The organism is Thermostichus vulcanus str. 'Rupite', from assembly GCF_022848905.1.
Lineage (GTDB): Bacteria > Cyanobacteriota > Cyanobacteriia > Thermostichales > Thermostichaceae > Thermostichus > Thermostichus vulcanus_A.
The window spans coordinates 1-42374 of the sequence record NZ_JAFIRA010000036.1; the positions used below are offsets into that span (position 1 = coordinate 1).

Consider the following 42374-nt stretch of genomic DNA (forward strand, 5'->3'; position numbering starts at 1 on the left):
TTTGGTTGTTGACCTCTGGCCAGAACACTTTGAAGTGCTTGACCCGCTGGCCGGCTTTCCCCTTCAGGACACGAATCACCTGGTTGGAGAGGGCCGACTTGAGTGGTGTCACCACTTTGGCGGTTGTTAATGCTTTTCGTTCCTTCGGACTGATGCGGAGCAGTTCGTTTGCCAGTTCGGTTGTCGCACAAACCGTCTGGGCAAACATCTCTGCTTTGACCGCATTGAGGTCAAGAAACTTGAGCTTGAGTGTGGTGGTGACCCGTTTCATGGGGACTATTGTATGTACTATTTCTGTTGCTGAATAAATTCAGCCTGTGCGCTTATATCCCCCGGTTAGAAACCGGGGGCTTTACGCTGCTTTTCGTAAAGTGGCGGTCGCTCTCACAGCCTCAGATCACACAGCACCCTCCTATAGGGATCCACTTGAGTGGTTTGCAGATATGCAGGGGCCAAGAAGGGATGGAATGGCTATAACCTGTAACAACAGAGGCATTCAAAATCTTCAACTGAGGCCCAGCGTTCTACCGGCGCAAAGTGAGCAATTGGCCATGAGCAGCAACTGGGACAACTTCCGCAAAAACCTAGGGGAGTGGCATGGATCCTTTACCAGCGTCATGCCGACAGGGGAGCTAGGCCCTTCTGTGCCCTCTATCCTGGTGCTGGAAGATGTGGAAGGGGGGCGGCGGGTGCGCTTTCAGCTGCGGCGGTTTGCCCAAGGACTGGATGCGCCCCCCACCAGTCAATTGGAGCAGGAATACAGCAGCATTGGCCACCTGAATGTCTTTTTTCCCAACGGGACTTTTTCTAAGGGATCCCTGCAGGTGGCTCCTTTTGCCGAGTTTGGGGCAGAGTATGGTTTTGTGCAGGGCAATCGCCGCCTACGGTTTGTCCAACTCTATGACAAAGACCAGCACTTGCAGTCCATGACGCTGATCCGGGAGTTTCGCGCTGGCACTGATGCCCAGGAGCAACCGCCGCTGACGGTGGAGCAGCTGTTAGGAGAATGGCAGGGCACTGCTTACACTGTCTATGCCGATGGGCGACCTTCTACGGAAGTGACAACCCACCTGCGCATCCAGCAGGAGGGGAACCAGCTTTTCTACCACGCTGCCTGGGCAGGGCAAGAGCTGCAAGGTACAGCGGTTATCGACGGGTGCTGCCTACACTTCCAGGACACAGACCCGCCTAAGCAGTTGCTCTTGTTACCCGATGGCACCTCCAGCCTGACACCGTTGCAGATCTCCTTCCGCCACCCCTTCTCAGTCGAAGTAGGCTGGCTGTGGGCCAAAGGACGGCGGCAGCGTGTCATCCGTTCCTACGGAGAGCGGGGGGAATGGGTGAGCGCCACCCTAGTGGTGGAGTCCTGCCTGCATCCGTAGAAATGGAACCCAAATCTCCATCTCCCTGCATGACTCAGCCACGTCGCTATCTGTTCCTTTCTACCCCTGTTGGGCCTCTGGGATCCGGGGCGGGGGGTGGGGTGGAACTGAATCTTGCCAATTTAACTCGCACTTTGATGGCCAGGGGGTACCAGATGCGGGTGTTGGCGCCGCAGGGATCCTGCATTGCCGGCTTGCCACCGACTGTGATTGAACCAGTGGCAGGTTTACCCCCTCGGTATGCCCAAAGCCAAAGGCGGGATGCGCCGGTGCAGATTGATACCCCCTCGCTGTTGGCCCATCTCTGGCAACGGGCGGCCCAAATGCAGGATGATTTTGACCTGATTGTGAACTGGAGCTACGACTGGCTCTCCTTTTATCTGACGGATTTTTTCCGTACCCCCGTCGCCCACATCATCAGCATGGGATCCCTTAATAACGCTGTGGATCAAGCTCTAGAACACATTGCCCAAACCTACCCCGATCGGCTGGCGGTGCATTCCCGTGCCCAGGGGCAAACCTTTGCCTTTGCTCAGGCGGGGATGCTAGAGGGCCGGGATCCCTTTGTCTATTTGCCGTGCGGGGTGGATCTACAGCAGTATGACTTTGTCCCCCACGGCAAGGGATCCCTGGCTTGGGTGGGCCGCATTGCCCCGGAGAAAGGCTTGGAAGATTGTGCCGCCCTCTCGGAAAAGACCGGGATCCCGGTGGTGATCTTGGGCCATCTCCAGGATCCGGCCTATTGGCAGCAAATCCAGGCTAACTATCCCCAAGCGCAACTGGATTACCGCGGGTTTTTGCCCACCCGCCACATGCAGCAAATCTTGGGCCAGTGCTCGGCTTTGGTCATGACCCCCAAGTGGATCGAAGCCTTTGGTATGGTGGCGGTAGAAGCCTTAGCCTGTGGCGTACCTGTAATCACCTATCGCCGTGGCGGGCCGGCAGAAATTGTCAGGGATGGCGAAACCGGCTGGGTGGTGGATCCCGATGATGTGCCGGCTCTCGTCGATGCTGTGGGTCGCCTGGATCGCATCGACAGGCACCACTGCCGCCAACGGGCTGAGCAGCACTATTCTCTGAACGTGATGGCGGAACGGTTTCTGGCCTGGGATAGGCAAATTTGCAGGGATCCCGTTTAGCTGTTTGGCCTCAGTTTGGGGTGGTCATGCCCCCCTCCGGGTTGTCTGTAGGACGAGAGGCGTTGGCGCAGCCTGTTGGAGACAGACGCGCTAGCGTATGGCGCAAAGGGCTGTACTTCCTACTTATCTTTTTAAGTAGACGGCTGCCCCTAACCCTACCAACATCTCTTCAGGGGTGATTTTGCCGTCCTGATTGGCATCAAGGGCATCAAACACGCGATCTGCTCCCATCCATTCCTCGCGGGTGATGAAGCCATCTCCATCTAGGTCATAGACGCGAAATACATCCTGGGCAGCGTGGGTGACGATTTCTCTGTTGCCCTCTAGCTTGTGTAGCCGTTCGGTGAGCAGGTTCTCCAGAGCAACCAACGCTTTGGAAAAGCCCTGGATCCCTTCTTCCAGTTTTTCGGCAGCCATGCGATTTTCGCTATGCATTTGATCGAAGGTTGCCTTGTCGATCACCAGACGGGGAATATCCAAACTTCGGGCTTTTTCCGGATCCAGTTTGCGCACTAACTCCCCTTCGGTATTTTGTAGCTCTGTCAGTAGGGCAGGGGAAATGGTGAGCAGATCGCAACCGGCCAACTCTATGATTTCACCGATGTTGCGGAAGCTGGCCCCCATCACCTCCGTTTGGAAACCAAATTTGCGGAAGTAGTTGTAGATCTGCGTAACGGAGAGCACACCCGGATCCTCGGCAGGCGGATAGCTCTCCCTGCCGGTATTTTTCTTGTACCAGTCCAAAATTCGGCCCACGAAGGGTGAAATCAGCTTAACGCCTGCTTCTGCACAAGCAATGGCTTGGTGCAGCCCAAACAACAGGGTAAGGTTGCAGTGGATCCCTTCTTTTTCGAGGATCTCGGCAGCCCGAATCCCTTCCCAGGTGGAGGCGATCTTAATCAAAACTCGACTGGGATCCGCTCCAGCAGCTTTGTACTGCTCGATGAGATAGCGGGCTTTGGCCACAGTGGCTTCGGTGTCGTAGGAGAGGCGGGCATCGACTTCTGTGGAGACTCGCCCGGGAATAATGGACAAGATGCGTAAACCAAAGGCAACCGCCAATTGATCGATGGCGCGGGAGACCACCGTTTGCGCTTCAGCTTGGGATCCCACTTCCTGACGGGCTTTGAGCAAGGTTTCATCCACGATGCTCTGATACTGAGGCATTTGGGCTGCAGCCGTGATCAGAGAGGGGTTGGTGGTGGCATCCCGTGGCTTAAAACTCTCGATGGCGTTGATATCGCCTGTATCGGCGACCACGACAGTCATCTGCCGCAACTGCTCCAGTAAGCTCTTGCTCATGTCCGGCTCCTTGGGATTGCGCTACGCGCCACTTTGGCGACCTTAATTCAGTTCTACTCCTTTTCGTCAGGGATCCCGGCAGACGTGAGATTGTCTTAATTGTCTGGATAGGTTGGAGGGTCTAGGGTAAGTTTTTTGACGCTTTGCCGCAATAAACCTAACCCCAAGCCACCATTCTCTAGGCTTCCGGTTGGCAGGGATCCCGTTTGTCGTGTAGAAATGTGAAGGATTGCTTAAATCAAGCCCCTGAAAGGTTCACAAAATCAACCGTCAGAGTTTGAACCATTTGCCCAGGGGAGTAGTCAAACCCAATAGGTTTGCCGTTTTTGTGGATCTGGGTTCCTGACACGGGCAATGATCGTCAGCAAGTCGGTGGTGAGTGGCGATGCGGTATTCTCAAACCCCCAAGGGCTCCGGGCTACGCAGTTTAGCCAGCGGGATCGGTCGAGCTTGTGCCACGGGCCTGTTGTGGGTGGTGTTGCAGCCGAATTGGGCTTTGGCTCAGCGTCCGGTGGGAGGTCAGGGGGGAGCCGCTCGCCCTGTATCGGTGGATGTGGCGATGGCTCAAGCGGGATCCCTGAGTGCTGATTTTCGCTACACCGGCACCACTCAGCCCCTGCGACAAGCGACGCTGCGGACTCGCACGGAAGGGCTGCTGTTGGAGTTATCGGTGGATGTCGGGGATCCCGTCACCCAGGGGCAAGTCCTGGGGCAATTGGATCCCACCCTGTTGCAAGCCGCCTTGATCCAGGCCCAAGCTCAGCTAGCCAGCCAAGAATCGCAGGTGGCCCAAGCCCAGGCGCAACTGAGTAGTGCCCGCACCCAGGTGGAGCAGGCCCGCGTCAATTGGATGCAACAACAGGCGGATGCCGAACGACTGGGGCAACTGGCCAGCGAAGGAGCTGTCTCAGCCCAACAGGCGGAACAAGCCCGCACTGCCGCCAACACTGCCGAACAAGCGCTGCGTTCTGCCGAGGAACAGGTGCGTACCCAAGAACAAGCGGTGATCGCGGCCCAGCGCCAGGTGGAAGCGCAGGGATCCTTGGTGGCCCAAGCCCAAGAACGACTTTCTTATACCCAACTGCTGGCTCCCCTGAGTGGGGTGGTCTTGGCGCGGCAGGCGGATCCAGGTACCTTTTTGAACTCCGGGGCTGATGTGCTGACGGTGGCAGATTTTAGCCAGGTCAGAGTCGAGTTTCTCCTTTCCGAGTTGGAACTGGGTCGGGTGCAGCCGGGACAAGCGATTCAAGTGGAGTTGGATGCCTTTCCCGGTCAACGTTTTTCCGGCCAGATTACCCGCATTTCCCCAGCGGCAGATCCGCAAGCGCGTTTGGTGCCGATCGAGGTGGTGATCCCCAATCCAAGTGGGCGAATCGGCAGTGGCCTCTTGGCGCGGGTGCAGTTGAGCCTGGCGGAAGATCAGCCGGTGATCGTGCCCGAAAGTGCGATTCAGCAACACCAGGGATCCCCTGTGGTGTTTGGGGTGGAACGACAAGGGGAGTCGGTACGGGTGATAGCCCGTCCGGTGCAACTGGGAGAACGGCGGGATGGCCAGGTAGAGGTTTTATCGGGGTTGGAGGTGGGGGATCCCTTTGTGGTGCGCAGCTCTGCCCCTCTGCAGGATGGCCAAGAAGTACAGCTGAGTGTGATCTCTGAAATGCAAGGGAGCTAAACCATGGTTCAACCCAGAGGCGGGCTAAGCGTGAGTGGGCTGGCCATTCGCCGCCACATTGGCACCCTGATGTTGGCTTCGGCGGTGATCGTCATGGGCTTCTACTTTGTCACCCGCTTGCCGGTGGATCTGCTGCCTTCGATTGTTTATCCTCGCATTGGGGTGCGGGTAGATGTAGCCGGAGTAACACCCGAGGTGGCGATTGACGAGATTACCCGCCCTTTAGAAGAATCTCTCGCCACGGTGGAAGGTGTGGAACAGATCTACTCCACCACCCGCGAAGGGCAGGTACGGGTCGATCTGTACTTTGCCCCAGGAGGCAACATCGATCAAGCCTTGAACGACACCACAGCGGCGGTGAACCGAGCCAGGGGGCGACTCCCGGATGAAGTTTCCGCTCCGACGGTCTTTAAGTTTGATCCTTCTCAGTTGCCCGTTTACGAGTTTGCCCTGAACTCACCCGGCTTGTCAGGGGTGGAGCTGCGCCGCTTTGCGGAGGAAGAATTGGCCCGCGATCTGGGAGTGGTGCCGGGGGTCGCCACAGTGGATGTGGCCGGAGGCATTACCGAAGAAGTGCAGGTGGATTTGGATCTGGAGCGGATGCAAGCCTTGGGGCTGGGCCTGACGGATGTGTTGAGCCAGGTACAAGCCCGTAACCAAGATATTTCCGGGGGACGTATCCGGGGGGAAGTCTTTGAATCTTTAACCCGTACAGTAGGACGGTTTCGTAGCCCAGAAGACATTCAGGCTTTGCGCTTCAATACCCCCAATGGCGCGACCGTCCGCTTAACGGATTTTGCCACCGTGGCGGTGCGTCCTGCTGCCGAAGGGGTACGGGTGACCCTAAATGGGGAGCCGGCAGTGCGTTTGAGTATTCAAAAACAACCGGATGCCAACACGATTACGGTGGTAGAAGGGATCCGTCGTCGCCTCGACCAACTGCGGGCTACGGGTATTATTCCCCCTGAGATGACCCTCACCCCCACCAGTGATGAATCCCGCTTTATTCGCAGCTCCATTCAAAATGTGGCCACTGCCGGCCTGAGCGGGGCAGCCTTGGCGGGGATTGCGGTGCTGCTGTTTTTGGGATCCCTGCGACAAACCCTCATCGTGGTGATCGCCATTCCCCTGGCTACTCTAACGGCGATTGTGCTGATGGGCCTGTTTGGTCTCTCCATCAACATCATCAGTCTAGGGGGCTTGGCCCTCGGAGTGGGGATCGTGGTGGATAACGCCATTGTGATGTTGGAAAACATTGCAAAAGGGGTGGAAGGGATCCCGCGGGAGAACGGCAACGCCCAGTGGTTTGAACAACGGGTGATCGATCAGGCGGAGCAGAGCAGCCGCCAGCTGGAGTCGGCCCTGTTGGCTTCTACGGCCACCAACTTGGTGTCGGTCTTACCCTTTTTGCTGATTGGCGGCTTTGTGTCTTTGATCTTTAACGAGTTGATCCTGACCATCAGTTTTGCAGTGGCCGGATCCCTGGTGGTGGGCTTGACGGTGGTGCCGATGCTCACCTCTCGTCTGCTCACGATTCGCCGCAGCAGTGGATTGAAACAATTCGGGTTGTGGCAATGGTTTGAGCAGGGGGTAATCGGGGGGACTTATGCCTATCAACGGTTGCTGGGTCGCTTGTTGTTGCGACCTGGGTTGTTGGTCCTGGTTGCTTTCCTGCTCTTAGGAGGTGGCAGCTATTGGATGGCCGGGCAACTGAATCAGGAGCTTCTGCCCCGCATCAGCACCGGCCAGGTGAACCTGTTCGCCAACTTTGCTCCTGGCACCACCCTGGAGACCAACCGCCGCATCATGCAGGAGGTGGATCGCATCCTGTTGGAGCAACCGGAGGTGGAGTACGTCTTCACCACAGCGGGGGGATCCGCTTTTGGGGGCAGCACTTTTGAAAATCCGCTGCGGGGTACCAGCAACATCACCCTCAAACCAGGGACTGAGGTGGGCCCAGTTGTGGATCGGCTCAATGGGCTAATGAACCGGCTTAATTTGGTGGGATCCCGGATTCGAGTTTCCCCCGGCAGTGTACGCGGTCTGTCCACCCGCAATTCGGCGGTGAATGCCGAGGTGGATGTGGTGTTGCAGGGGGAGGATACGGAAGCCTTGCAACAGGCCAGTCGCATGGCACTGCAGGCTTTGGATGAACAGGCGACCCTCTCTACGTTCCGCCCCGATGCGGATGACAACCAGCCGGAGGTGCAAATCTGGCCGGATTGGGAACGGGCTACCCCGCTGCGCCTGAGCACCCAAGATATGGGTCGGGTGGTGCAAACGGCGGTACAAGGTTCCGTGCCCACCCAGTTGCAACTGGGAAACCGCCTCATGGATGTACGGGTACAGTTGGGATCCGGCGGCATTACCCAACCCTCGCAACTGGAGCGATTGCCCCTGTTTGTACAAAACGGTCAGCCGGTGCGTTTGGGGGATGTAGCCCGGTTGCAAAGGGCGGAAGCACCGGGAGAAATTCGCCGCATCAACCAACGGCAGGTGGCGATCTTGAATGGCAGCCTCACCGCTGGGGCCACCCAAAGTGCCGCGATCGCCGAAGTGGATGAGATTCTATCGGGGTTGGAATGGCCGGCTGGGGTGACTCGCTTGCCCAGTGAAGCCCTGGCCACCAACCGGGAGCTGCGCAACAATTTGCTCCTGCTCGGATCCCTGGCGGCTTTTCTGGTGTTTGTGGTGATGGCGGTGCAATACAACTCCCTCATCGACCCCCTAGTGATCATGCTGACGGTGCCCTTAGCCCTTTCCGGGGGCATTTTGGGCTTGTTGATCACCAACACCTCCGTTGGGGCCACTGTGCTGGTGGGGGCGGTGCTACTGGTGGGGATCGTGGTCAACAACGCCATTTTGATGGTGGAGCTGGCCAACCAACTGCGGGAGGAGCAGGGCCTCGATTATCGCAGTGCCATTCTGAATGCCGCCCCACAACGCCTGCGCCCGATTTTGATGACGACGGTGACAACGGTGCTGGGTCTGTTCCCTTTGGCTTTGGGCTTGGGAGAGGGATCCGAGTTGCTACAACCGCTGGGGGTGGTGGTGTTTTCCGGCCTGTCGCTGGCGACGCTGCTAACGCTGTTCGTGATCCCCTGCTTCTATGTCCTTCTGCATGGCATGGGGAGAAAAACCAAACCTCCAACCTTCCCCGACCTACCCACCCTGGAATCCCCGGCTTTGCCCCTAACCCGACACCAGTAGCCGCTTTTGCTCACCCCACTTTGGGATTGCGCACCAGGCTTAACCCTTGGGCAAGCGGCTGAGCTTGGGTTTCTAAGGACTCCGTCCCGCTGTCGCTTAAGCGCTGCGTAGCAACAACGCGAGCGGTTGGGTCTGGCACCAAGCGCAGCGGGGATCCAAAGTGGCCAATGGCAACGGTGTTGTTGAGGGTTTCGATCTGGCGGATGGATCCCTGACGTAAGCAACGATGCAGGCGGCGCAGCAAGAACAGGTCGGCTTCGGAGCACTCATCTTTGAACAGCATCACATTCAGCTCGTGTTCCTGAGCGGAGGTGAGCAGCCCGGTCATCATGGCGGATTGAATGATTTGCTGCACAGTCATGGTCTTAGCCTCATTCATAGTTTCTTCCTGTATTTATTCTCGACAAATCGCCCGCTTATTTACTCCGCTGAATAGCGGATCGGATGTACGCACTTTGCCTATCTTTTCTACGCTCCGTGGAGAGTAGTTTTTGAGGTATAAATCGGTGCTTTTTTGGGCTGGGGGCCAGTGGCTTGATTTCTAGATTCCTTGCTTTATAAGGGTTTCCGAAGCTGTTGCGGAATGGATAAGCGATTTAGCGTAGAGGGATCCGACATTTACCGCAGTGTGAAATTAGACCCATAAATTTGTTATTTGAACCTACAAAAGAGCTGATCATTCCATGTTTTCCGAGCTGTTGTTTGAGGTTGTTGACTTACATCTGTGGCGGTACGGAACTAGGAAGCAATTTCCATCACCGACAAATGGCGTAGAGATACCTGAGATTTTGCGCAGAACGGCGCTGTGTTAGGGTGAGGCCGTCCTGTTTTTTACGGTTGCTTGTGTCAGAAAGTCCTCAAAAGGCAGGATGTGCTGCCCCGCTGCGCTGTTGTGGCTGTGGGTGTCTGGGGGCGCTGGCGGTGCTGAGCCTGGGGCTGGCGGGAGTGGGGTTCTTGTTCTGGAATGGGATCCGCGCTTCCGGGGCCTTTCGCAGCTATCAGTTGGCGGTTGAAGCGCTGAAGCAAGACGCAGCAGTGGTGGAACGGCTGGGGGAACCCTTAAGACCGGGATGGCTGTCTCAGCTTCGCTTCCAGGAGAGCGAAGAGGCCGGTTGGGTGTGTCTTTCCTTTTTGATCACTGGATCACAGCGGACGGGGGAGGTGGCTGTGGAGTCGGAACGGGGCATGGCCGGAAAGGACTCCGTCCCGCGAGCGCGAACGGAATGGCAGTTGCGAGATTTACAGGTGAGGGTGGATGGGGATCCCAACCCGATTCAGGTGGTAGGCCCCGATGGGCGGGAATCCCGGTGTGAGGGGGAGGAATCCGAGCCTGAAGCCTTACCCCTGCCGCCGGAAACCGAGGTATAGAGCAGCTGTGCAGGCTGAGTTTGAGCAGGTAGAGATAGAGGTAGAGTAGGTCAGTTTCGGCCTTGGAGCCTATGCGGTCGGTTCCTTATGTGCGCTTGCTGCTGTTGTTGGCACTGCTGGCTTTTTTCACGGGCCTGCTGGTTTGGCTGATTCAATCTTTTCTGGACTTGTACTACGCCACCCGCTACCACCCAATTTTGGGGGGGCTGTTGATCGCGGTGCTGGTGCTGCTGTTGCTGGTGTTTTTGGCGGCTTCCCTCTACTACCTTTTCCTGTTTCGTCGCCACCCAAGTGAGAAAGCCTCTGAAGGATCCCAACGACCAGCGTTGCCGGAAAATGCGGCGGATAAACGCCTGGTCACCCAGCAAAATCTGGCGCAGCTGGAAGCGCAAATGGCCCAGATTCAGGATCAGGTGGCCCGAGCAGCGCTGGCAGAACGGTCGGCTTTGCTGGCCAAACATCTGGCTCAGCCCCAGCTTAAGGTCGTGGTTTTTGGCACTGGGTCGGCCGGCAAGACCTCTTTGGTGAATGCGTTGCTGGGGCGGCGGGCGGGGGCGGTGGGGGCCACCCTAGGCACCACAGAGGCGGCCACCCTGTACGAGTGGAGCTTGCCGGGGATCCCGGAGCCGGTTCAGATCATGGATTGCCCTGGCATTTTGGAGATTGGCCCGGCGGGGGTGATGCGGGAAAGTGAGGCCCGTGCGCAAGCGGAAGCCGCCGATTTGTTGCTGGTGGTGGTGGATGGGGATTTGCGCCAGTCAGAGGTGGATCCCTTGCGGCAGTTGATCGCCCTCGGCAAGCGGGCCCTGCTGATTTTCAACAAAATCGACCGTTATACCCCCGAAGAACAGCAGATCCTGTTGCAGCGCCTGCGGGAACGGGTTGCTCCTCTGATTTCACCGCAGGATGTGTTGATGGCTTGTGCCGCCCCGGCCCCTATCCAAGTGGGATCCCAAACCTGGCGACCGGAGGCGGATGTGGCTGTGGTGAAGGATCGCATTCAGGCGGTGCTCTACGCAGAAGGGGGATCCCTGGCTTTGGACAATGCGCTGTTGCAATCGCAGCAGTTGGGCGAAACGGCAAAGCGGATCATCCAGGCTCAGTTGCGTCAACAGGCGGAACAGGTGATCGATCGCTTTCAGTGGATTGTGACAGGCGTGGTGTTTGCCAACCCGATTCCGGCGGTGGATTTATTGGCAATTGCGGCAATCAACGCCCAGATGGTGGTGGAACTGGGATCCGTCTACGGCTGCCAAATGAACCTGCAACAGGGGCGGGAACTGGCCCTCTCCTTGGCCAAAACCTTGGCCAGCTTAGGGCTAGTGGAAGGGGCTATCCAACTAACCACCGGGATTTTGGCAACCGTTGCCGAAGTGAGCGTGGTGGGGTTTCTGGTCACCGCCCCGATTCAAGCCGCCAGTGCTGGCTACCTCACCCGTATTGCTGGAAAAAGTTTCATCGAGTATTTCCAGCGCAACCAAACCTGGGGAGAAGGCGGTATGCAAGCCGTGGTCAAGGCGCAAGTGCAAAGCACTCAAAAATCCGGCTGGCTGCAAGACTTTGTTCGAGAGGCTTCTAAGCGTATTTTTTTCCAGAAGGATTAGAGGAGAGGGTTGAGGGGGCCATTTGGACAAGCCTGAGCCAAGGGATCCCTAGGGGCTGTCACGAGTGGTTGCTCACAGCAATGTCCGTCGGCATAAAAGCCAGCTCCATCTGGGCCACATAGTCGGCATAGCTGAGCACCGGCACCGTATCCCAGTCTGCTAAGCCATGCATACACTTCGACCACTGAATGAAGGCGGCAGGATAGCTATACACCAAGCTGGGATCCTGCAAAACCTCTTTGGGCAGGGGAGGAATAGACTTGAGCACCGCCAAAAGAGCTGGGGGCTTGTGGAGAACCACGCGCGCAGCTTCAATCTGCTCCGGGGAAACCTTAAACTTAGCGGCAATAAACGAGATTACCCTAGAAATTTTCATCGCTCAACACCAACCTTACTTAAGGTATAGAGTGCCCCAGAGTCTAGGGGCGGACTTCAGGGATCCTACGGAGCTTGGGAAATTTGAGAACTCAACCCCTTCGCCGAAGACATATTGACACTCCCCCGGTTAGAAACCGGGGGATTCTCCCTTCTAGCCCCTTGCAACCTTAGACTGCAAGGTATTCATGGAGTTCAGGGGATTGCCAACTACCCCATCCCCTGAGCCGACCCTACCTATTACGGGCAGGGCTTCTTTTAGACTCAAAGGACACGAAAACCCGTCCCACTGGGCAATGTTCATTGCGGCATTCCAGTCGGCATCACAGCAATACCCGTCCTGCCCGGTGAACAAATGCCCACTCCTTTTCCCAATGGCCTCCGGCCCTGCGGAGCAGATCAATCCTGTCCTGTGGTCGGTTTTGGATGTGTAGGCAGCAGGGCGCTTGTGTAGAGTTCTACCTGCCATTTCCAGCTTGTAGGCAACCTTCCACTCCAGGTCGTAGTACGACCAGGTATGGCGCGATTTCCCGGCATCCGAACGCGCCTTCTGGCTCTGTCTGGATTGGCGGATACCTGAGAGGTCTTCCATCCACACATCTGCATTTACCGCATTGGCAAACCGTACAATGCGACGGCTAACGGTGTGGTTGACCGCCCTCATCCACCGGGCTTCTTTGCGCTCCAGTCGCTTGAGTGCTCGGTATTTACCCGCCTGTTGCAACTGGGCACGACGCTTCTGGAAACGACGACGACGATAGGCTACCTCTCCACCCCCAAAAAACACCGCCCGACCCCAACGGGTGGCCGCCACTGCCAAACGGTTCTGCCCCCGGTCAACACCCAGTCGCTCCGTACTCTTCACTTCGGGAACTTCCCAAGTGATAGATACAACCGCGTACCAACAGCCCCGTAGCTTCATGAGTTTCAAGGTTCCCCGTTCACAATCCTGTTCGGCCAGGATGCGCTCAAGACGCTCGGCATAGTAGGAACTGCTAACCTCAAGGGGAACCCGCTTGTCACCCTGAATTGTGGGAAAACTCACCGAGTAGGTGCTACCTACTTTGTGCAGCTTCCAGTTTTGGTTGTTGACCTCTGGCCAGAACACTTTGAAGTGTTTGACCCGCTGGCCGGCTTTCCCCTTCAGGACACGAATCACCTGGTTGGAGAGGGCCGACTTGAGTGGTGTCACCACTTTGGCGGTTGTCAAGGCTTTTCGTTCCTTCGGACTGATGCGGAGCAGTTCGTTTGCCAGTTCGGTTGTCGCACAAACCGTCTGGTTAAACATCTCTGCTTTGACCGCATTGAGGTCAAGAAACTTGAGCTTGAGTGTGGTGGTGACCCGTTTCATGGGGACTATTGTATGTACTATTTCTGTTGCTGAATAAATTCAGCCTGTGCGCTTATATCCCCCGGTTAGAAACCGGGGGCTTTACGCTGCTTTTCGTAAACTACCCGACGCTGACCCTAGCGGGTACAGCGCAGGCTTTCAGTAGCCCTCCAGTTATCTGGCAAGATAACCAGGAACCTCCAGGGCGGTTTACAAGCGCCCCCAATGCTTGGTCGCGCCAGCGGTGCGGAGCACGAATGTTCTTGGCTCCGTTGAAATCCGCATCCCCATGCCAACCACAATGCCCACACTGGAACTGCTTACCCCTCCGGTGGCGCTCCGCGCCGTGCGGAGCACGATACGACTGGTCAGGATCAGGATGAATGTGCAGGCAGCGGTGACAGGTTTGGCTGGTGTACCTAGGGTCCACAAACACAACCTTGACCCCAGACCTCAATGCCTTGTAGCAGATAAACAACCTCAACTGGTGGAACGCCCAACTGTTGCTGCGTCTGCGTTCCGTCTTATTGCGAGGCTGTTGATTCACCCGTTCCCGGATCCCGGTCAAATCTTCCAGTGCAACACTGGCAGAAAGGGCTTCGGCGGTAGCAACAATAACCCTCCGCATCGTCCTCCGGACGACCCAGAGGGTCATTGAGGATCTTCTCTGGCGTGTTCTGGTTCACCCAGTTCAGCGCTTGCCCAAAAGCATCCAAGGTCGCATCCAGTTTTGCGGCTTGGGACTCGGACACCTTGAGCTTACAGGAGATATTCAGGACTTGATTCATAGTCCCATTGTATCTCATCAGAGAGAGGTTGTTCGTATATCCAATGAAGCTCAGACCACCTGCTGAGGCGAGGTGGTGGTGTCGGTGCTAACCTGTAACTCCCTGATGAGTCCACAGGTCACACAAACCAGCCCAGCTTCTAGGCGAACGTCCAGAGCTTTTGCTGGAACGTTCCTCACTCTCCTTTCAGCACGTGAGCTTAAGCATCCCTCTGGCAGCGATATTGTGAGTGCCATTCAGGTCTGCCGAATATCGCTACACTTGCGCTCGTTTTACTGGAAGCCAGTTTTTGGGAAGCGTGGATACAGCTGCTGGTAGAGCCAGTTTGGACGTGCTCAAGCAATACATTGAGGAGCAGGGATATGACACTCGCGGAGCGGTGCGGAGCACCCTTAACCGAAGGGCTGTTGGCGGCCTCCGCTTTCGCTGCACCTGCCTTACCTTGACCCCATCCTGCTAGAGCGAGGATGAGGAGTGCGGCAAAGTTCGGTCAAACCTGAGATTCCTGAGATTGATGTCCGATACCAATCTACCCTCGCCCCTCCTGCAATCTTAACTGGATTCCCTGTGGATTCCTTGGCCCACCCCAACCTGTATGGAGGGAACTGGATGCCAGTACCCTCCCAGCTTACAAAGTTTGTACCAGGCGGGATGGAGGCTACAGCGTCTTTCAGTCCCTACCGGGCGAGATCCCATCTCAAGCACTCCTGCATCACCTGACCCAATAGGTACAGGGATCCACACAGCACAGGTGGTGGAGCTGTGGAAGCCTCAGGGCAAGAAAGCTGGGTCAGAAAAGCCGATAGATCCGGCAGCGCTTGTACATGGGTGAGGTAGGGTTGTCGCTCTCGGGCCAGTTGCGCCAGTTGCTCAGGATCCATGCCGGAATGACCCGCAATAGGCAGCGTAAAGAGGCGATCTCCTGGGCGGAGCAAGGTGCTCAAAATGCCGGAGACATCCTTGGTGCTCAAGATGCCGATGTACCAGGTGAGGGGGCCGGGCTGTGTCTCATCTAAGTAGCGGCGTAAAGCTTGGGCGGCGGGCAAATTGTGGGCTCCATCCATCAGCAATACCTGGGATCCGATCTGCACCCGCTGCAGACGCCCCGGCCAACGGGTGAGGTCAAACCCTTTTTTCACCGCAGCATCCGGGATCGACCAGCCCTGTTGTCGCAACCTTTCCACAATCCCCAGCGCCACCGCCCCATTGATCAGTTGCACATCTCCGGTCAAGGGCAAGCAGAGGGATAATCCCTGCCAGCGGACGGTTTGCGGGCCAACCCACTCCAAAGGCTGAACCACCTGAACCGGGATCCCCAAGGCTTCGGCCTTAGCCTGGATCACCGCCATTACCTCAGGGGTTTGTGGCGCACACACCAAGGGGATCCCTGGCTTGAGGATACCGGCTTTTTCAGAAGCAATTTGGGGCAGGCTGTTGCCCAGACGCTGCCAGTGATCCCAGCCAATCGAGGTAATCGCCGTAACAATCGGATCGATCCCGGCATTGGTGGCATCCAGCCGTCCCCCTAGCCCCACCTCCAGCACCACGACCTCTACCGCTTGCTGGCGAAAATACAACCAGGCGGCAGCGGTGACGACTTCAAACTGGGTGGGGGAAGGCTCGTCGGGGGGGTAGGACTGCAAGGTGTCGCGCACCTGTGCCAAGGACTGGCTCCAATCTTCGGTGGAGATGTACTCCCCCCTGAGCCAAATGCGCTCCCGCCAATGCACCAAATGGGGAGAAGTATACCGACCGACACGATAGCCCGCTGCCCACAAGACATGGCTAACCCAAGCACAGACGGATCCCTTGCCGTTTGTCCCCGCCACATGGATCACTGGGATCCCGGCCTGGGGTTGCCCCAATCGTTGCAACAACACCTGCATCCGCTCCAGGCTGAGATCCACCCCAAAGTGGCCCAGTGACTCCAGAAAGCCCGGCCAATCCCAATTGTGCTCCGCACCGCTGACGCGACTGTGCTCCGCACCGCTGACGCGACTGTGCTCCGCACCGCTGACGCGACTGTGCTCCGCACGGCGCGGAGCGCCATCGAACCCGTCAGCACCGGCAGGGATCCCGTTCGGTGTGGGCGCGAGAACGGGGAATAGAGGCAGATCATTTTGGCTCAAGCTCATCCACTCCAGCCCATGCAAAAACAAATTCAAAACAAGTGCCCAGATTCTGCTAGGCACGGCTCCCATTCTGGCCTCTGTTGAGGTTAGCTGGTGGACTGAGTGCAGCTAGCTAGGGGGCTAGAGATTGACCACAAAGGCATCCCGGATCCCCGGTTGCTTCAGGACTTCCTCGATGATCCCATCTGGCAGCGGATCGTCTAGGCTGAGCACCATCACCGCTTCACCGCGAATCAACTTGCGACCCACCTGCATACTGGCAATATTGACGTTGTAGGCCCCCAGCAGCGTCCCAATGCGCCCAATGATCCCCGGCATATCGCGGTGCAGCGTCATCAGCATGTTGGCAGAGGGTGGTACGTTAATCGGGAACTCATCGATCTGGGTGACCCGCACCTCCCGTTCGCCAATCAGCGCCCCAGAAACGGAGCGGATTCCATTGGGGCCATGGGCGGTCAACATCAGGGATCCCGAATAATCCTTGAGGGCCGGATCCCGAGTTTCCACCACCCGAATGCCCCGTTCCTTAGCCTCGATGGAGGCGTTGACATAGTTGACCCGCTCCCGCAAAGCAAGGGTGAGCAACCCCTTCAGCGCCGCGACGATAATCGGCTGGCCATCTTTTTCTGCTAGATCCCCCTGCAGGCGAATCTCCAGCTGGCTGACCCGATCCCCCGCCAACTGCCCAACCAAATTGCCCAAGGTTTCCGCCAAGTCCAGGTAGGGCTTGAGGTTTTGCAGCACTTCTGCTTGCAAACCGGGGATATTCACAGCCGAACGCGCTGGTAACCCCAACAACACATCCCGGATTTGTTCGGCCACATCGATGGCTACATTCACCTGGGCTTCTTCGGTGGAGGCTCCTAGGTGGGGGGTGAGTAACACTTCCTTACCCAAAGTAAAGAGGGGCGACTCTTCGAGAGGTTCGGAGGCAAATACATCTAAGGCTGCCCCGGCAATTTGACCGGAGACAATGGCTTCGTACAGGGCTTGCTCGTCGATTAACCCACCACGGGCACAGTTGATCAAGCGAGCGGTTGGCTTCATCAGGCTGAAGGTTTCGGCATTGAAGAGGTGGGTGGTCTCGGGGGTTTTGGGAATGTGCAGAGTGATGTAGTCCGATTCTTGCACCAAGGTTTTGAAATCCACCAGGCGTACCCCCAGTTGCTCCGCTCGCTCCATGGCGAGGTAGGGGTCAAAAGCCAGCAACTTCATGCCCATGGCTTTGGCAATCTGGGCTACGTGGGATCCAATGCGGCCCAGCCCAACAATCCCCAGCGTTTTTTTATAAACTTCCACCCCGACAAACTCTTGCCGCTTCCACAAACCGGATTTCAGCGAAGCATTGGCATCCGGTATGTGGCGAGAGAGGGCCATCATCAGGGCGATAGCATGTTCGGCAGCCGCAATGGTATTGCCTTCCGGAGAGTTTACGACGAGGATCCCGGCCTTAGTAGCTGCAGGCACGTCAATGTTGTCTACCCCCACCCCAGCCCGACCAATGATTTTTAAGCGGGTGCCTGCCTCGATCACTTCCCGCGTGACCCGCGTACCGGAGCGCACCATGATGGCATCGTAGTTGGGAATGGCCGCAATCAACTGCTCGGGGGTGAGTTGCGTTTGCACCTCCACCTGGGCCACCTGGGAGAGAATATCAATTCCAGCCTGATCGATGGGATCCGTGACGATAACTTTGGGCATGAGCAACGCTAGCCTAATGGAATATGGAATGCAGAAAAAAGGGTCAATGAAGGTAACCCAGCAGCCTTAGTTGAGGTGGATCCCACCCACAACCAGCGCAGCACACTTTAATTTACCGCGAAATTGACTAGGCTCCAGTCGATGAAAGTTCCCCAGCTAGGTTCGGGCGCGATTTCCAGGATCCTCTTGAGCCACCGATCCAGCCTCCTGCTTTTGGGGTAACGGGTTGCGTGAGTGAATAAACAGGAGAGGATCCCTCCAGCCTATTGGGATCCCACCGCAGCCAGATATTTCCCGTCAATCAAAAAGATGCCATTGGCAAACTGTACACTGTAGGTGCCCAGTGGCCGTCGTTGTAACACTACCCCTTGTTCATGGAGTTGGATCAGATTGGCCGAACGCAGCATCGGCATCGGGTCAGCCGTTTTCAGAAACGGGGGCATCTCCACCACCTGTACGGTTGCCCCCACTGGAAGCAATCTTTGCACCTCTGTCATAAGCGGGATCCTTTATCTCCGTTGTCCTTAGCTTAACCGAGGTAAAGAATTATAAAACTTCCAGCCCTTGTGCCCAGTGTCCCGAGGGGATCCCAAGTATCCCAATCTTGGAGGCAATGGAACTCAAATCCTTATCCAGCCAGCCATGGGTCGTCCCAAGGGATCCCGCTCTCCGAGGAGAGGATGTAAACTTTTTATCAGCAAGCGAGGTTTTTTGGCTCAAAGGGGTAACGTCTTGTCAAGGCTAGGTAGCTTCTCGGAAGAGAAAAAATTGACAACCCCATAAGATGCTGTCAATCCGGCATAAACCTGCTATCATTCCGTGACTCCTGATAAGATTTTTTGGTGTCTGTTGATACAGAAACTTTCGTTAGCTCGGCCATTCAAGGGTTTGACGGGTTGCAGAGCTTCCCATCGAAGACTTGATAGCTGCTCCAGGGGCTGATCCACCCGCCGGATCTTTGCCGAATATCTTGAAGAGTGTTAAGAATAGTTACATAAACTTGCTGTCTTCTCAGCTTTTTTTCTTCATCCCTGACTGTAGTTTCCGAAAACGACCATGCTAGATCCGATTCCCCCGCCTGCCCTTGAGGAATATTTATTGGAAACGGGTATTATCGACCGTTCCCAACTAAGCCTCGCTAAGAAATTGCAGCATCGCCAACAGGGGCCGTTGCTGATGATCCTTTTGGAGCTGAGTTTTATCGATCTCGAACAGCTCAGCCGCCTTTTGGATTTGGGCCGCACCTACCCTTTTGACCATGCTGCAAACGCTGGATAGCCTTCAGCCCGGCTGGCCAAAACATCTGGCGCAGTGGTGTATCACTGGGCGGGGATCCCTGTTGCTGAAAAGGTGTGGGGAAGGGGATCCGGCTGAGTTGCGGGAAGTCCTGCAGACTGTTTGTGCTTCCGGGCAATCTTTAACCTTGCTAGCGGAGGATCTGGAGGTGGTGGCCGGCCCACTGACGTTACAAAGCTGGGATCCGCAAAGCACAGGCCATTTTACCCATCTCTACCTGGAACGTTCCGCCTCTGCCCAACACATGAGCCGTTTGGCTGCGATTGTCGCTCAGTTGCGTGCCCCCACAGGATGTCCCTGGGATCAGGCTCAAACCCCTGAATCCCTGACCCCCTACATTCTGGAAGAAGCCTATGAGACGGTAGCGGCCATTCGCGCCGGGGATCCCGCTGCCATTGCTGATGAATTGGGGGATTTGTTGTTGCAGGTGGTGTTGCAATCTCAGATTTCTGCCGAACAGGGGCAGTTTGATTTGGAAACGGTGGCGGCAGCAATTGCCGATAAGTTGATCCGGCGTCACCCGCATGTGTTTGGGGAGGCTGCGATTGCTGATCTGCCAGAGCTACACCGCACTTGGGAAGACATCAAGCAAACAGAACAACCGGATCAAACCCTCGGCCAAAAACTCCTGCACTATGCCCAAAGTTTGCCCCCCCTGATGGCTGCCCTGAAAATCTCCCGCAAAGTGGTCGGGGCAGGGTTTGAGTGGCCGGATGTGGAAGGGATCTGGGCCAAGATCCGAGAAGAAGAAGCGGAGTTGCGCCAAGAACTGGAGCGGGCTACGCCGGATCCGGCTCGCCAATCGGCGGAACTGGGGGATCTCCTTTTTGCGCTAGTCAACTTGGGTCGTTGGTATGAGCTGGATGCCGCCCAAGCCCTGACGGAAACCAACCTGCGCTTTGCCCGTCGTTTCTTGTGCATGGAAGAGCTGGCGCGGGAACAAGCTGAACACACTGAATCGGAGCCACCCAACAACGGCTCTACACCCCACCTGAAAGGCCGTACTCTGCAGGAGCTGGAAGCCCTTTGGCAACAGGCGAAGCAACAGCATCCCTAATCTTTTCCAACCCAAAAAAGCACAGGTCAACTCCTGATTGCCCTAGCTACACGCCCCACCTCGAAGGATGCGCCCTGGCTGTGGGGATGGAATTTCTCCCGGATACGGAGGGTATCAACGAATTTTGCCCTCAATAAACGGCACTTCTAACACCTTTTCATGATGGATGGGGCCATGGCCAAAGTAGCCCTCTTCGCCAAACAGCTCGCCATGATCTGCCGTAACCGTGATGTAGGTGTTGGGGGGCACCAAATCAAACAGTTGCTCGAAAATCCCATCCAAGTAACGCACCGCCTCAATTTGTCGTTGGCGTAACTCTTCCAATTGAGTCGAATCAAAAAAGGGGATCCCTTCCTCTGTTGGTTCATCCAAGCGCTTCAACACCCCATTCACCCCCGAAATGCGCGGCCACAGGCTGGGATCCTGATCCGGCAGGGCATAGGGATAGTGAGTTTCCCCCACATTCAACAGATAAAAACTGGGGCGATCCGGCTCGAAGTGCAACTGCTCCACCATCGCGGCCATGTCGTTGTGTTGCGGCATCAGGTGATAAGAATCGAAATCCCGATTCAACACGGTGCTGGGATTGAGCACCGGCAAAGAAACCATTGCATGGGTTAAGTAGCCCAGTTGGTGTTTGAGCAGGGTCGGTAGATAGAGGTGGGGCAGCAGGTGCTTGAACTCGATCGGTTGTCGGGTGCCCAGCCGCTCGTTGTAGCGTAAGTAGTCCTGTTTATAATGTTCGGAGGCAAAAACCTGGGTAGGGCTGGTATGGGGCAGTAGGCCCATGAGCAAGTTGTAGTGGGAAGGAGCTGTCCAAGAGGCATAGCTCCAGCGTTTTTCCAGGGATCCCAGTTTGAGCAGGTGCTTGGGATTGGCGGCAAGCAAGCTATCGAAGCGGCAGCTATCCAGGATGATCAAAAGATAGTTGTTCTGGCCTTGGGGGGTGGGCAAAGGTGCTGGTTCAGCCAGAGGGTTGGCAAGCTCAGTAGGTTCGGTCGTCACCGCTGCAGGCGCTTTCAGCCAGTTCAAGAGTCCCATTCTTCTTCCTCGTTTGGGTAGGGCTGATCCGCAATACGCCAGTCGGGAATAGAAGCCCCGCTGTCCTCTTGCTCATAGGGAGGCTCATCCTCAGCAGGTTCGGGCCGAATTCGCTCCGGAGGCCGGTTGGCATAGGAATATCGACCTGCATAGGGATCCGGGGTATACTCCGGCTCTGGCAAATCTTGGGGTAGATAGTAGCTGGGGGGAGCCGTCTGCGATTCCAGAAAGCTGATGCGATCCATCAACTGATTTAATTTGCGGATCGCTTGCCGTTGGAACGCTTGGTCATGAAACCGCCAGGACCCTACGTACAGAAATCCCAGCCCAACACCTACCCCATAGGAAACCAGCAAGACCCACGACAGAGGGAGCGGGGCTCCCGATTGCCCAGCCAGCACCACCGTCACCGGGGATCCCCAGTTTTGAATGAACAGAATCAGTAGAACCAGCGTCCACAGGCCTAGCAGTGCCAAGCGGATGTTTCTGAGCATAGCCTTAACCTCCCACCCCCTTAGGCTATCATCCCGCTCAGCGGCTCTGGGGCCGAAAACGCCATTCCTAGGCGGTCACTGCCCCTCTCTTCAACAAGGAGAGCAATCACCTTCTGCTGGAGAGGGTTGTTAAGGCTGCACACAAAAGTTTGGATGTGTTGGAGCAGACGGTGGAAGATCCGACTTTGAGCTGGATGCAGAAGCTGACCGTTGAAGGGAAGATTCTGGAGCTGGTGAGTAAGGGATGAGGATCTACACCTAAGTACAACCCTGTATAAGAATTGCAGCGTTTTCCAATTTCCAGATTCCAGGATTCTTAGGAGGTGGACTTGGAATTGGAAAGGTCAGTATATTGCATCACAGTCTGATCCGTATCATCGAGGTCTGGAAGAGGGGTGGAGGACTTAGTAGATTATGAGAATCGAAGGATTCGCTTAACGAGGGAGAGATTAGAGCATATTCTCGAGCATCCAGAAATGAGGGGGCTAGAATCACAAATATCTACCGTTCTCCAAAATCCTCAAATCGTCTGTCAATCAAATACAGACCCAGAGGTTAGACTGTACTATCGATATTATGCAAATACCTTGGTGGGAGAGAAATGGCTTTGCGTAGTGGTCAAGAATCTGCCTGACGATGCCTTTGTTATTACGTCCTATCTCACCGACAAAATCAAGAAGGAGACTGAATTGTGGCGCAACCTCTGAAGATATGGTTTGACCCTGAGGGAGATTTTCTGGAAGTTACTTTCTCCGAAGCCCCTGGATACATGAGGGAGACTGCAGACGATGCAATTCTGGAACGGGTTGATGCTGAGGGGCATGTTATCGGGTTTTCTATCCTCCAGGTGAGTCAACTGGCAAAGAATAAACCCATAACCGCTCAGCTTGGTGCTGGACGATAGCGCTGCTTGCCGTTGTGTATCTTTCCGTACTTAACGACGCTAGTTGAGTTGCATTCGGGGCATTGCACCATGATCATTCTTTGAAAACTTAGAAGCTATATGCTAACTCAGCATGACTTGCGATGCACTAGCAGCAAGCCTTTATAGCCTTGCCAAGTGGCCTTTGTCCAAGATTTCTGTTGGGCCATCTTCAATAGCCAAACTCCATCCTCTGCCTGGGGTTTGATGGCTTTAATGTGCTGCCGAACTGGGTGGTACTTGTTGTTGAGTGTCGCAGCAGGCAGGTGCAGACTAGCGACCCATCTGTCCCAAACCGCCAGAAGAGGAGCAGATGCCTTGTGCTTGCTTCGTCCTTCTGCCAGGAGCTTCGTCGCGATGATCATCCGATCCTCAACTGTGGGGAAGTAGAACAGCCTCACCTCTTCTGCTGTAGAGAAGGGGAACTGCCCATTCTGCCGGTCTGCTCTGATTCGTTCTTCTATCGCCTTGACCTGCACTAACCGCTTCCCGTCGGTAAAAGCTCCCAGTCCATCCAAGCGGTATCGCTTGCCCTGGTGCGGGAAGGTGAGACGAATCCGTCCATTGTTGTTCTCGATAAAACCTTCTGCTGGAGAGGGTTTGAGAGATATGGGCGGTACAAGATTCGAACTTGTGACCCCTTCCGTGTGAAGGAAGTGCGCTACCACTGTGCTAACCGCCCCTAGCTGCTGCTCACTGGAGAGCAGGATTTCTATCCTACACGATCCTCGGCGCTGTACAGCAGGATCCAGAACTTCCACCCTGAGATAGCCGGGATCCCGTCTGCCCGCTACAGTAAAGGTCAGGGATCCAGGGGGCACTATGGCCTTTTCACCAACGGAAGAAGCCATTTCTCTGCTCATTGACTTGGCGGAGCGGGGGGAAATCGATCCTTGGGATGTGCAGGTGATCGAGGTGATCGATCGCTTCCTGTCTCGTATGGCCCCCACCAGCAGCAGTCATGATCTATCGGAATCGGGGCAGGCCCTGCTGTATGCTGCCATGCTGGTGTATCTCAAGGCGATGGCCTTGGCGGAGCCGGAACCGGAAGCGGAGGAAGCCCACGCAGACCTGATGGATGCCGGAGGGGATCCCTTGCCGGGTTGGTCTTTGGCCCAGTTGGATCGCGTTTTACAACCCAGAGCCGTTCCCCGTCTTAGCCGCACCCGACCGGTTACTCTCAAAGAACTGATTGGCCACCTGCAAGAGCTAGAAACCCTGCTGGAACAACGGTCTGAACCCACTCCCAAACCCTTAACCCAACGGATTAGCCGCAAACAGGCGCTATCGGCCATTACCCAACTGGCCCACCCCGAAAACCTTCTGGAAACCACCGCCGAACTGGAATCTTTGCTGGCCCAGCTGTGGCAACAGGGGTTTGCCCACATCAGCTTTGGGGATCTCCAGCAGTACTTTCGTCAGAAAAGCTCCGTCGGATCCGTTCACCCGATTCAAATGTTTTGGTCGTTGCTCTTGATGGCCTCCCGTTCCCAGGTGGAGTTACACCAAGAAGAATTTTATGGCCCGTTGACCGTCCTACCTTGCAAACCGGGATCCCCAGTCAAGTAAATCCTCACCCCCAGGGATCCCGATTTGGGTCAGTTAAATACAGAAACAACAGGGTCTCAGTCGTGGTTGCTTTCCCGCTGACCCTCTGAATCGTGCCGGGCACAATCCGCCCGTTTTAGGTCTTCCCCATTCAGGCGCACGGGTAGCTCGGCAGTAGCCTCCCGATCCAGGTAGAATTCCTCCAGCAGCCGTTCCCCATTCGCAGGGTCTTCGCACTCGGTGGCCAGCAGCGGGGGATTCAACAATTCAGCGGGGGGACAATCTTCGGAAATGAGCAGATCTGCCGTGCTGAGCATCCCTTTGGGAATGGTAGAGAGGCGTTGAGCTACCGCTCCAATGCTTTCTAGGCGTACCATCTCTTCCCAGGAGCAGATCTCCTCCTCATCCTCCGTTTCGTAGCGAACCAGAATAGTATCCCCTTCGATATCGAGGATCTTGGCTCGTTCCAGCCAGCGTCCCTGATCGCGCAGGTAGATCCACACATCTTTGCCTTCGCGGCTGAGTTGATAGATCCTACGATGAAGCACCGTCCCCTCCTGAGGTAAAAGAGCCAGGCAGAACTGTTGTTGGGGTTACCCAGTTTATCCCTCCATCTTAGCGGCTGGATCCCTAGCCTGTACGTTGAGGTTTAGAAGCTGCGCTCCCGCAACATTGAGCAAGAACACCGTGCAAGAGCCAAGCTTGGGGGAGGATAGCTACAGAACAGCTTATTCAAAATGTTGAAGTACCATGCGCATTGCCATTGTTGGGTTGGGGTTGATTGGTGGATCCCTGGCTCTGAAGCTAACCGAACAGGGATATACCGTTTTGGGGATCAGCCGTAACCCAGCAACCTGTGAACAAGCCCTGGCGCTGGGAGCTGTGCAAGCCTGCGGAACAGAGTTGGCCCAATTGCAGAGCTTTAATCCCCAAGTGGTGCTGATTTGCACCCCATTGGAGCAGGTGTTGCCTACCCTGACGGCTCTCTTGCCCTATCTATCTGCAGAGACGGTGGTCAGCGATGTCGGTTCGGTCAAGCAACCAATTGTTGGCCCTGCCACGCAGCTATGGCCTTGGTTTGTGGGTGGACACCCGATGGCGGGAAAAACCAGCCAAGGGATCCCGTCTGCGGAAGCCGGTTTGTTTATGGGGCGGCCTTATGTGCTCACCCCGATTGCCGAAACTCGTTCCCAAGCCCTGGAGACTGTGCAGAAACTGGTGGCTGCGGTTGGGGCGGAAGCGATCTTCACGGATCCGGCTCGGCATGATCGGGCGGTAGCCTGGATTAGCCATTTGCCGGTGATGATCAGTGCCAGCTTGATCGCATCCGTCAGCCAAGAAGCAGATCCGGTGATCCTGGAATTGGCGCGCACCTTGGCGAGTAGCGGCTTTCGAGATACCAGCCGTGTCGGTGGAGGGATCCCGCAGTTGGGATTAGAGATGGCCCGCCACAACCGGCAGGCGGTGCTGGCAAACCTGCGCAGCTACCAACAACACCTACAGCAGATCAAAACCTGGATTGAGGAAGAACAATGGGATGGGCTGAGCCAATTCCTGCAGCAAACTCAGCAGGACTGGCGGCAATTTCGAGTCAATCAACCGCAACCTTAGGATCTGGATCCCTTTCCCATACCAGGCGATTTCCACAGCACTGCGCAATAGTGCCTTGCCTTTCATCACAAGTATTTTTACAGTTGAAAACAAACATTCGATTACCCTAACCCAAGCCTGTGAGCACCCTCCTCGCTGAAGATGATGTTCTGTACCGCCAGCATGTCCACAACCTGCTGATGCAGCATTTGCCTCAGTTTGGGCCGGTTTACACAGCCTCGAATGGCAAAGAAGCCCTGGAACTCTCTCGTCAGCATCAGCCCAGCTTCGTGTTGATGGATATTCGTATGCCGGAGATGACTGGGATCGAGGTGGCCCGTCAGGTGTGGTCGGAACGACCCAATACCCGCATTGTCTTCTGGTCCCATTTTGCCGATGAGGTCTATGTCCGTGAGCTGCATAAGATCGTGCCGCCCCAAACGGTGTACGGTTATCTCTTGAAAAACTGCACAGATGAAAAGTTGGTCAGCGCCATTCAGGCGGTGGTGCAAGATGAGCAGTGTGTGATCGACCGCGAGGTGCGTGGGGTTGATTCCCGCTCTCAAAACAAAATTACCGGTCTGAGCGATGCCGAATACGAAGTGTTGATCGATATTGCCCTCGGTCTTACGGATCAAGCGATTGCCTCACGGCGGTTTTTGTCCCGGCGCGGGGTAACCAATCGGCTGCGCAACCTCTACGACAAATTAGAAGTTAGCAACGACCAAATTGAGAGCGATGAATGGGGCACAACCTTTAGTTTGCGTGCCCGTGCCATTCGTCTTGCCTTTAAACGGGGATTGATCAACGCTCAGCTATTGGACGAAGAAGAAGTGCAACTGGATCATTGGCTGAGTCGCTACCGCCTGGAGCCTTTGGATTAGTAGCCGATAGGATAGAAAAGGACTTCTTTTGCAGAGCCATGCAGAGCTTTGGGTAGATGCTGGTCTGGCGACTGAGCGGGATCCTGCGAGCTGGGAAGGGCTATCGGCACCTCGATCATCCGATCCGGCGCTAGAGGAACCATTTCGGAGCGGCTGGCGGTTTCCCGTAAAGAGTTGGCAATGGACTCTTGGGTGAGCAAAAACTGCCGTTCGTTGCGCTGCATCTGCTGCCAAACTTGGTATCGCTGGCTCCACTGGCTTTGGGTGTGCACCGTCCAACTGTAGAGGCTCAGCACCGAAAACCCGGAGACAATGGCAATTCCGGTGGAGATTTGCTTCCACCAGCACAACTGCTCTAACCAGTCGGGATCGCGGCTGTCAGGATGGGCGGATTTTAGAGGTCGGGGACGACTGGCCTGACCGAAAAGGGAAGGGGTCGGGGAAGAAAGCCGTTCGCGGTGGCGGGGAGGCAAAACGGAGCTTTTGGGTCTGACAGGGAGACGACTACGGCTACGGCCCGCATCAAAAGGCTGGCTAACCATGCTGTTCATACCTCACACACAACCAACACACACCCAAAGGGATCCATCCAACCAACATGGCGGAGGCTCACAAACCTCTCACAAGCCTCTGCTGATTTCGATTCACTGTATCCGATCTTTCGGGGTTAAGCGCAGGTTGTCTGCTTCAATATTGGTTTAATGTGGTTTAATGCTGGTCTGCATCGGGGGTACGGGCAGCCACTCGCAGCTTGGCCGAACGGGCGCGGGGATTGTGCCGCATTTCCGATTCTGTGGGCTGCACAGGCTTGGGGGTGATCACTTGCCAGCGGGGATCCGTGCGAAAAGCCCACTTTACCAGACGATCTTCCAAACTGTGAAAACTAATCACTGCCAGCCGACCGCCCGGTTTCAACCAGTTGGGGGCTTGGGCTAGCAGAGTCTCCAACACCGCTAGCTCACGGTTCACCGCAATCCGCAGCGCCTGGAAAACCCGCGTTGCCGGATGGATACGGCCTCGACGAGCCACCGGGGGAACCGCTTGCCAGATCACCTCCGCCAACTGAGTGGTGGTCAACAGGGGACGGGACTGTTCGATGCGCTGGGCAATACGCCGGGCAAACCGTTCTTCCCCATAACGGCTAAAGATATCGATTAACTCCTCCACATCGTGATGATTCACCCAATCGGCAGCCGTCTCTTGGTCTGTGCTGGGATCCATGCGCATATCCAGCGGTCCTTCGGCGCGAAAGCTAAAGCCCCGCTCCGGTTGATCCAGTTGCGGGGAGCTCACCCCCAAATCCGCCACGATCCCATCGAACGGGATCCTTGCCCCCTGCTCATCCTGAAAGCCATGCTGTTGCAGATCAAACTCGGCAAAATTCAGGTGCCAGAGTTTGATCCGACTGCCCTCCGAGGGGATCCCTGCCGCCACAAAACGGGCTTGGGCCGCCTCTAAAGCCACAGGATCTTGATCCAACCCCATGACTTGATCCGCTCCCTCCCGCAGCAGCGCTAACGTATGTCCACCTCCGCCTAAGGTTACATCCAAAAAAATTCCGCCCGATTGAGGTTGCAGGTAAGCCACGACCGCCTCAGTCAAAACGGATTCATGCTGATACAATTCGGCCTCCCAACAGTGCGGTTTTCAGTGTAGTCGGCAGAGGCGAGGGGGGGATCCCTATTGGGAGGAGCACCGGAAATCTCAACCTGAGGGAAACAACCAGTAGTGTTCCAAAATCTCAAAAACAGCTACCCAACACTGCTGACAGTGGCAGAGGGAATCGTTTAGGGTTTACTCTATCCGCAACATCCAAAAAAGGGGCCAGCCACCATGAAAGGATTCGCTGCGACAGGTCGCCATGACCTTTTGGTTCGTCCGGAGGGCAACAACGGCTATGCTCCCCCAGCAGGAAGGTGCAAACGGGCCATTGGGATTTGGGGGATTTTGACGGTGGTGGGTGGGATCCTCCCCAGTACTGTTGCTGGCCAATCGGCGTTGCCTCCTGTGCCTGTGGTGCCCTCATTGGGGGAGCCGAATGACCCCGTGTTGGCCCCTTTCCCTGAGCAGGTTCCCTTGCCTGAGCCAGGGATCCCAGCCACTCCAACCGATGCAGCCCCTCTGCCTCCCCGTGAGCCGGTAGGGTTGGATCTTCGCCATTTGGTGGGTTTATTCATTAACGAGTCTTTGGATGCGGGCAGTCAGGCGGCGGCAGTCAGCTATAACGACCTTTACACCCGCCTATTGGCTCGGGGCTACGGGGATCCACGCCCGCCGATTGAAGTGGAATACGAGCTGATACAGGAAACCCTCAAGGAGTATGGGGATCCCGTGGATCGGTTTTTGGATCCTGAGGCCTTCAAAAGCTTGCTCAATCGACCCCGTCCCCCCTTACAAGCTCAGGTGATCGCCCCCCGCATCGTTTATTTGGCGGTACCAGATCTCACCCCGGCCACCGCTCAGCAAATTCGGCAAACTCTCTACACCCAAGACTACAGCCGTGGCATCATTCTAGATTTGCGAGGTTCTGTGGGCTATGATCCCCAAGTGGTGGCAGATGTGGCTCGTCTGTTTTTGCCTCGTTCTATTCAACCGCTGCTGATTACCGAAGACCGCTTTGGGGAGCCTACTGCTTGGAATAGCGAAAATTTACCGATTGCGGCAGGGATCCCGTTGGCTGTGCTGGTGGATGGCAATACTCGTCAGGGCGCTACTCTCTTGGCCGCCCAGCTGGGATCCAGTGGCAACACCGTTGTTCTAGGGCAACCCACCCAAGGCAGTGAACGGCAAACCAAATTCTTCGTCCTTCCTTCCGGCGCAGCAGTGGAATTGGCCGTTGCCAACTGGAAAACAGGAGATGGCCGCTCGTTGGATCAAGGCTTGGTTCCCTTACAGACAGTAGAGGGAGATGAGACCCTCTGGTTAAACGCTGGGATTGAAGCCCTAGCTGTACCACCCCGCCGCCCCACCCTGCCCCCTCGGCCCACAGTCTTTGTGCAAGAGGGTCGCATCGGTCGCTTTCAGTTGGGTATGGATACCCGTAATGTCGATACCCATTTACTGGGGAATGTCGATCAAATTTCAGCAGAATCTCGGGCAAATGTGTTTCAGCCCAACAGCGATTTGAAACTGTTTTATCTGCAGGACTATATCCTTTTTACCTACCGCCACCCCGGTATTATCGATAGCTTTTTTGCCAACCGCATCTATACCACTCATCCCGAGGCCATGACCAGTGAAGGGATCCGCATTGGCTCTACCTATACAGAAGTCACGGAAGTGTACGGCAAACCGGGTGAAAATGGTTACAACGAGGTCGTCCCCTATCCCCAAGGCAGCCGTGAGTACCTGCGGGATGATCGCTATTATGTCAATTACGATGCTTTAGGCTTAGCCTTCGCCTTTGAAGTGGGATCCAACCGAGTTACCGCCATTGGTCTGTTCAAGCCGGGGAATTGAATCTTGAACTTGAGGTTGAGTCGATTTCTAGTCGGGAGGGTAATTGAGCAAAACTCAGCAAAACTCAGGGATTCGGGGTGGGCACCTCGTCCCCTTCAGAAAGGTACCCTACCGCCCAGATCAACCGTTGTAGAGCACTCAGCAGCACCAAAATTGCCATCAAGCCGAATAAGGCCACCATGTGTTCAGGCAACAGAAAAAACAGCCCGTAGAACAAGATCGTTTCGCTACCCTCAATCAGAGCAGCAGGCATTCTTAAGCTGGTCAATTCATCGTCCGCTGAACGACGCAGACCGTCATGACTGGCCTTTTGTCGTTTTTCCAACAACCCTGCCAAATACATCCAGGAGCAAAGGTTGATATAGAAACTGGCCAACATCAAGGCCAAAAAGGCATAGCCCAGCAGGGATCCCTGGTGAAAAGCCAATCCCAGAGGCACAACTGCGTATACCACCACATCCAGCAGCATATCCAGGTAGCCCCCCAGATCGCTTTGCCGCCGTTGCAGTCGGGCCAACGTGCCATCCAACCCATCCATGAGGCGGTTTAGCAGCCACAGACCCAACCCCCACCCGTAGGCACCCAAGGCAGCCGCCGTGCCAGAACCCAGGCCGACTGTAAACCCAGCCAGAGTAATCGCCAGTGGATGCACCTGTTGTAGAGGGGTCTCCAGCAAGGGAGCCAACAGCCGCTCCTTCCACTGCCTAAGCACCTTATCCAGCAATGAACACTCCTTATCTCTAGGCTTCTCTATGCTGAGCAGATCTACGTTTGAATATTCATTCTTGGATCCATTTTGGAAATCATAATCCCAGATTGTGAGAATCCGATTAGAGTTGAAACATCCCAGTTAGGACTCCGTCCCGCTAACGCGAGAGGACTCCGTCCCGCTTGCGCGACCGGTACAAGAGCTTCACTCCCCAGATACCACCATGGACTTGAATGAGAGCTACAGCAAGCTGGTGGCCCCCTTCCCCTTGGAGGTCATGGAGATCAAGCCCGGGGCCACCACTCGGGATAAGGCTCGGGCTCTGGCTATGCCTTACAGTTTTGCAAGCAAAGCCCACGTCTTTTAAGCGTGGGATGTAGCGCCGTGGAGCTTAGCCGCCGTCATGGGCTTCAATGTAGCGTTGAATTATCTCTGACGAAACATTCCCCGCTGACCCACAGAAATAAGAACGAGTCCACAGAGAGGGAAGCCTCAACAGCGACGGAAACTCCTTCCTGAGCTGATGGGATGTGGCCCCCTTAATGCGGTGCATGAGCTGATAGGGCGCTATCTGGGGCGGCGCATTCAGAAACAAGTGAACGTGGTCGGGTTCCACTGCCAAGCTGACCACCTCGCAATCCAACTCCCTGGCCTTGTCGTGAATCAACGTGGTCAACCGCTCTTTAATTGAGCCAGTCAACACCTTCTTTCGGCGCTTGGAGCACCAGACGAAGTGGTAGTTAATCAGCGATACAGAGGTTCTAGTTCGGCGGTAATCTTGCCCCATTCCCGTGCTATGGTTGTGTTGATAGCTTCATCCTATCAACAAATGTACGTCTGCGAGTTCAAAGTCAAAGCCTGCGCCGATCAGCATCAAGCAATTGATGAGGCGATCCGCACCGCCCAATTCATCCGCAACAAGTGTTTGCGGCTCTGGATGGACGTGCGCGGCACGGGCAAGGCTGAGATGAGTGCCTATTGCGCCGTCTTGGCGGCGAAGTTCCCCTTCGTTAAGACTCTGAACTCAATGGCTCGCCAAGCTAGTGCTGAGCGGGCGTGGGCGGCAGTGAGCCGCTTCTACGACAACTGCAAGAAGGGCATTCGCCCTGTGGGGCATCCCAAATTCAAGAAGGATGCCCGGTCTGTGGAGTACAAGACGACAGGGTGGAAGCTGCTAGATCCTAAGCACATCCAGTTCACGGATGGGAAAGGGATTGGCCGACTCAAGCTCATTGGTACCTGGGATTTAGCTCGGGTGCCCAAGGAACTCATTAAACGGGTGAGGCTGATGCGTAGGGCCGATGGCTACTACTGTCAGTTTTTGCTCGGCATTGAGTATCGACCCAAGGTACCCAAGACGGGCGAGGCGATTGGACTGGATGTAGGGCTAGAAAGCTTCTACACCGACTCCAGTGGCCACAAGGAGCCTAACCCTTGTTTTCTGAGGAAGGGGGAGGAGCAATTAAAGCTGCTCCAGCGGCGGGTGTCGCGCAAGCAAAAGGGGTCATCTAATCGGTGCAAGGCAAGACAACGCCTAGCCAGACACCACCTCAAGATAAGTAGAAGACGAGAAGAGCATGCCAAACGACTGGCGCGTTCCGTTATCCTGTCTAACGACTGGGTGTTCTACGAAAACTTGCAGGTACGCAATCTCATTCGCAACCACTGCTTAGCGAAAAGCATCGCTGATGCTAGCTGGTATCAGTTTCGGAAGTGGATAGAGTATTTTGCATGGAAGTTTGGCAAGGTGGCCTGGCCCGTGAATCCAGCCTACACTTCTCAAGATTGCCATCACTGTGGGAATCGAGTTGTCAAGGCATTGAGTACTCGCACCCATCGGTGTAAGTGCGGCACCGTCATCGACCGCGATGAGAATGCTGCACTCAATATCTTGAGCCGAGGTATCGAACAGTACCGGCGGGCAGCCGGAAACTAAACGCTTGGGGAGATTGGGCCTCTATTCTTTCTGGCTTCGGCCTGACTGGGTAAGCTCAGTCGTTGAACCAAGAATCCCACTGGCTTCAGACGTGGGAGTGTCAAGCGGATGTGCGGGTGTATCAGCAGGCTTTGGATGATGCGGTGGGGCCGCAGGCGTGGTAAGTGGCCTATCGCCCCTGGGAAGACAAGGCGGTGATCTGTCAACTGACGATTTTGGGCATTTCCAAAGAAGATGTGGGGGAGCTGGCGGAGGAGGGAGACAATGCTTATACCAGCGCCATTGCCTGTGCCTTCAAACGAGCCTGTTCTGCCTTTGGCTTGGGGCGTTACATCTATGGGTTGCCTACCGTTTGGGCTGAGTATGATGCGGAGCGCCGTTCTTTTAAGGATCCCCGTAAAGTGATGGAGCAGATTTACCGTCAGGCTGGGATCCCGGTCGAAAAGCCCTCTCCCACTGGCTCAGGACACGTATCCAAGGGCTGACAGATTAAAAAGATTGGAAAAACTATAGATTGGAGAGGTCACCGTTTGCAGGATTGGCAGCAGATCCAACAGGCTCTCAAGCAACACTGGGGTTACGAAGCGCTGCGCCCACCTCAGGATCAGGTGATTCGTACTTTGTTGGACAAGCGAGATGCTCTGGTGGTGTTGCCGACTGGGTTCGGTAAATCCCTCTGTTTTCAGGTAACAGCTCTGCTGCAAACGGGAGTGACGTTGGTGGTCTCCCCCTTGATTGCCCTGATGGAAGACCAGGTTCAGGAGTTGTGGCAACGCAAGCTACCGGCAGCCTGTCTACACAGTGAACTGGATCCGGCCTTGCGCAAACGGGTGTTAAAAGCTTTAGAAGACAACCGCCTGCGCCTTCTCTATTTGGGGCCAGAAACCCTGTTTAGCCCGCGGGTTTGGCAGCACTTGCAACAACCCCAGGTGCGGATCAACGGCCTGATTGTGGATGAAGCCCATACGCTGGTGCATTGGGGGGGATCCTTCCGGCCCGACTACCGCCGTTTGGGGCTGCTACGCCCTGCCCTAACCTGGAAAGGGGAAGCATTTCCCATTGCGGCCTTTACCGCTACCGCCGATCCCCAAACCCAAAGTCGCCTGCAGCAGGCGTTGGATCTGCGCGACCCAGCGCGGATTGAGGTGGATCCCATCCGCCCAAACCTATCCCTGAACATTTCCATCGTCTGGAGCGTGGCGGATCGTCGCCGACAACTGCTGCGATTCCTCCAAAAAAATTCAGGGTCCGGGCTGGTGTATGTGCGAACGCGGCGGGATGGACAAGCGTTGACAGAGTGGCTGGAGAGTCAGAACTTCCAGACAGCCACTTACCATGGTGGGCTGGATTCGGGATCCCGTCGGCAGTTGGAGCGGGCTTGGCTGCAGGGGGAGTTGCGCTTTTTGGTCTGTACCAATGCTTTCGGTATGGGCATCAACAAACCGGATGTGCGCTGGGTGCTGCATTTTCAGCCTCCTCCGGATTTGACCGATTATGTACAGGAGGTGGGGCGGGGTGGGCGGGATGGTGGCTTTTGTCGGGCCTTGATGTTGGTTTCGGAACCCACGGGATTTTGGGATCCCAGCGATCGACAACGCAACGCCTATTTCCATCAACAGCAGCAACGGATCGAGGCTCGGGCCAGGCTTCTGCTCAAAACCTTGCCTGACCAGGGATCCTACACCAACATTCCCACCGCAGAAGACCGAGTGGCTTTGGGGGTGCTACAGGAAATGGGCTGCTTACAGTGGCAGGATCCCTTTTGCTTCCAGATCCGGCAGCGGCGCTGGCAACCCTACTCAAGACCGGATCCTTGGGAGGGAATGGCAGCCCTGATCAACACACGCGGCTGTCGCTGGCAGGTGCTATTGCAGCATTTTGGCTATCAGAATGGGAATCAGACCTGTGGAACCTGTGATAACTGTTGCCGCTCCAGCTCCTCAGGTGCAGGCATCCGGCCATTGCGCTGGGTATGATGGTCTCCGTTTGCCTCCAACCGGCTTAGATCCTTATTGTTATTAAGGATTTTTTTCTGTTCCCATGAGTATGTCTGGAGCCCCGCCACTGGAGTTTGGTCAGCCTTTATCGCTGGCACGTCAGGTGGCGCAACTGCTGGTGGTACCGGTTTCCGCCCAGTTGGGATCCCTGCATGCCCCGGTGGAAGGGAGTCCTTACCCCAGTCGAGAGCTGTTAAGAAAGCTGGTTCAAGAGGTTGGCATCGGTGGAGTTTGGCTGCGGGATGGACATGTGGCCGAGGCAATCCTGTTGATCGAGCAGTTGCAGGACTGGGCTTCCTTACCCCTTTTGGTGGCAGTGGATGCCGGTCGAGGGCTGGCTTTGCCAGGGGCAACTTCTTTTCCTCATCCGTTGGGGCTGAGTCGGTTGGGGGCTGAAGCCGAATCTTGGGCGGAGCAGTGGGGGCGCATCACCAGCCGGGAGGCCGCGGCGATTGGCATTAACTGGTTACTCAGTCCAGTGGTGGTACCCCAGGCAGAACTTGCCGGTTTGGCTTTGGCGGAGGATCCCGCCACGGTGTTGTCTTTGGCTCGTGCTTTTGTGGGTGGCTGTGAGCAAACGGCCCTCGACATGGGCAGCGGGATCCTAACGACAGCCCGTTCTTTCCCTGGACTGGCTTCGGCGGATCCGCTGCAGGAGGGTTCTAGGTTCGGCCCTACAACACCAGACACCCCCTGGCGACCCCAGCTGACAACCCCTGTCGCCCAATTACAAGACACCCTTTGGTTGCCCGTTCGGCACCTCGTCCATCAGGTGGGGGCCATTCTGGTTTCCCATGTGGTGCTGCCGGAGTGGGATGAGCGCTGGCCCATCACCCTGCTGCCGGGACGCTTGACCCAACTGCTCCGTCAGGAGTGGGGGTTTACGGGGTTGATCGTGGTCGATGCGCTGGATCAAGGGTTTCTGGCGGAGCTAGCGGATCCCGTGACGTTGGCGGTACGGGCTTTGCAGGCGGGCGCGGATCTGATCCTTGCCCCTCCCAACCCCATCCAGGTGATGCAGGGTATCTTGGATGCCCTTCAACCGGGATCCCAAGCGCAAGGGTATAGCGGGCAGGGATCCCTGAACCCGGCCCAGGTTGCCCAATCGGTCACGCGCATTTTGCGAGCCAAGCAGCGGACGATGGGTGGGGTCTCTGCCCTGCTCAAAGAAGTCTGGCCAGCTTTGGCAGAAACGGACTTTTCCACCGTTCCTGGGTGGATGGGAGCAACGGAACGGACGGATCCGGGCTTAAATCGGGGATCCCCCGCCGAACAGCTCAAGCCCGTGTTGTTGGGGGATCCGATCACCAAAGATTCTGCCTTGGGCAAGTTGTTTAGCGTTCGTCCCGGCTTGCCCTCTCGATTACAAGGGGCAGAACGGTTGGGATTGCTTCTGGCTGAGGCGGATATTGCCCCCTGTCAAGCGGCGATGGCGCGGGGGGGTGTGGAAGGCGGCCAACCCCTGACTCTACCGGCAGAGCCCGGCTGGTTGAACTGGATTTGGCAGGATCTCCCCCTGAGCAGTGGCGAGCTTAATCTAGAATCTCCCGCCCTCCGCATCCCATCGGCTTTACGCATTCCCCCCTTCTGCAGCAATGCCCTCACACCCCTACCCCTGCTGGAAGCGGCCCTGGCCAAGGCCACAGGATTGATGGTGCAATGCTTCGTCCAGGATCCCTTGCCCAACTATGTCCTGGATATGCTGCAACAGCAGCGGGAGCGGATCGCAGCGGTTGTCTTTTATGGCAGCTTGCCCCTATATCGCCGTTTGCAGGAGCAATTTCACTGGGTGAACACCGTACACAGCCTCAACCGGGATCCCTTCGCACAGGCGGAGGTGATGCGACGGTTGTTCCCCCATCTCAGCATTGCAGAGGGAGTCCATGAGGCCGGAGCAACCATTAAGAAAAAGTAAATACCGTTACAGATTGTTGGCAGGAGAGGGCTCCTGGGCTATGGTGTTGGTTGAAATGTAAACGTTTGAAACAGCTCCTCTCAGTATTGTCTGTGCCTCACTCCCTCTCAGACATCACCGAATCCCACAGCAGCTCGTCCTCTCCTAGCAGCCTCGTGGACTTTGGGCAAGAGCGCTTCATTTCCCACAAGAAAGCAGGGGAAAAAAACGCGACTGTCTCCGGTGGGTTTTGGGTGCAGCCCTTCTTCAGCGCTTGGGGCAGAAAATTAAGCCTGGGTTTGATCGCGTTACTGCTGCTACTGTTCTCCTGGAGCTGGTGGGGCGTAGGAGCTAAGTTGGATCCCTACACGGAAACCGTGCTGGGGTTATCGGGCGAAGTCAGTCACGGGGCATCCCTGTTTGCCCTCAATTGCGCCGCTTGCCATGGAGAGGAAGCCGATGGCCGAGTCGGCCCCAGTTTGCGAGGCGTGAGCCGTCGCCGCTCGGAACGTTTTATCATTCAACAAGTCACCAGCGGCAATACCCCGCCAATGCCTCAGTTCCAGCCGGATCCTCAGGAGATGGCTGATTTAATCAGCTACTTGAAAACCTTGTGAGAGCGTTTCATGGGCTTGACCCAGCAGATCATGTGCTACGCCCTCTGGCTGGGATCCGTGTTTGCATTGGCCGAATGGCTGCGCGCCTGCAAGGTAGATGGGGAATGGGTGCGTAAGGTGATCCACATCGGGGTAGGCAACATCATCCTGCTGGCTTGGGCGTTGCAGGTGCCCCGTTGGTTGGGGGTGAGCTTCTCCCTGGTGTTTGCCAGTCTAGCGCTGCTCTCCTACCGAGTGGCGATTTTGCAAAGTTTGAATGGGGTGGGTCGGCGCAGCTTCGGCACCTGTTTTTACGCCCTTAGCATTGGTCTGTTGCTCTACTGGTTTTGGCTCCCCGAGCGGCAACTGTTCGCGGTCATCGGCATTTTGGTGATGACCTGGGCGGATGCTTTGGCGGGCTTGGTGGGTAAAACCTGGGGCCAACACCGCTACCAACTGGGATCCATTCAAAAAAGTTGGGAGGGATCCCTGACCATGTGGGGGGTGAGCAGTTTGGTGATCGGGGCAGTGTTGCTGGGGTACTTTGGCTTCTCCCCCTCTTTGCTGGGCATTAGCGTCTTGGTGGGGGGGATGGCCATGGGACTGGAGGTGTTCTCTTGGTGGGGGCTGGATAACCTCACCGTGCCCCTAGCCAGTGGTGGGCTGTGCTTTGTCTTGGTGCAAGGGCTAAATCTGTAACGATTGCTACAAACAAGATCTTTGCAAGGGCAGTGGGGTATAGCGTGGAAACAGTCCTCTCCTTCCCCTTGTCATGCTTGCTAGCTCCACACCGACCGCTCCTTCCCCGGCTCACATTTGTCCTTATGCGCAAGCCTGTAGCTACCTGGATTGGGCCGCCCGTGAGCTGAAGTTAGATCCCGGTGTGTTGGCTATCCTGAGTACCCCGCGCAAAGTGGTGACTGTAGCGATTCCGGTGCGCCTAGACAACCAACAGATCCAGGTATTAGCAGGCCACCGCGTCCAGCATTGCGATGTCCTTGGCCCTTACAAAGGCGGGATCCGCTATCATCCGGCGGTCACCTTGGAAGAAGTCTCGGCCCTGGCCATGCTCATGACCTGGAAGTGCGCCCTCATGGGTATTCCCTACGGTGGGGCCAAAGGCGGGATCCCGATTGATCCCAGGCAGTATTCCATCTCTGAACTGGAGCGCATTACCCGCCGCTACACCAGCGAACTGATCAAAGATATTGGCCCTGCCATCGATATCCCTGCCCCCGATATGGGTACCTCCGCCCGCGAAATGGCTTGGATGATGGACACCTATTCCATGAATGTTGGCCATGCGGTGCCGGGGGTCGTTACGGGTAAACCCCTTTCCATTGGCGGATCCCGAGGGCGGGAAATGGCCACCGGGCGGGGGGTGATGATCACGGTGCGGGAAGCCTTGGCCCTGCGCGGGGGATCCCTAGCGGAGGCAACGGTGCTGATTCAAGGCTTTGGCAATGTCGGTGGGGCAGCCGCCAACCTCCTCCATCAGGCGGGGGCAAAAATCCTGGCGGTCTCCCGCGGTTCTGGTGGCCTTTACAACCCCAAGGGTCTGGATATCCCTGCTCTTAAAGCCTACATGAAGGAGCACGGGGGCAGCATGGAGGGCTTCCCTGGGGCTGAACCCATCAGCAATGCCGAGCTCCTGCTGCAAAAAGCGGATGTTCTGATCCCAGCGGCCTTGGAAAACCAAATCACCGAAGCCAATGCTGACGCAATTCAGGTCCAGATTGTGGCAGAAGCCGCCAACGGGCCAACCACGCTTGCCGCCGACCAAATTCTAGAATCGCGGGGGATCTCGGTGCTGCCGGATATTTTGACCAATGCCGGTGGCGTGGTGGTCAGCTACCTAGAGTGGGTGCAGGGGCTTTCCTACGTGTTTTGGGACGAAGAGCGAGTCAACCAAGAGATGGAGGGCCTAATGGTACGGGCCTTTGGCCGCGTTGTCCAAGAGGCTGCCGATCGGCGAGTACCGCTGCGACTAGCGGCCTATACGCTGGGGGTAGGTCGGGTTGCCCAGGCGCTCCAGGATCGCGGCCTATACCCCTAGAAAGTGAAAGCCAAAACAAGTTCTACAGATCTATGGAGTTAAGTATGGAGTTAAGCTTCCGTGAAGCCCCGCACCCTGGGGCCACGCAACGCCACAGCGAGGATCAATCCCCTTAATCAAGCCCGACGGCGTTCCTGTTCCTGCTCTTCTTGCTGCTGCCATTGGCGGAGCAACTCTTTGGCTGCTTGCGGAGTGAAATAATCTAGTTCCATCAGCTTGCGGTAGGTCATCACTTGCCGCATCTCTAGGGGCATATCCGCCTTTTGGAAAAAGTAGTGGATGCGGTTGATGGAGCGCTCCATCTCAGTAAACTCTTGCTCTCGCTTGATCTGCTTTTCCTGCTTGAGCACCTCATGGGGGGCAGACATGCGGTTGTAATTCGGGATCCGCTGCGTACCGGTGGTTTTACTAGAGGCCGGAATGCGGTGGGAGCCGGTTTGTCGATGGCTGGAGTTATCTTTATTAAAAAAGAAGGAAAGCATCGGGAAACCTCGCAAGTCGGGGTGCTGTAGTCTTGACGGATAGGGCTTGACGGTAAATTAACAGTATCAAGTCTAGATGAAGAAGTCTGTGATCGGAATCCTTTTGGGGAAATTCCGTAGTTGCGGAGGCTCATGGGTATTTGCCCCCAGACTCTGTGGTGGAGCAGGCTCGAGAAAAGTCAAAACCGAGCTTGAGATGGATCAAGTCTACAGTGTAAATACGGAGATTGGCAGTTAATATGCCCAAAAGATGCAAAATGTTTACGTATTTTCGCTAGGAACCGCAGCTGTTCTGAGGATGTTTTCCCTAGGTTCCCTCCTCTGAGCCCTGTCAGAGATGAGATTCATCCCCACTGAGGAGCCAGGTCACCGAGACCCCCAGTGCTTTGGCAAAAGCGACCAATTCTTTATCGATTACCCGCCGTTTCCCCTTTTCCACCTGGCCAATCTTGACGTAGTCCAACTGCACTCCGTACTTCGCCAAGCGGCCGGCCAGCTGATCTTGGGTGAGTTGCAATCGCTCACGCACCCAGCGCACCCGTTCCCCAATCAAATTGGCCGCGGGAGGGTGCTGGTCAGGGTTGAACTCCATGGGGGCGAAAGATTGTAAAGATTCTTTAGCTCAGCTGAGAGGGCCAGCGACCTACCAAATCCTGCATGATAGCCTGGGCTGGCAAGACGCATGCCTCAAATTCACGTGAACCCGCTCTGAAGTTGTGACATTGGCGTGTCTAGATACGATCCTACAACAAGGCTTGATCGAAAATCGCTTACCGATTTTTCAGCGGACAACCCCCTTTCGATAGACACGTCATATAGACGTCATATAGATACTTCTGGAGTTGGATCCCGCTTGAGTCTCTGTCTGTTTCCAAAAAATCCCTGAGCAAAAAGAGCCGCATGATCGATTTTCGCTCGCGGCAGCAGAAGAAACTTTCCTAGACTGGTAGATGAAGTTCTCTCCTCTCCTGACCGTGGCTTTTTCGCGTCCTCATCCTGAAGTGTCCGCCTCTTCTTCTCAGGAATTTGACGATCTCTGGTCTGACTCCGGGGCTTCTCCCAATGGGCAAGGGATCCCTGTAGAGACCGATCCAGAGGCTGGTGCCAATGGATCCCGGCTGAACGAAGATGCGGTCGATCACTATCTCAACGAGATCGGTCGTGTGCCTCGCATCGATCATGCTGAAGAAATTGAACTGTCGCGGAAAATTCAGCAAAAACTCCTCATCGACCAGGCCCGCCAGGAATGGCGGGAACAAAAGGGGGAGGATCCCAGTGATGCTCAGTTGGCAGAAGCCTTGCAGATCTCTGTGCTCACTCTACGCTCCCGCATTCGGCAGGGGGAACGGGCACAACGCAAGCTGATCAACGCCAACCTACGCCTTGTGGTCAGTGTTGCCAAGAAATATCTCAATCGGGGGGTACCCTTCTTGGATTTGATCCAGGAGGGCAACATGGGGTTAATTCGGGCCACCGAGAAGTTTAATGCCGAGCGGGGCTTTCGCTTCAGTACCTATGCCCACTGGTGGATTCGCCAGGGCATTACCCGCTGCATTGCCAACCAAGCGCGGACGATCCGCTTGCCGGTACATATGGTCGATAAGGTACGCCTGCTCAAACGCATCAGTCGTGAACTGATGAAAGCCCAAGGACGACGACCCACCGAAGTGGAGCTGGCGGAGGCTCTAGGCATCAAGGTCAAAAAATTGCGCATGATCCAGCAGGCTGCTGCTTTGCCCTTGTCCTTGGATGTGCCCGTCGGGCAGGAGGGGGAAAGCCGCCTTGGGGATCTGTTGCAAGATGAGCGCCAGGAACAACCCTTTCAAGGGATCCTCGTACAATCGATGCAGCAGGATGTACGTTCTGCTATGCAAATCCTAAAACCGATTGAGCGGCAAGTCTTGGAGTTGCGCTACGGATTGGATGGGCAACAGGCGAGAACCCTACGGGAAGTGGGGGATCATTTTAACCTGACGCGGGAGCGGATTCGGCAGATTGAGCGGGATGCGTTGCGTAAGTTACGGGTGGGGCATCCTTCGCGGGCTTTGGCCCAGTACATTCGCTAAGCGGTGTGGTTCAAACCTCAAAGAATCAACTCCTGCTCTGGGATTGGGATCCCCAGATCAGACTTTTCGGGGCTTAGGCTTAGACGGTCAGGGTTGGCCGTAGCCCCCTAAAATGGCAGTGAAGTTGGCTTGATGGGGATCCTCTATGCAGACCCATTCCACTCCCTCCCTCCAGCAAGAGTGCTCACCGGAACAAGCTGAGCTGTGGTTGCGTGGATTACGAAAACCAGCGTAAAGCCCCCGGTTTCTAACCGGGGGATATAAGCGCACAGGCTGAATTGATTCAGCCGTGGTGTGGGTCGTTGATGTATTCCAACACCTTTCCAACCGAATGCCGATAATGC

At 56.0% G+C, this 42374-nt stretch carries 38 protein-coding genes, 1 tRNA gene and 3 pseudogenes; 21 read left to right on the plus strand and 21 right to left on the minus strand.

The features are described from left to right. A pseudogene (locus JX360_RS12635) lies at positions 1-271 on the minus strand (RNA-guided endonuclease TnpB family protein); the annotation flags it as partial. A 280-nt stretch (positions 272-551) separates the two neighbouring features. Between JX360_RS12635 and JX360_RS12640 the strand changes: the two are divergent. Both JX360_RS12640 and JX360_RS12645 read left to right on the plus strand, forming a co-directional pair. After that, the gene (locus JX360_RS12640; protein WP_244351537.1) at positions 552-1382 is read left to right on the plus strand and encodes a DUF3598 family protein; all 831 of its coding nucleotides are present in this window, start codon (positions 552-554) and stop codon (positions 1380-1382) included. 29 nt (positions 1383-1411) lie between these two features. Continuing rightward, positions 1412-2521, plus strand: coding sequence for a glycosyltransferase family 4 protein (locus JX360_RS12645; protein ID WP_244351539.1), 1110 nt, complete (start codon positions 1412-1414; stop codon positions 2519-2521). Between the two features lie 123 nt (positions 2522-2644). On the opposite strand, the gene JX360_RS12650 is transcribed toward JX360_RS12645, so the two are convergent. After that, positions 2645-3823 carry a transaldolase gene (locus JX360_RS12650; RefSeq protein ID WP_244351541.1) on the minus strand — a complete coding sequence of 393 codons (1179 nt, stop codon included), beginning with the start codon at positions 3821-3823 and terminating at the stop codon, positions 2645-2647. 385 nt (positions 3824-4208) lie between these two features. Between JX360_RS12650 and JX360_RS12655 the strand changes: the two genes are divergently transcribed. Together JX360_RS12655 and JX360_RS12660 are read left to right on the plus strand one after the other, a co-directional pair. Continuing rightward, positions 4209-5495, plus strand: a complete 1287-nt coding sequence (locus tag JX360_RS12655; protein WP_244351543.1) for an efflux RND transporter periplasmic adaptor subunit — start codon at positions 4209-4211, stop codon at positions 5493-5495. Between the two features lie 3 nt (positions 5496-5498). Then, a complete protein-coding gene (locus tag JX360_RS12660) occupies positions 5499-8705 on the plus strand; it encodes an efflux RND transporter permease subunit (protein ID WP_244351545.1) in 3207 nt (1068 codons plus the stop codon). Positions 8706-8715: 10 nt separating this feature from the next. Here the strand turns inward: JX360_RS12660 and JX360_RS12665 are convergent, their stop codons facing one another. Further along, positions 8716-9084 carry a hypothetical protein gene (locus JX360_RS12665; protein WP_244351547.1) on the minus strand — a complete coding sequence of 123 codons (369 nt, stop codon included), beginning with the start codon at positions 9082-9084 and terminating at the stop codon, positions 8716-8718. Between the two features lie 464 nt (positions 9085-9548). Between JX360_RS12665 and JX360_RS12670 the strand changes: the two genes are divergently transcribed. Next, the gene (locus tag JX360_RS12670; RefSeq protein WP_244351549.1) at positions 9549-10073 is read left to right on the plus strand and encodes a Coa1/Tim21 domain-containing protein; all 525 of its coding nucleotides are present in this window, start codon (positions 9549-9551) and stop codon (positions 10071-10073) included. Positions 10074-10144: 71 nt separating this feature from the next. After that, positions 10145-11677, plus strand: a complete 1533-nt coding sequence (locus tag JX360_RS12675; protein ID WP_244351551.1) for a YcjF family protein — start codon at positions 10145-10147, stop codon at positions 11675-11677. A gap of 58 nt (positions 11678-11735) precedes the next feature. Here JX360_RS12675 and JX360_RS12680 read toward each other — a convergent pair whose 3' ends face one another. The 6 genes and pseudogenes from JX360_RS12680 to JX360_RS12705 form a co-directional block, all read right to left on the minus strand. Continuing rightward, positions 11736-12053, minus strand: coding sequence for a hypothetical protein (locus tag JX360_RS12680; protein WP_244351554.1), 318 nt, complete (start codon positions 12051-12053; stop codon positions 11736-11738). Between the two features lie 153 nt (positions 12054-12206). Continuing rightward, on the minus strand, positions 12207-13403 hold the full coding sequence (locus tag JX360_RS12685) for an RNA-guided endonuclease TnpB family protein (protein WP_244351555.1): 1197 nt from the start codon (positions 13401-13403) through the stop codon (positions 12207-12209). A gap of 100 nt (positions 13404-13503) precedes the next feature. Continuing rightward, positions 13504-14028: pseudogene (locus tag JX360_RS12690) on the minus strand (zinc ribbon domain-containing protein); the annotation flags it as partial. Between the two features lie 819 nt (positions 14029-14847). After that, positions 14848-16305 (minus strand): bifunctional folylpolyglutamate synthase/dihydrofolate synthase, encoded by a 1458-nt coding sequence (locus JX360_RS12695; protein WP_244351557.1) that lies wholly within the window; start codon positions 16303-16305, stop codon positions 14848-14850. A gap of 117 nt (positions 16306-16422) precedes the next feature. Next, positions 16423-18003 carry a phosphoglycerate dehydrogenase gene (serA, locus tag JX360_RS12700; RefSeq protein WP_244351559.1) on the minus strand — a complete coding sequence of 527 codons (1581 nt, stop codon included), beginning with the start codon at positions 18001-18003 and terminating at the stop codon, positions 16423-16425. A 263-nt stretch (positions 18004-18266) separates the two neighbouring features. Next, entirely contained in the window at positions 18267-18500 is a 234-nt protein-coding gene (locus JX360_RS12705) for a DUF3148 domain-containing protein (protein WP_244351561.1), read from the minus strand. Between the two features lie 559 nt (positions 18501-19059). On the opposite strand from JX360_RS12705, the gene JX360_RS12710 reads away from it, so the two are divergent. After that, the gene (locus JX360_RS12710) at positions 19060-19281 is read left to right on the plus strand and encodes a DUF2949 domain-containing protein (protein ID WP_041438119.1); all 222 of its coding nucleotides are present in this window, start codon (positions 19060-19062) and stop codon (positions 19279-19281) included. Positions 19282-19543: 262 nt separating this feature from the next. Further along, on the plus strand, positions 19544-20356 hold the full coding sequence (gene mazG / locus JX360_RS12715) for a nucleoside triphosphate pyrophosphohydrolase (RefSeq protein WP_425244404.1): 813 nt from the start codon (positions 19544-19546) through the stop codon (positions 20354-20356). A gap of 114 nt (positions 20357-20470) precedes the next feature. Here the strand turns inward: mazG and JX360_RS12720 are convergent, their stop codons facing one another. Both JX360_RS12720 and JX360_RS12725 read right to left on the minus strand, forming a co-directional pair. Continuing rightward, positions 20471-21397 (minus strand): sulfatase-like hydrolase/transferase, encoded by a 927-nt coding sequence (locus tag JX360_RS12720; protein ID WP_244351563.1) that lies wholly within the window; start codon positions 21395-21397, stop codon positions 20471-20473. After that, positions 21385-21891, minus strand: a complete 507-nt coding sequence (locus JX360_RS12725; protein WP_244351567.1) for a LapA family protein — start codon at positions 21889-21891, stop codon at positions 21385-21387. Before JX360_RS12725 ends, JX360_RS12720 begins: the two co-directional genes overlap by 13 nt. Before the next feature lie 691 nt (positions 21892-22582). On the opposite strand from JX360_RS12725, the gene JX360_RS12730 reads away from it, so the two are divergent. Continuing rightward, positions 22583-22795 (plus strand): DUF2283 domain-containing protein, encoded by a 213-nt coding sequence (locus tag JX360_RS12730; protein ID WP_244351569.1) that lies wholly within the window; start codon positions 22583-22585, stop codon positions 22793-22795. Here the strand turns inward: JX360_RS12730 and JX360_RS18005 are convergent. From JX360_RS18005 to JX360_RS12740, 3 genes are all read right to left on the minus strand, one after another. Beyond that, positions 22774-22872, minus strand: coding sequence for an IS1/IS1595 family N-terminal zinc-binding domain-containing protein (locus JX360_RS18005; RefSeq protein ID WP_425244403.1), 99 nt, complete (start codon positions 22870-22872; stop codon positions 22774-22776). The two genes, JX360_RS12730 and JX360_RS18005, sit on opposite strands and share 22 nt — an antisense overlap. A gap of 30 nt (positions 22873-22902) precedes the next feature. Beyond that, on the minus strand, positions 22903-23178 hold the full coding sequence (locus JX360_RS12735) for a hypothetical protein (RefSeq protein ID WP_244351571.1): 276 nt from the start codon (positions 23176-23178) through the stop codon (positions 22903-22905). 245 nt (positions 23179-23423) lie between these two features. Beyond that, positions 23424-23495: transfer RNA gene (locus tag JX360_RS12740), tRNA-Val, on the minus strand. Positions 23496-23635: 140 nt separating this feature from the next. On the opposite strand from JX360_RS12740, the gene JX360_RS12745 reads away from it, so the two are divergent. Continuing rightward, the gene (locus JX360_RS12745; protein WP_244351574.1) at positions 23636-24382 is read left to right on the plus strand and encodes a segregation/condensation protein A; all 747 of its coding nucleotides are present in this window, start codon (positions 23636-23638) and stop codon (positions 24380-24382) included. 239 nt (positions 24383-24621) lie between these two features. Here the strand turns inward: JX360_RS12745 and JX360_RS18010 are convergent. Continuing rightward, positions 24622-24909: pseudogene (locus JX360_RS18010) on the minus strand (DUF6679 family protein); the annotation flags it as partial. 202 nt (positions 24910-25111) lie between these two features. Here JX360_RS18010 and JX360_RS12755 point away from each other — a divergent pair. Both JX360_RS12755 and JX360_RS17755 read left to right on the plus strand, forming a co-directional pair. Further along, positions 25112-25972, plus strand: coding sequence for a prephenate/arogenate dehydrogenase (locus JX360_RS12755; protein WP_244351576.1), 861 nt, complete (start codon positions 25112-25114; stop codon positions 25970-25972). Between the two features lie 119 nt (positions 25973-26091). Beyond that, positions 26092-26835 carry a response regulator transcription factor gene (locus JX360_RS17755; RefSeq protein ID WP_244351578.1) on the plus strand — a complete coding sequence of 248 codons (744 nt, stop codon included), beginning with the start codon at positions 26092-26094 and terminating at the stop codon, positions 26833-26835. Here JX360_RS17755 and JX360_RS12765 read toward each other — a convergent pair. Together JX360_RS12765 and rsmH are read right to left on the minus strand one after the other, a co-directional pair. Next, positions 26832-27386, minus strand: a complete 555-nt coding sequence (locus JX360_RS12765) for a hypothetical protein (RefSeq protein WP_244351579.1) — start codon at positions 27384-27386, stop codon at positions 26832-26834. The two genes, JX360_RS17755 and JX360_RS12765, sit on opposite strands and share 4 nt — an antisense overlap. 157 nt (positions 27387-27543) lie before the next feature. Then, the gene (gene rsmH / locus JX360_RS12770; RefSeq protein WP_244351581.1) at positions 27544-28458 is read right to left on the minus strand and encodes a 16S rRNA (cytosine(1402)-N(4))-methyltransferase RsmH; all 915 of its coding nucleotides are present in this window, start codon (positions 28456-28458) and stop codon (positions 27544-27546) included. 210 nt (positions 28459-28668) lie between these two features. On the opposite strand from rsmH, the gene JX360_RS12775 reads away from it, so the two are divergent. Continuing rightward, positions 28669-30294: a S41 family peptidase gene (locus JX360_RS12775; protein WP_244351584.1), complete on the plus strand. Its 1626-nt coding sequence runs from the start codon at positions 28669-28671 to the stop codon at positions 30292-30294. Positions 30295-30358: 64 nt separating this feature from the next. On the opposite strand, the gene JX360_RS12780 is transcribed toward JX360_RS12775, so the two are convergent. After that, positions 30359-31018: a CDP-alcohol phosphatidyltransferase family protein gene (locus JX360_RS12780; protein ID WP_244351587.1), complete on the minus strand. Its 660-nt coding sequence runs from the start codon at positions 31016-31018 to the stop codon at positions 30359-30361. Between the two features lie 376 nt (positions 31019-31394). Further along, complete coding sequence (gene tnpA / locus JX360_RS12785; RefSeq protein WP_244351589.1) at positions 31395-31790, minus strand: IS200/IS605 family transposase; 396 nt, start codon at positions 31788-31790, stop codon at positions 31395-31397. A gap of 42 nt (positions 31791-31832) precedes the next feature. Between tnpA and JX360_RS12790 the strand changes: the two genes are divergently transcribed. From JX360_RS12790 to JX360_RS12820, 7 genes are all read left to right on the plus strand, one after another. After that, positions 31833-32939, plus strand: coding sequence for an RNA-guided endonuclease InsQ/TnpB family protein (locus tag JX360_RS12790; RefSeq protein ID WP_425244405.1), 1107 nt, complete (start codon positions 31833-31835; stop codon positions 32937-32939). 164 nt (positions 32940-33103) lie between these two features. Beyond that, complete coding sequence (locus tag JX360_RS12795; RefSeq protein ID WP_244351595.1) at positions 33104-33424, plus strand: hypothetical protein; 321 nt, start codon at positions 33104-33106, stop codon at positions 33422-33424. Between the two features lie 45 nt (positions 33425-33469). Beyond that, positions 33470-34915, plus strand: a complete 1446-nt coding sequence (locus tag JX360_RS12800; RefSeq protein ID WP_244351597.1) for a RecQ family ATP-dependent DNA helicase — start codon at positions 33470-33472, stop codon at positions 34913-34915. A 64-nt stretch (positions 34916-34979) separates the two neighbouring features. After that, positions 34980-36851, plus strand: a complete 1872-nt coding sequence (locus JX360_RS12805) for a glycoside hydrolase family 3 N-terminal domain-containing protein (protein WP_244351601.1) — start codon at positions 34980-34982, stop codon at positions 36849-36851. Between the two features lie 155 nt (positions 36852-37006). Beyond that, complete coding sequence (locus JX360_RS17760; protein WP_341830556.1) at positions 37007-37447, plus strand: c-type cytochrome; 441 nt, start codon at positions 37007-37009, stop codon at positions 37445-37447. A 9-nt stretch (positions 37448-37456) separates the two neighbouring features. Beyond that, complete coding sequence (locus tag JX360_RS12815; RefSeq protein ID WP_244351603.1) at positions 37457-38125, plus strand: diacylglycerol/polyprenol kinase family protein; 669 nt, start codon at positions 37457-37459, stop codon at positions 38123-38125. 73 nt (positions 38126-38198) lie between these two features. Further along, positions 38199-39482, plus strand: coding sequence for a Glu/Leu/Phe/Val family dehydrogenase (locus tag JX360_RS12820; RefSeq protein WP_244351605.1), 1284 nt, complete (start codon positions 38199-38201; stop codon positions 39480-39482). Positions 39483-39598: 116 nt separating this feature from the next. On the opposite strand, the gene JX360_RS12825 is transcribed toward JX360_RS12820, so the two are convergent. Together JX360_RS12825 and JX360_RS12830 are read right to left on the minus strand one after the other, a co-directional pair. Beyond that, complete coding sequence (locus tag JX360_RS12825; protein ID WP_244351608.1) at positions 39599-39964, minus strand: hypothetical protein; 366 nt, start codon at positions 39962-39964, stop codon at positions 39599-39601. A gap of 331 nt (positions 39965-40295) precedes the next feature. Then, a complete protein-coding gene (locus tag JX360_RS12830; RefSeq protein ID WP_244351611.1) occupies positions 40296-40556 on the minus strand; it encodes a helix-turn-helix domain-containing protein in 261 nt (86 codons plus the stop codon). A 358-nt stretch (positions 40557-40914) separates the two neighbouring features. On the opposite strand from JX360_RS12830, the gene JX360_RS12835 reads away from it, so the two are divergent. Then, entirely contained in the window at positions 40915-42030 is a 1116-nt protein-coding gene (locus tag JX360_RS12835; RefSeq protein WP_244351614.1) for an RpoD/SigA family RNA polymerase sigma factor, read from the plus strand. Positions 42031-42374 lie beyond the last annotated feature (344 nt).

Bases quoted from the DNA above. Each gene is read 5' to 3' on its own strand.
- JX360_RS12645 (WP_244351539.1), top strand. From the start codon at position 1,412: ATGACTCAGCCACGTCGCTATCTGTTCCTTTCTACCCCTGTTGGGCCT.
- JX360_RS18005 (WP_425244403.1), bottom strand. From the start codon at position 22,872: ATGATCATGGTGCAATGCCCCGAATGCAACTCAACTAGCGTCGTTAAG.
- JX360_RS12765 (WP_244351579.1), bottom strand. From the start codon at position 27,386: ATGAACAGCATGGTTAGCCAGCCTTTTGATGCGGGCCGTAGCCGTAGT.
- JX360_RS12825 (WP_244351608.1), bottom strand. From the start codon at position 39,964: ATGCTTTCCTTCTTTTTTAATAAAGATAACTCCAGCCATCGACAAACC.
- JX360_RS12755 (WP_244351576.1), top strand. From the start codon at position 25,112: ATGCGCATTGCCATTGTTGGGTTGGGGTTGATTGGTGGATCCCTGGCT.
- JX360_RS12830 (WP_244351611.1), bottom strand. From the start codon at position 40,556: ATGGAGTTCAACCCTGACCAGCACCCTCCCGCGGCCAATTTGATTGGG.
- JX360_RS12650 (WP_244351541.1), bottom strand. From the start codon at position 3,823: ATGAGCAAGAGCTTACTGGAGCAGTTGCGGCAGATGACTGTCGTGGTC.
- JX360_RS12665 (WP_244351547.1), bottom strand. From the start codon at position 9,084: ATGAATGAGGCTAAGACCATGACTGTGCAGCAAATCATTCAATCCGCC.
- JX360_RS12685 (WP_244351555.1), bottom strand. From the start codon at position 13,403: ATGAAACGGGTCACCACCACACTCAAGCTCAAGTTTCTTGACCTCAAT.
- JX360_RS12680 (WP_244351554.1), bottom strand. From the start codon at position 12,053: ATGAAAATTTCTAGGGTAATCTCGTTTATTGCCGCTAAGTTTAAGGTT.
- JX360_RS12835 (WP_244351614.1), top strand. From the start codon at position 40,915: ATGAAGTTCTCTCCTCTCCTGACCGTGGCTTTTTCGCGTCCTCATCCT.
- JX360_RS12675 (WP_244351551.1), top strand. From the start codon at position 10,145: ATGCGGTCGGTTCCTTATGTGCGCTTGCTGCTGTTGTTGGCACTGCTG.
- JX360_RS12710 (WP_041438119.1), top strand. From the start codon at position 19,060: ATGCTAGATCCGATTCCCCCGCCTGCCCTTGAGGAATATTTATTGGAA.
- JX360_RS12815 (WP_244351603.1), top strand. From the start codon at position 37,457: ATGGGCTTGACCCAGCAGATCATGTGCTACGCCCTCTGGCTGGGATCC.
- tnpA (WP_244351589.1), bottom strand. From the start codon at position 31,790: ATGGGGCAAGATTACCGCCGAACTAGAACCTCTGTATCGCTGATTAAC.
- JX360_RS12725 (WP_244351567.1), bottom strand. From the start codon at position 21,891: ATGCTCAGAAACATCCGCTTGGCACTGCTAGGCCTGTGGACGCTGGTT.
- mazG (WP_425244404.1), top strand. From the start codon at position 19,544: ATGAGCCGTTTGGCTGCGATTGTCGCTCAGTTGCGTGCCCCCACAGGA.
- JX360_RS12705 (WP_244351561.1), bottom strand. From the start codon at position 18,500: ATGACAGAGGTGCAAAGATTGCTTCCAGTGGGGGCAACCGTACAGGTG.
- serA (WP_244351559.1), bottom strand. From the start codon at position 18,003: ATGCCCAAAGTTATCGTCACGGATCCCATCGATCAGGCTGGAATTGAT.
- JX360_RS12660 (WP_244351545.1), top strand. From the start codon at position 5,499: ATGGTTCAACCCAGAGGCGGGCTAAGCGTGAGTGGGCTGGCCATTCGC.
- JX360_RS12745 (WP_244351574.1), top strand. From the start codon at position 23,636: ATGGCCTTTTCACCAACGGAAGAAGCCATTTCTCTGCTCATTGACTTG.
- JX360_RS12805 (WP_244351601.1), top strand. From the start codon at position 34,980: ATGAGTATGTCTGGAGCCCCGCCACTGGAGTTTGGTCAGCCTTTATCG.
- JX360_RS12695 (WP_244351557.1), bottom strand. From the start codon at position 16,305: ATGAGCTTGAGCCAAAATGATCTGCCTCTATTCCCCGTTCTCGCGCCC.
- JX360_RS12775 (WP_244351584.1), top strand. From the start codon at position 28,669: ATGAAAGGATTCGCTGCGACAGGTCGCCATGACCTTTTGGTTCGTCCG.
- JX360_RS12790 (WP_425244405.1), top strand. From the start codon at position 31,833: ATGTACGTCTGCGAGTTCAAAGTCAAAGCCTGCGCCGATCAGCATCAA.
- JX360_RS12720 (WP_244351563.1), bottom strand. From the start codon at position 21,397: ATGGGACTCTTGAACTGGCTGAAAGCGCCTGCAGCGGTGACGACCGAA.
- JX360_RS12735 (WP_244351571.1), bottom strand. From the start codon at position 23,178: ATGATCATCGCGACGAAGCTCCTGGCAGAAGGACGAAGCAAGCACAAG.
- JX360_RS12820 (WP_244351605.1), top strand. From the start codon at position 38,199: ATGCTTGCTAGCTCCACACCGACCGCTCCTTCCCCGGCTCACATTTGT.
- JX360_RS12655 (WP_244351543.1), top strand. From the start codon at position 4,209: ATGCGGTATTCTCAAACCCCCAAGGGCTCCGGGCTACGCAGTTTAGCC.
- JX360_RS12640 (WP_244351537.1), top strand. From the start codon at position 552: ATGAGCAGCAACTGGGACAACTTCCGCAAAAACCTAGGGGAGTGGCAT.